Origin of the sequence: Herbaspirillum sp. Sphag64 (assembly GCF_014192645.1) — a bacterium.
Lineage (GTDB): Bacteria > Pseudomonadota > Gammaproteobacteria > Burkholderiales > Burkholderiaceae_D > Herbaspirillum.
In genome coordinates this window covers 1-57,671 of sequence record NZ_JACHYE010000015.1, presented here as the reverse complement: position 1 = coordinate 57,671, position 57,671 = coordinate 1, and the positions used below count along the sequence as shown (strand labels likewise).

Sequence of the window (57,671 nt, the reverse complement as noted above, 5' to 3'; positions counted from 1 at the left end):
CGGCATGCGTCTGACTGTCAATGCGGTCAAGGTCACCTGTGGCACGCTGATCCGCTTTGACTCAACGAAACTGGCGATCAATGCCGAGCATGTCATGGCCAGCGGTGCGCTGCCACCGGGCTTTGCCGCAGTAAGAATTGACGGCGACCTATACTGGGACGGCGGTCTGTATTCCAACACGCCGCTGGAGGTGGTGCTCAATGACGAGCCGCGTCAGAACACCCTGTGCATGATGGTTGACCTGTGGCATGCCGATGGGCCCGAGCCGAGAACACTGGAAGCGGTGCAGACACGGCAGAAGGATGTCACTTTTGCCTCGCGCTCACAGCGCCATATTGATGCTTATATCAAGCAACATCAGCTGCGTAAAATTGCACGCGATGCCTACGCCCGCCTGCCCGCGTCCCAACTCAGTGCAGCTGACCGGCAGCAAATTGCCGAGCTTGGCAGCGATGCGACCATTCACGTCGTGCGACTGGCCTATGCCGGTCGCGACTGGAACATGGCATCAAAAGATGTCAACTTTTCACAAGGATCGATCAGGTGGCGTTGGGAACAAGGCTATCAAGATACCTTGCGCGGGATTGCGCTCGCTCATACCTGTCAGTTCGCGGCATCCGACGAGGGTGTTGTGGTGCATGAGCTGGCACCGCCAGAACGGCGTGACGGACGGTAAGGCAAGACGTCATTTCCCAAGGGAAATGGGACGAGTCATATCCATATCGTGAGACTTGCCGGGCGATCGATATCATTTTGGTGCGTTGCACAAAAACCACTTGACCTCACCAAAGAAGTGCGTAAAATCGGTCTTGTTGCGGCGCACAATAACATCTTGAGACGGAAGCCGCCAGTCGCCTAATAGTCGTCGAACCAAAGGAGAAGTCATGTTTTCGTACCAAGATCAATTTTCCGCAGCAACCAAAACCCATTTCCAGGCACAACTGGACCTGATCAACACACTGACCACCAAGACCTTCGAAGGCGTGGAAAAGCTGGTTGAACTGAACCTGAACGCCGTCAAAGCTTCGCTGGAAGAGTCTGCTGCTGCTGCTCAACAATTTTCCGCCGTCAAGGATCCGCAGGAACTGATCGCACTGGCCACTGCCCACGCTCAGCCAACCGCTGAAAAGGCTGCTGCCTACGGTCGTCACCTGGCATCAATCCTGTCTGCTACACAAGCTGAACTGACCAAGGCTGCTGAAGCACAAGTTGCTGACACCAGCCGCAAGGTTAGCGCACTGGTTGATGAAATCGCCAAGAATGCACCAGCTGGTTCGGAACAGGCTGTGGCACTGCTGAAGTCGGCAATTGGCAATGCCAACGCTGGCTACGAGCAACTGACCAAGAACACCAAGCAAGCCGTAGAAACACTGGAAGGTCACCTCAGTAATGCTGCCAAGCAATTCACTCAGGCTGCTGAAAAGACCACTAGCCGTGCAAAGAAGTAAGCAGTACTGATCTCAAACAAAACGGGCCGCAACTGCGGCCCGTTTTGCATTGGTGCCAACGACATAATGCGGAAATACGACCAAAGTCGAGTAGCGACGCCTCAGCCCCCAGTAATCGACAGCGCCACCGCCTCGGCCACCTTGATCCCGTCGATTGCGGCCGACATGATCCCGCCGGCATAACCAGCACCCTCACCGGCCGGGAACAAACCTTTGGTATTGAGGCTTTGCAAGGTCTTGTCATCGCGTCGGATACGCACTGGCGAAGAGGTGCGCGTCTCCACACCGGTCAATACCGCATCATTCATCGCGTAACCGCGAATCTGTTTATCAAACTCCGGCAAGGCTTCGCGAATGGCGTCGATCGCATAATCAGGCAATGACGTACTCAGGTCACCCAGCAAGACACCCGGCTTGTAAGACGGAATCACACTGCCGAGTTCCCTCGATGGCCGCTTCGCCAGAAAATCGCCAACCAGTTGCCCAGGAGCATCATAAGTGCGGCCACCGAGCTCATAGGCGCGTGACTCCCAGTGCCGCTGGAATTCAATCCCGGCCAGCGGATGACCCGGATAATCCGCCGGCGAAATACCAACCACGATGCCGCTATTGGCATTGCGCTCATTGCGCGAATACTGGCTCATACCATTGGTGACCACACGCTCCGGCTCGGAGGTGGCGGCGACGACGGTGCCGCCCGGACACATGCAGAAGCTGTAGACCGCACGTCCATTGGAACAGTGATGCACCAGCTTGTAGTCGGCCGCGCCAAGGATAGGATTGCCGGCATTCGGACCGAAACGGCATCGATCGATCAGGGATTGTGGATGCTCGGCCCGGAAGCCCACCGAAAACGGCTTGGCTTCCATGTAGACGCCCCGGTCGTAGAGCATCTGGAAGGTATCGCGCGCGCTGTGACCAATTGCCAGCACCACATGATCGGCCTCGATATGCTCGCCACTTTCCAGCACTACACCGCGCATCTGGCCATCCTGGATGACGACATCGCTGACCTTTTGTTCAAAGCGAAACTCGCCACCGAGGCTGACGATTTTTTCCCGCATCAGTTGCACCATCTTGACCAGACGGAAGGTACCGATGTGCGGCTTGCTGACGTACATGATTTCCGGCGGTGCGTCAGCGGCGACGAATTCCGTAAGTACCTTGCGGCCGTAGTGCTTAGGATCCTTGACCTGGCTGTAGAGCTTGCCGTCGGAAAACGTACCAGCGCCACCCTCGCCATATTGCACATTGGATTCCGGCTTGAGCTGGCGTTGACGCCACAGGCCCCAGGTATCCTTGGTCCGCTCGCGTACCGTCTTGCCGCGTTCCAGAATGATCGGGTTGAAACCCATTTCGGCCAGAATCAACCCCGCAAAAATACCGCATGGGCCGGTGCCGATGACCACCGGGCGTTGGCGCAAACCAGCTGGTGCCCGGGCAACGAAATGGTAGTTGGTGTCTGGTGTAGGAACAATGGCAGTCTTGCTGACCGCCTTGCCTTGTGCTGGCTGCCGTTGCAACACGGCAGCTTCGTCGGCGACCTCGACATCCACCGAGTAATTGAGCAGGATGGCTGACTTCTTGCGCGCATCGTAGCTGCGACGGAACAGGCTCACGCTCAGCAGTTGGTCATCCGGAATACCCAGGCGCGCGAGAATGGCCGCGCGCAGATCGGCTTCAGGATGGTCGAGAGGGAGTTGTATTTCAGCAATTCGCAGCATGTGCAGTTCCGGTGTAACGTCAGGCGCATCGATAGGTCGATGGTCGGGAAAACCCATTGCCATGCCCGCCGGACGCCTGTTCAAAAGGCGATATTTTACTCTACCCCGGCCCTCTTCAGGCGCCCGACAGGCTGCAAGGGGCTTGTTGTGTTTGTCCGGCGGATCACTGGTTGCGAGTTTGTTTCTTAGTGTTTCAGCAGCGCAAAAAAACCCGTCGGCGATACATAAAATTACATCTCCCCTTTCTGCTCTGTTCTACAGTCATCCCCATGTAGCGCGGCTACTATTATCAATACTCAGGGAGTGCATCATGTTCTACAAAAAATTGCTTCTTTCGCTCTTGCTCAGTACCAGTGCCGTTTCAGCGCTCATGCTGGCGAACGCGGCGCAAGCGCAGATCATCATTGCGCCCGCACCACCGCCACCACCCCGCTATGAAGCATTACCACCGCCACATCATGGCTATGTCTGGGCACCGGGGTACTGGGCCTGGGACGGTTATCGTCATGTCTGGGTCGCAGGCCATTGGGAACGCATGCATCGCGGCTATCGCTATGCGCCACCCGGCTGGCATCAAGGCCCTCGTGGCTGGGAATTTGATCACGGCGGTTGGCAGCGCTAATCAGGTCGGTCAGAGGTTGTCGGGATGGCAACCTCAACCAGCGCGCCGGTGTGCTTTGAGCGCAAAGCGTGCCGGATCCAGCAACGCTAGCGCATCCCTGCCTAAGGGCAGTGGCTCGCCGGTGAGCTGGCTAGCCACAATTTCTGCGGCCAGCGGTGACCAGATCAGGCCGCGTGAAGCAAAACCCAGCACCGCATGTAACGACGGATGACGCGGCACGTCGCGTAACTGAACTTCACCAGTAACAGCCAGCACTGCCATGTCGGGCAGCGCGCCCACCAGCGGCAGACGATCTGTCGATACACAACGAAATCCCACACGCCCCTGCCAGCTGGCCAGATCGGGCTGCTTCTGCCATTGCGGCAACATCTGACGTAACTTGCCGAGATTGCCCAGATGGCTGTCCAGTCGCAGCGAAGTATCCTCATCGCCAAGGTCATAGCTGGCACCCATGCTGACCAGACCATCAACGGCACCAGTCAGATAACCGTCGCCACACAGTGCCATCGGCAGGACGGGTAATTGCTCTGCCGGTACATGACTGACTTGCCCCCGAATCTGCTGCAACGGCAATCCGGCAGCCTGCTCAAATTGCAAGGCTGCCGCGCTATTGGCGAGCACGACGACTGGCGCCTGCGCCAGCACCGCACCATGGGCGTCGACCACCTGCCATTGCTGTGCAACCCTGCGCAAGTGCACCGCATGTTGGTGAAACCGACGTTGTACCGCATCGCCACAAGCTTCCAGCATGGCTTCACACAACCGCGCTGGTCGCACCCAGCCAGCTTGCGGAAACCACCAGCCACTTCCTGCAGCCATCTGCAAACGATCGCTGACTTCAGACTCCGACCACCATTGCGCAAACGCGGGTGGATAACGCCAGAAGCGGGCAGCATCGGCGAAGGCCTCGGCCTGCTGCGGACCGCGCGCCAGCTGCAAGACGCCACAGGCCTTGCCGATCTGCCGCTCGGGCGCAAAGATGTCGAGCTGCATCCACAGTTGCCGGGCAAACAGAAATGCGGCCCGCGTCAGTCTGGCGGTCGGATTGTCATCGCGCGAAATGGACGGCATGTAGACCCCGGCCAGATTGCCCGATGCCTCTTGCGCGGGTGCGCCATGCCGTTCAATCAATGTTACCCGCCAGCTACGTGCGACCAGTCGCTGGCATAGGGTCGTACCTGCCAGACCGGCACCGATGACGATGGCCTCACGCGATACAGGTAGCACTGTCGGTACAGCAGGAGTAACACGCCAGCGCGGCGCATAGCGCATGGCAAGACCCGCTGTGTTACCGGCAACAGGCGCAAAACCGGCCTGCTGCAAGGGGCCAGCCAGTGCAGTGGCAGGCGTCGGTAAAAACAGCAAGGTATCGGTCCGGACCAGTTGGCATAAGCGCTTGATCTGCGGCGCTTGCCATCCTTGCGCAGCCTGCAGCAACACGCAATCGGCGCGCGCTTCGAGCTGCGTTAATGCCTGTGCTTGTTCACCAACAATGAGCGTCAGCGCGATACGGTCCTGCGCCAGCAACAGACGGTGATAACCTGGTGTAGCCGCTGGCCAGACCGGTAGCCATTGCGCCACCAGCCCCAGTGGATCCTCAATACCTGTAGCGCGTGGTGCTGCCAGCGGCGGATCCTGCTCGGTGGGCCCCGGCAGCAGGATGTAATGCAGTCGCTGCGGCACTGGCTCACCAGCGTCGCGCTGTTGCTGCCAGCGCGTCCACAGCTGCAACAGCATGCTGCCATCATCGGCACCATATTGCAGTACGGTGTAAAGCGCGTGATGACGCCAATGTGACTGTACTGCTGTACAGATTTCCACATCATCACGACCAGAAAACGGATTCAGCATGCAATAAACTCAGCGGGCACTGATAGTCAGGCCCTCTGCGGGAGTAGAAATCGTCTCCTGCAACAGCTGGACAAACTGCTCCGCCGACACCGGTGGACTGAACAGATAGCCCTGGATTTCGTCACACCCGTGATGCCGCAAAAAGCTTAATTGCTCCTGCGTTTCGACGCCTTCGGCTATGACTTGCAGCTTGAGGCTGTGAGCCAGCGAAATGATCGATACCGTGATGGCGGCATCATCGGCATCGACCGAAATATCGCGCACAAATGACTGATCGATCTTGAGCGCATCGATGGGGAAACGTTTCAGATAGGAGAGACTGGAATAGCCCGTCCCAAAATCATCAATCGAGATATGAACACCAAGCTCCTTGAACTGCCGCAGGATACCAATCGCCTGCTCGACATCCGTCATGACCAGCGTTTCTGTCAGTTCCAGCTCCAGGCAATGGGGTGGTAGTCCGGTTTCGACCAATGCGGTGGCAATCGATGACACCAGATCCGCCTGCAAAAACTGGCGTATCGATAGATTCACCGCCACCCGCAGCGACTCCCAGCCGGCGTCATGCCAGGCTTTGGTCTGCGCACAGGCAGTACGAATCACCCAGGCACCGATCGGCAAGATCAGCCCGGTCTCCTCTGCCAGACCGATGAAACGTGCCGGTGCCACCATGCCCATTTGCGGATGCCGCCAGCGAATCAGGGCTTCCATGCCAACCACCTTGCCACTGCGCAGATCAAGCTTGGGCTGGTAGTGCAACATGAACTCCTCGCGCTCCAGCGCTCGTCGCAGATCACCCTCGATACGCAACCGCTCCAGTGCCTGTTCATTCATTGCAGGGGTATAAAACTGGAAGTTGTCGCGCCCGTGCAGTTTGGCGCGGTACATCGCAATATCGGCATATTTGACCAAGGTCTCGGCATCCTTGCTGTCGCCCGGATAAGTCGCCACACCCATACTGCATGTGGGAAAGAAGGTATGTCCGTCAACCGTCAATGGCGCCGCAACTGCGGTCTGTATGTTGTGCAGAATATGGGTGTCGAGATCGGCACCGGGATACTCTGACATGACGATCACAAATTCATCACTACCCTGCCGGGCGACCGTATCGGCACTACGTACCACATGACGCAAACGGTCGGCCACCGCCTTGAGTAGTAAGTCACCGGCGCGATGTCCGAGGGTATCGTTGACGAACTTGAAGCGATCAAGATCGATGAACACCACCCACAAGGCATGCTGATAACGCTCAGCATAGGCCATGGCCTGATTCAGCGCGGTGCGCAACATGTTGCGATTGACCAACCCGGTCAGCACATCGCAATTGGCCTGAAACGCCAATTCCTCTTCATAGCGCTTCATCGCGGTAATGTCATGCAATACGGCCACAAAATGGGTCGTCTCACCGAGCTCGTCCTTGACCGGCGCAATGAAGCAATCGTTCCACATCGGTGCGCCGTTCTTGGTCTGGGTGCGCAGCAGTACATTACCCTCCGTGCGCTGGTCCATGATGCGCCAGATATCGTCAAAGCTGGACGTCTCGCGCTGCGCACTTTCCAGCAGGCGGATACTTTGTCCGCTGGCTTCGGCCGCAGCGTAGCCGGTGATCCGCTCGAATGCCGGATTCACGTATTCGATCGGATAATCGGGTCCTTTGGCCTGCATGATGATGATCGCGTTGACGCTGGCATCAATGGCGCGTTGACGCAACTGCAAGGCGCGTTCGGCCAGCTGACGGGCTTGAATGTCAGCCTTGAGCAGTGCATTGGTCAGACGCAACTCAGCGGTTCGCTCATCCACTGTGCGCTGGACGCGACGCGAGCGCATCAACAACGTATTGAGGTAAGCCGTGGCAAGCAGGGTCAGCAAGCTGCCTGCGATGAGGATCAGCAAGGAGTTGCTGTGATTGGACAGAATCGGCCGCACTGCGCTGATTTCTACATGCCAGGGTTGACCGGCAATGACAAAGGTACGGTTAAATATTGCAGGTGAACGGTAGAGCGGTGCCAGACGACCGGCCATCGATTTGGTGACGGATTCGGGACTTCGGTAGGCCAGCATTTCTGGCTGCGCACTATCGCCAACGTAGACGCTGATACGGTCAGTCTTGGCCCCAGGGACGCTGGCCTGACTAAAAATACGTTCCAGCAAGGTGCGTACATGAAATACCTCGGCAGTATCGCCAATAACGGCCGCCCGCCTTTGCGCTACGGTGTCTCGCGGCATGCCAGACCGATATACCGGCATCAGCACCAGCACACCAAGATCGTTTGCCGAAGCCTGTGCCAGTCGCACGCCGCCGGAGGAGACCGGCTGGTTCAGTTCAATCGCCCGCGCCAGCGTCGCCATGATCTCGCTGTTACCGGAAAGATCCAGACCGAGTGCGGGCTGATTTCCCTGGAGCGGCTCCAGATAATCCACCACCAGATAACGTGCATGCTCCGCCGCAGGCATCAGGCGCCCCTGCTGCAGAACACTGATCTGGAAGCCGGGAACCTGTTTCTGCATCATGGCTTCGTAGCCTGGCCGCTCGGCATGGCTGATGATGCGCTGAAAGCTGAACGCCTTCACGAAGCTGAATTTTTGCAGTAACGGGGTCGTGAAGGTATGAAATTGCCCACGCGTTGGCGCTTCGACCGTCAGGAATAGGCGATTGATCGATGTCAGTACTTGCACCGCCTCTTCCATGCCGCGTTGCAGGATATAGATTTGGGAGGCGCTGCGTTGTTCGAAATCCCTGTCGAAGGCGTTGTCTTCCAGTTTGCTGGTGCCGAGAAACAATAAAAACGTCAAGCCAAAGCCAATGCACAGCGTCACTGATGCCGAGAGAGATGCTCCGATGCGTTTAATCGCTTTTATCATGCTCAGGGAGTGTTCCGCATAGCCAATGGCATCCATCATAAACGCCACATTCATTGGATAGACGAATTACCAACACAATTTTTGCGCAGCTTGATGTGCGGCAACATTGCACAAGGGATAGCGGCCGCCGGAACCGCAAAGGAGTGACTCAACAGAGTTCCCTAGCGACGCTTTTCCCGAATCGCTTTGCATCATTTTTACCACGCCAAAACAGACGTTAGCGGCCTGCTTGCTCGCGTTCGATCGCTTGCGCCTGCATGAAGGCCTTGAAGGAGCGCTCAATGGTGGCACGTTCGACATCCTTGGTGATGAAAACGATACGGGTACGGTGATCTTCAGACGGCCATTGCGGTAGCGTCACGGTGGGGTGGAAGATGTGTTGTACGCCGTGAATGACCACCGGCTGCTCTTGCCCGGCGAGATTAATGATGCCCTTGATGCGCAGGATATTCTGGCCCTTGAAGCCCACCAGCAGGCTCAACCACTCGTCAAACTGGTCTGGTTCGATCGGTGTATCAAAGCTGAAACAGAACGCGCGGATATGATCATCATGGCGGTTTACGTCGTGCTGGTGATCATCGTGGTGGTCGTGATGGTGATCATGCCCATGGTGGTGCGCATGCGCCTGATCGTGCTTGTGAGCATCATCGGCGTAAGACTCTTCGTTCAGCCAGCGTGTGACATCCAGACTTTTTTCGCCGGTTCTGAACAAACCGGCATCAAGCAACTGTGCCGGAGCAACCTGTCCCTGTTGTGACAGAAGCTGCTGCGCGGCCGGATTGATCTGTCGCAGTCTGTCCCGCAACGCATCCAGCACAGCAGCATCAGCCAGATCGCTCTTGGTCAGCAACAGCCGATCGGCAACCGCCGCCTGCTGCACCGCTTCGATATGCTGATCAAGCGTGGCCGCGCCATTGACCGCATCAACGGTGGTGATGACGCCGTCGAGCCGGTATTTGCCAGCAATGAACGGATCGGTCATCAAGGTATGCAAAATCGGGATTGGCGAAGCCAAACCGGTGGTTTCGATAATGACGCGATTGAATTTGCGGTGGCCGCCCTCGGCGAAGCGCCAGGTAATGTCCTTGAGCGTCTTCTTGAGGTCGCCACGGATGGTACAGCACAGACAACCGCTGCTCATTTCCACCACGACCTCTTCCTGACTGTGCGCGACCAGCAGATGATCAAGCCCGATCTCACCAAATTCGTTGATGATGACCAGGGTATCCTTGAGTTCAGGCTGGCCCACCAGATAATTGAGCAAAGTGGTTTTGCCACTGCCCAGAAAACCGGTCAACAGGGAAATCGGGATCAGATCGGGAATCGTCATGGCAGCAAAATGTTGGATTGATCAGACACTGACTCAGTCATTGTCATGTGACGGCAACAAGTGACCCAGCTTGGTCGCCTTGGTACGCAGATAGCGGATATTGAAAGGATTGCGGTTTTCCACCAACGGCATGCGCTCAACCACCTCAACACCACATTCCTGCAAGGCATTGACCTTGCGGGGGTTGTTGGTCATCAAGCGCAGCGCATTGATGCCCAGATGTCTGAGCATTGGCAGCACAATCGTGTAGCGTCGCATATCGGCCGGGAAACCTAATTGCTGGTTGGCCTCCACCGTATCGGCACCACCGTCCTGCAGATGATAGGCACGCACCTTGTTGAGCAGACCGATGCCACGACCTTCCTGACGCAGGTAGAACACGACGCCGCGCTTTTCCTTGGCGATACGCTTCAAGGCGGCTTCCAGCTGGGCGCCGCAATCACAACGCTGGCTGAACAATGCATCACCGGTCAGGCATTCAGAATGTACACGCGCCAAAACTGGCTCGCCGTTGCCGACATCGCCCAGCACCAGTGCCAGATGTTCCTTGCCGGAAACATGATCAACAAAAGCATGCAATTGAAAAGTTGCCCAAGGCATGGGCAAGGCGCAGGAACTGACGAATTCCAGATTTTCTTCTGGAATGACTACGTCAGCTTCGATGTTTTCTTGTGACGACATGAGTAAACCTATATGAGTGCCAAAAATGCGGCGCAGCCTTGTATCTTACAACGGGCAGGCATTTATTTCAGGTGTCCACTGGTTTATTCAAGAGGCAAGCGGGCTGCAACTTGCCAGCCCGCTTGCCTTGCTTGCCATCCTTGATACGGCTTGCCGTTTATTGACGCCCATCCTTGGCCGGCCACATGCGTACTACCAGCGCCGCCACCGACACGGTAGCTGCCAGACTGACAACACCGATCCAGCCCCATTGCGCCAATAGCAGGCTGCCTAGTGCGGCTCCGGCTGCCATGCCGATAAACATGCCAACAAAGAGAACAGCATTCAAGCGGCTGCGGGCACCTGGTTCAATCCCGAAGACAATCGTTTGATGCGCAACCAGCGTCGCCTGCACACCCAGATCAAAGCCGATTGCGGCCAGCGCCAGCAACACCAGTTGGGCATGCGATGACAACGCAGGTGACAGCGCCATGGCAGCGAAAGACAGTGTGGTCAAGCCAATTCCCAGACGGGTAACCAGTTCTGGCCCCTTGCGGTCAGCAATCCGGCCAGCCAGTGGTGCCGCCAGCGCACCAGCAGCACCAGCCAGACCAAAGGCACCGGCCGCAGCGCTACCCAGATGAAACGGTGCTGCATGCAGCATCACTGCCAGCGTGGACCAGAAAGCACTGAAACCAACTGATAGCAAGCCCTGCGCCAATGCGGCACGACGCAAGGCAGGATGACGCTTGACCAGCTTGCCCAGCGAGCCCAGCAAGGAGGCATAGCTCAGATGCGTCGTGGCCTTGAAGCGGGGCAGACCGCGCCAGCTCGCCACGCCGATCGCTGCAATACTGACGGCCGCACCGATGAACATGCCACGCCAGCCAAAATATTCCGCCACCACGCCACTGACTACTCGCGACAACAAGATGCCCATCAGCAAGCCGGTCATGACGGTCCCGACGACCTTGCCGCGGTGTTGCTCGGACGCCAGGGTTGCTGCCGCCGGGACGATATCCTGCGCCATCGTAGCCGACAGTCCGATCACCAGACTGGCCACCAGCAACAAGCCGATACCCGGCGCGGCCCCCGCCAGTAACAATGCCGCGGTCAGTACCGCCGCCTTGATGAGGATAATGCGTCGGCGGTCATAGCGGTCACCCAACGGGGCCAGCAGCAGAATCCCCAATGCGTAACCTAGCTGAGTCGCCATCGGTACCATGCCGATAGTACGGTCGGAGGCGCCAATATCTGCGCCCAACACACCTAGCATCGGTTGAGAGTAATACAGCGAAGCAACGGCAAATCCGGCACCTGAAGCCAGTAACAACATCAGCGAGCGCGGCAGGCCGTCACCAGCAGTCTTGGCTGCCATCGCCGTTGGTGCTGCAGTATGCACATTTTGTATGGAAGACATGATAAGCACCCCGTAATCAGTAAGGAAAAGAAATAGTGGAATGTCGACGGAGTGCAGTTTGGGCTTGATCGCGGCGCAGTGGTAGTAGCAGGATCAGTAGAATTGTTATACGCTTTACGTATGACCAAGCCAACCACCCCCTCCCCTGCCACTAGCGCCTCTGACCGGATCGAACTGATCCAGACATTTGTGCGTATCGTGCAGGCGGGCAGCCTGTCGGCGGCAGCGGCCCAGATGGGCACGACCCAGCCAACCATCAGCCGCCGTCTGCAGTTACTGGAGAAATCGCTGGGTTTGCGCCTGCTGCAACGCTCTACCCATGCCATGAAGCTGACTGAAGACGGCGAGCTGTGCTACGAGCGAGCCCTCGATCTGCTGGCGGGGTGGGAGTCCTTCGAACTTGATCTGCGCGGTGCGGCCTCGAAGGCAGCGGGCTCGTTGCGGGTGTTCGTACCACATGTGTTCGGGCAGGAAAAGTTGATCGCTCCGCTGGCAGAATTCATGCGGCGGCATCCGGGCATTACCGTCGAGTGGCTGCTGCATGACCGCGCCTCCGACTTTATCGAGCACGGTATCGATTGCGCGATCCATGTCGGCGAAGTGCAGAATCCTTCGGTAGTCGCCATCCATCTGGCCGAAGTGCCGCGCGTGCTGATCGCGGCACCCTCGCTGCTGGCCCAATATCCGCCACTACAGCACCCGCGGGAGCTAGCGGCATTGCCGTGGCTGGCGATTCCGCAGTTCTATCGACGTCAGATCCGCTTAACGCACCGCGTCAGTGGTGAGGTATGCGAACTCAATTTCCAGCCACGATTGACTTCCGATAGTCTGTTTGCCCTATCGAACGCGGCCCAAGAAGGACTGGGCATTCTGGTAGGCTCGGCCTGGCTGATGCAGGGCCATCTGACCAACGGTCGGCTCATCGAACTATTCCCAGGCTGGGAAGCCAGCGCATTGCCGGTCTCGATCATTTATCCCTATGCGCGTTTTTATCCAGCGCGGTTGCGACATTTCATCGAAACCATGCGTGAAGCGATGCCGGCCGCAGTCGGTTCAGCCATGCGCTGGCTGGCACGCTGACCCCGTGCGGCCAGCTGCCGATAACTAGCCGGCGAACAGATCGGTGGCGGCAATCAGCTTGTCCAGAATACCCGGCTCGTTATAGGCATGACCGGCGCCCTCAACCAGATGCAGTTGCGCTTGCGGCCAGGCTTGATGCAGCTCCCATGCCGATTTGGCCGGTGTGGCCAGATCATAGCGACCTTGCACGATGACGCCGGGAATATCTTTGAGACGCCCGGCATTAGTCAACAACTGCCCCTCTTCCATGAAGCCCTTGTGCACAAAATAGTGATTTTCGATGCGGGCAAAGGCCAGCGCGAAATGCGCGTCACCGAATTGGGCAATCATCGCCGGGTTGGGTGCCAGGGTGATGGTGCTGGCTTCCCATTGGCTCCAGGCCCGTGCTGCCTGTAATTTGGCGGCCTCGTCATCGCCAGTCAGTCGACGTCGGTAAGCACTGACCAGATCACCGCGCTCAGCAACCGGGATCGGCGCCAGAAATGCTTCCCAGCGGTCCGGACAGAGCCAGGATGCGCCTTCCTGGTAATACCAGTCCAGCTCACGCTGACGCAGCAAAAACACGCCACGCAGGATCAACTCGGTCACGCGTTCAGGATGCGTCTGGGCATAGGCCAGCGCCAGCGTACTGCCCCAGGAACCGCCGAACACCTGCCACTTCTGAATCCCGAGCAAAGTACGCAAACGCTCGATATCGGCCACCAGATCCCAGGTGGTATTGGCCTCCAGCTGGGCATGCGGCAGCGAGCGTCCACAGCCGCGTTGATCGAACAAGACAATCCGGTATTTCTCCGGATTGAACAGTTGCCGGTGCGATGGGCCGCAACCACCACCGGGGCCACCATGCAGGAACACGACAGGTTTTCCGGCAGGATTGCCGCACACTTCCCAATACACCTGATGGCCGTCGCCGGTATCAAGCAATCCACTGTCATAAGGCATGATCGGAGGATAAAGCGTACGCAGGGAGGGCGTTGCGGGGGATGTTGCACTTGTCATGAGTTGAAATCCTTGCCAATGAAATGTCTGGTCGCGATCACCTCGCGCACCGGACGCAAAAATAAGTTTGCCTCAGCTAGGCTGACTGGCCTCGGCATAATCGGCAATCGCATGTTGCGCACGCTGCACTGCCTGCCGCAATTGGCCAGCGCGCTCCTGGCAAGCCGCAATCGGCACCTGTTCGACCAGCAGCACTTCCAGGTCTCCGGCCAGTTCATAGACCTCATTTAACGCCAATGTACCGGCGCTGCCACGCAGCTTGTGTGCCAGCACCTTGGCCGGAGCAGTCTCGGCAACCAGCAAGTGCGCCACAATCTGGTCAGCCGTACCGCCATATTGCTCGGCAAACTGCAGCAGGAATTTGCGGTACAGGTCAACGCTACCCCAGGCTTCCAGACCAACGTCGATATTGAGCACGGGCGCTGGCGCGGCGCTCGCCTTGGTCACCGTTACCGGCCCGGCAGTTTTGTCGGCGTGCGGATTTGCCGCATGCTGGCGCACCACGCTGAGGATCTGTTCGATGTTGTAAGGCTTGGAGAGGAAGCCATCCATACCAGCGGCCAGCGCCGCCTCCTGCTGCGCCTTGAATGCACCTGCAGTGAGCGCAATGATCGGCAAGGCACTCAGTTGAAGCTGGTTGCGGATTTCCTGCGTGGCCTGATAACCGTCCATGAGCGGCATCTGGATATCCATGAAAACCAGATCGGCAGATTGTTCTCGCAACCAGGTCACGGCTTCAGAGCCATCATTGACGCAAGACACAATGACCCCTTCGGATTCAAGAATGCGCCGGGCTACTTCGCAGTTGATCTCACTATCATCGACCACCAGCACACGCAGACCACGCATATCGGCATGCTCCTGCGACGCTTCCTGCGTTGATGGCTGTAGCGCCGGGGTACCCCGACGTTGGTATGCCTGAATAATTGTGTTGTACAAGGTTGACGGCGTCACCGGTTTGCTGATGACGGCATCGATCAGACCTGGATCCGCCGCCGACCAGAGGTCTTCCCGGGTGTGCCCTGTCGCGATGATGATGACCGGCGACAGTGACTGGGCCACAGAAGCTTCACGGATGGCGCGCGCGGTCGTCAGGCCGTCAATGCCGTCCATGCGCCAATCCAGCAGAAACACGTCATACGGGTTGTTATGCTGGATTTTTGCCATGCTGCGGGACAACGCATCTTCGCCCGACTCGGCAACCTCAACCTGCCAGCCGATGGATTTGACGGTATCGGCCAGAATAGCCCGGGCACTGTCGTGATCGTCTGCCACCAGCACCTGCAACACCAGACCCGCCTGGAGTTCAGTGACCGACTCTGGCAAAACCTGAAACGGCAACGTAAACCAGAACTGGCTACCCTCACCCGGTTCGCTGATGACGCCTATTTCGCCTCCCATCAGTTGCACCAGATGGCGACAGATCGTCAGTCCGAGACCGGTACCGCCATAGCGGCGGGTCGTAGAAGTATCTTCCTGGGTGAATGCATGGAAAATATCTTGCTGACGCGATTTAGGAATACCAATCCCGCTATCGGTGACCGCAAAACGCAACACCACCTGATCGCCGTTCTTGCTGATGGTTTCGGCACGGATACTGATCTCGCCACCAGTAGTAAACTTGATCGCATTGCTGGTCAGATTGGTCAAAATCTGCTCCAACCGCAATGCGTCGCCGTATAAATGCTCGATCCCGACATAATTGAAACCCACCACCAGTTCCACCTGCTTGTCACCAATGGCGGGCACATTGACGTTGACGACATTTTCCAGCACGGTACTGAGGCGGAACGGCACACTCTCGATCTCAAGTCGTCCGGCCTCAATTTTGGAGACATCGAGAATGTCATTGATGATGCCTAGCAGCGACTGTCCCGCGGTCAGTATCTTGCGAATCAGATCGCGCTGATCTGCTTGCAGTGATGTCTTTTCCAGCAGATAGGTGAGCCCCAGCACGGCATTCATGGGCGTGCGGATTTCATGACTCATGTTGGACAGGAAGCTGCTCTTGGCGCGCGTAGCCGACTCTGATCTGGACAAGGCCAGCTCCAGATTACGATTGACCTCACGCAGCTTGCCAGTTTGCTGCTCCACCAATGCCTCAAGATGCTGCCGGTGTTGATTGACTTCTTTTTCCAGACGCTTACGATCACTGATATCACGCGCGATGTAGGACGTACCAATGATGTTTTTCTGGTTATCGAGGATCGGCGATACCGTCACCGAGATATCCAGCAGACGACCATCGCGATGCCACCGTACGGTCTCAAAATTAACGATCCTGCTGCCCTCGGCGACCTGCGTGACAAGCCCGCGTGTTTCCTCGGTCCTTTCGGCCGGCACAAGCATGTAGATCGACTGACTGAGGACTTCCGTGGACAGATAGCCAAACACTCGTTCAGCGCCGGGGTTCCAGCTGGTGATAATGTCATCAAGGCCGGTACCGATGATGGCATCATCCGATGACGCCACAATGGATGCCAGCATCGAGCGCGCCTCCTGGTAGCGCTCCAGTTCGGCGACCCGATGCTCACTGACGACCAGCTCGGCTTCAGTACGCAACCGGTCATGATTTTCCAGCTCGCGCTTGCGACGGATGCTGGCCAGCCGCCAACAGAGCAGTCCCAGAACCAGCAAGACCACGGCGACAAAAGCGCCCAACCGTATCATGATCAGATTTCTGTCAATCAGCAGTCGCTGCGAAGGAAGATACATCGCCACCGTCCAGGGTGACGGCTGGCGGACGTGATAGCGCGGGTTGCCAACCTGCAGCTCAACGCGCTGCCACGACCAGATACCGTCATCAATCTCATTGCCCTGCGGGCGCGTCTGCATCATTTGCCAGATGCGCGCGAACTGCTTGCCGATGGTCACCTCATGACCAAACATGAAGCCCCATTCGTCACTGGTATTGGTGTTGTAGAGCCAATATCCCTCACCATTGAGAAGCATGGCGCGATTGCTCTCGTGCTCGACCTGATTGGCAAAGTGTTCCAGCAAGGGTGCCATCAACAGGTTGATGATCAGAATTCCGCGTGGCTTGCCATTGGCATCGCTGATCGGTGCAGAGAGTCTGAGGACGGGCTTGTGGGGCGCGTCAACGTGCCCGTTGGTTTTGTACAGTTCCAGCGGCGAAAGCAGGATTTCATTGCGGGGTAACGCCATGGTGCGAGCAAAGTACGGCATGTTCTTCTTGTTTGCCAGGGCCTGCTCGGCGATGCGTTCCGGACCATTGAGGCCGGCCATCACGTTCACGATTTCGTTGCCGCCTTCATCAATCCAGCGCACCTGATCGTAGACTGGATTGCGCAAGATCAAGGTAGAAAAACTGTCCGCCATCAAACCCTTGTTGATCTCTGATGGATCGTTGATGGCAGCCTGAATCGGATTTTCGTGTACCAATATGCTGAGATGGCGCAACGGCGCATCCATGTCGTTGGCCAGCGATATCGCACCCAGGGCGACATACTCCTGTTGCTGCATCTGCAACCGATGCAACTCGACATCAATATTGTTGTTATAGCGGAACGCGGCAGCGCCCAGCACCAGCAACGCCAATGGCAGGAATTGTGCCCAAAAATAAGGCAGACTTAACTTCGACCTGAACATGCCATGTCCTTTAGAGAGATCGGTCAAGGTTGAGGTGAAGCGCGATTGCGTTATTCATTCGTACCGCTTGTTCCCGCGCCTGCCGGCGGCAGAATACAAGGAGCAGTTGCGCCATCTCTGGTATCAATTATGAGCCTCTATGCAGTTGCAATTCAGGGCAGCGCATCGGATCCTGTGGGCGTACCCGCCGGGACGATACGCAGGCAGTCGACAGGTATCTGGTTCAAGTCAGATCATTATGCCCGAGGAACTTTCGAGGTGGCAATTTGGTCATTGCGCTATTGACCACACACCCGGCGCCAAATTTCCCTGGCGCAATAAATGGGATGTACTGTCACTCCAATGGATCCACTCCGCCAAACCTGGACGAATGTCATCCAGATTACCCTACTATTGGAATGAATGCGGACCTGATACAGTGTATTGCTAAGCTATACCCAAGCATTACCCGATTACCTCGCTGCTGCACTGTGGCCATGCCTGAACGTCTCCATGACCCAGCCTGGCAGTGCAGCACTGCTCACCGACTTCGACCCACCAACGTTCTACCACTGGAGAAATTATGAAAAAGCCATTCTGGATTGCCCTCAGCATGCTGGCCGCCAGCGTTTCCCTGTCTGCTACTGCCGCCCCGGCGACGTATCAGCTGGACCCAAGCCACCTGTATCCGAGCTTTGAAGCCGATCACTTCGGTGGCGTATCGGTCTGGCGCGGCAAGTTCACCAAGAGCAGCGGCACCGTCGTGCTGGACCGCGCAGCGCAAACTGGTACTGTTGAAGCGACGATTGACGTCGGCTCGATTGATACTGGTAATGCTGGTCTCGATAAGCACGCCAAGTCGGACGGCTTCTTTGATGTGGAAAAATATCCGACTGCGGTCTACAAGGGTACTTTCTCCGGCTTCAAGGACGGCGTCCCAACACAGGTACAAGGCAATCTGACCCTGCACGGCGTTACCCGTCCTGTCACACTGACGCTGGAAACCTTCAAATGCTTCGTCAACCCGATGTTGAAGCGCGAAGTCTGCGGTACCGAAGCCAGCGCCACGTTCAATCGTGACGACTTCGGTGTCGACTTCGGCAAGGCCTATGGTTTCTCCATGGCAACCAAGCTGCACATCCAGGCTGAAGGCATCAAGCAGGACTAATTTGTTCTGATTGCACCATGCACCTTGCCTGCCGGGCAAGGTGCGCTATTCCTGCTTTTCCTCACCCCGGTTTTTCCTTACTCCTCCCAGCCACCTCCCAGCACCTTGTAGAGTGTGATGCGATTACTCTGCTCGGTCAGCCGCAAGCTGATCAGGCTCTGCTGCGCGCTGTAGAGCGCCCGTTGTGCGACCAACGCCGTCAGATAACTGTCAATGCCGTTGCGATAACGCGCATCGGACAAGCGGTAACTACGTTCGTCGGCCGCCGTGACCTGTTGCTGTGCATCCAGACGCTGTTGCAAGGTAGCCCGCACCGCGAGGGCATTGGAGACTTCTTCAAAGGCCGTCTGAATCGCCTTTTCATACGTGGCTACATCGATGTCGCGGGTAATCTTGGCTGCATCCAGACTGGCACGATTGCTACCGGCATTGAAGATCGGCAGATTGATGGATGGTGCAAAACTCCAGGCACCACTACCCGGTTTGAACAAGCCACCCAAGGCGTTGCTGGCCGTACCGCCGCTGGCGGTGAGCGTGATGCTGGGGAAAAACGCCGCACGCGCAGCGCCGATATCAGCATGTGCCGCCTTGAGCGTATGCTCGGCCGCCAGTACATCGGGACGGCGCAACAAGGTGGACGATGGCAAGCCCGCTGGTGCCTCCAGCAATGCTCCTGCCGCAGCAGGTAACTGATGCGGCAATAATTTCTCATCCACACTGGCACCGACCAGCAAGGTCAGCGCATTGATATCTTGCGCAACCTGACTGGTGTACTGACCAACGTCAGCACGGGCCGACTGCAGGCTGGCTTCCTGACTGGCAAGATCAATCGCGGAGGTGGTACCAATCTCGTGGCTGCGCAGACTCAGCGCGTAGGTTTTGCTGAGGCTGTCAAAGGTATCCTGTGACAGCTTGAGCAATTCCCGGTCGGAGGCCAGGGTCAGCCAGGCCGTGGCGACTTGCGCGACCAGACTGATCTGCGTGCTGCGACGGGTTTCCACCTGATACTGGTAGGTCTGTAACGCAGCGTCACTGAGATTCTTGAGACGGCCGAAGAAGTCCAGTTCAAACGCAGACACCCCCAGACCGACACTGTCGTCGTGCGAGACCAGCGCACTGCCGGTACTGGACAGACTACCCGGTGTGCGGCTGGCGGTGCTGCTGGCGCTGGCACTGAGTTCCGGATAGCGGTTGGCATCGGTGATCCTGTATTGAGCACGTGCATACTGCACGTTCAATGCCGCTACCCGCAGGTCGCGATTATTGGCCAGAGCCTGCGCAATGACCTGACGCAGACGCTCATCCAGAAAGAAGCTTCGCCAGTCCAGACTGTCTGCCGCAGTGGCGTTGGTCGTTCCGCTCACATTCCCGCTCAGCGCAGCGCCCGACCAGTTACCCGGTACCGGTGCCGCTGGCTGCTCGTAGGTCGGCGCCAGATTGACGCAGCCACTCAGGCTCAGCGCGAGGGTCAGTGCCAGCAAGGTCGGTGCCGGTGCGCGCAGACAAGTCGCTAATCGCATCATGCGCCCTCCTGTGTCATCACTGGAGATTGTGGAGCTCGTTTGCGCAGTTGACGTTTTTCCATCAGAGAAGCGATCAGGTAATAAAACAGCGGTACAAAGAAAATTCCCAGCAAGGTCGCCGAAGCCATGCCGCCCAACACGCCGGTACCGATGGCACGGCGGCTGGCAGAGCCAGCACCGCTCGCCACAGCCAGTGGTAGGACACCAAACATGAAAGCCAGCGAGGTCATCAGGATGGGCCGCAGTCGCAACTGCACCGCCTCCAGCGTGGCGGCATGGAGCGATTTACCCGATTCATGCAGTTGCTTGGCAAACTCCACAATCAGAATCGCGTTCTTGGCGGCCAGACCGACCGTGGTCAACAAGCCCACCTGGAAATACACGTCATTGGACAAACCCATGATGCCGGTCAGCAGCACGGTACCGACAATCCCCAGCGGTACTGCCAGAATCACCGCAAACGGTACCGACCAGCTCTCATACAGGGCCGCCAGACAGAGGAAAACAAACAGGATGGAAATCGCATACAGCATCGGCGCCTGATTGCCGGACTGTCGTTCCTGTGCCGAAGAGCCGGTCCACTCATAGCCGACACCGGCCGGCAGCTTCGTCATGATCTGCTGGACCGCCGCCATTGCGGTACCTGAGCTCACCCCGGCAGCCGGTTCCCCGACGATCTCGAACGAGGAGACACCGTTGTAGCGCTCCAGCAAAGAGGGGCCGAAAGTCCACTTGCTGCTGGTGAAGGCCGACAGTGGCACCATCTGACTCGCGCTGTTGCGGACGTACCATTTGTTCAGGTCTTCGGTCTGCATCCGGAACGGCGCATCGCCCTGCACATAGACCTTCTTGACCCGGCCGTTGTTGAGGAAGTCATTGACATAGGTGCCGCCCATGGCAGTGGCCATGGTGCTGTTGATGTCACTGATGGCGAGGCTGTAGGCATCGGCTTTGCGATCATCGATGCTCACCCGCAGTTGCGGCGTATCGTCCAGCCCGGTGGTGCGCACATTGGCCAGTTGCGGATTGCTGCGCGCCAGTTGCAGGAACTGGTCACGCGCCTGTAGTAACGCATCGTGACCGACGCCGCCGACATCCTTGAGTTCCAGATCAAAACCCGAACTCTGGCCAAGACCTCGTACCGCAGGTGGATTCATCAGGAAAATACGGGCGCCACGGATCTTGCTCAGATCCGCATTGGCACGACGCATCAGATCCGTAGCCGACGTCACACTGCCGCTACGCTCGTCCCAATCCTTGAGGCGGATGAAGGCACGTGCACCGTTCTGGCTGTTGCCGCCCATACCAGCGCCGACGATCGAGAGAATCGAATCCACCACCTCTGGCTTGCTGGTGAAGTAGTCCTGTACTGTCTTCATGACAGCGGAAGTCTGTTCAGCGGTTGCTCCCGTAGGCAGTTGAATCATCGCCATCAGCACGCCCTGATCCTCTTCGGGTAGAAACGACGTCGGCAGGCGCAGAAAACACAGTGCCATGGCGATCACGATCAACCCATATGCCAGCATCCCACGCTTACCGCGCGCCAGCACCGCACCGACACCACCACGATAGCGCGTCGCATTGCGCTCGAAAGTACGGTTGAACCAGGTAAAAAAACGGCCCTGCGCCACGTGCTTGTCATCATGAGGCTTGAGCAGAGAGGCACACAAAGCCGGCGTCAGCGTCAACGCCACCAGCACAGACAAACTCATTGCCGAGACGATGGTGATCGAGAACTGCCGATAGATCACGCCAGTGGAGCCGCCAAAAAACGCCATCGGAATAAACACGGCCGACAACACCAGCGCGATCCCGACCAGAGCGCCGGTAATTTCCTGCATTGACTTGCGGGTCGCCTCTTTGGCATTGAGATGCTCTTCCCGCATGAGCCGTTCGACGTTTTCCACCACCACGATGGCGTCGTCCACCAGCAGTCCGATTGCCAGCACCATGCCGAACATGGTCAGGGTATTGATCGAATAACCAAACAGCGCCAGTACACCAAAGGTACCCAACAGCACCACAGGTACCGTGATCGCCGGAATGAAGGTAGCGCGGAGATTCTGCAGGAAAACATACATGATCAGCACCACCAGCACCACCGCTTCGATCAAAGTCTTGACGACTTCCTCAAGCGATACCCGCACAAACGGTGTGGTGTCATAGGCGATGCTGCTTTTGAGCTTCATGGTGGCCGGGAAATACGGCTCCAGCTCGGCAATCTTGGCCTGTACGGCCTTGGAGGTTGCCAGTGCATTGGCCCCCGATTGCAGTTGTACCGCCAGCGCGGAAGACGGCTTGCCGTTCTGTTGCGAGCTGGTCTGGTAGCTTTCACCACCGAGCTCGACCCGTGCGACATCGGACAGCTTGACCACTGCCCCGCTACTGTCGGATTTCACAATGATGTTACGGAATTGCTCGGCCGTCGTCAGCTTGCTGCGCGCCGTGATGGTGGCATTAATCTGCTGCCCGGGAATCGCCGGCAAGGCCCCCAGCTCACCGGCGGAGACTTCCGTATTCTGTGCTTCCAGTGCGCTGGTAACATCGGAGGGCATTAATGCATATTTTTGTAGCTTGTCAGGATCAAGCCAGACGCGCATAGCGTAGTTGGTACCAAATGCCGTCACGTCACCGACACCTGGCACGCGGGCGATCTGGTCGGTCAGGGTGCTACTGATGAAGTCGCCAATATCAGTCGCTGTGATCGTGGGATCATCCGAGGTCAAGGCCAGCACCATCAAAATATCAGTGGAAGCCTTGGTGACCGTCACGCCGTTGTCCTGTACCGCCTGCGGCAGACGCGATGTCACCTGTTGCAATTTGTTCTGGACCTGCATCTGGGCCACGTCGTCATTGGTGCCGGCCTTGAAGGTCAGGGTCACGCTGGCACTGCCGGCCGAACTGCTGCTGGCAGACATGTACTCCAGGTTGTCGAGCCCCTTCATCTGCTGCTCGATGACCTGAGTCACCGAGTCTTCCAGCGTCTTGGCCGAAGCACCGGTATAGGTGGCGTTGATGTTGACCTTGGGAGGCGCAATATCGGGATATTGTTCCAGCGACAGATTACTGATCGACAGCAAGCCGCCAAGCATGATCACAATCGCCAGTACCCAGGCAAAAATGGGGCGGTCGATGAAAAAACGTGCCATGTCTGCTCCTTACTTCGCCGTAGTGGCAGTAGACGGTGGTGTCATGACAGATGCAGGTGCTGCGACTTCCTCTGCATGCGGCACCATGCCGGGGCGGATATTCTGCAAGCCATCGACAATGACCTTGTCACCGGCTTGCAGGCCGGCGCCGATCCACCACTGATTCCCTACCGCCCGCGATACTGTCAATGTGCGCTGCTCGACCTTGCCGGCGGCGTTGACTATCAAGGCACTGGCACCACCAGCAGCATCCCGGCTGACCGCTTTCTGTGGCACCAGAATGGCATGTTCATCCACGCCTTCCTCCAATACCGCCCGTACATAAGCACCGGGTAGCAGGATGCCATCCGGATTCGGCACCAGTGCCCGCAAGGTAATCATGCCGGTGCCGCTATCGACCGACAGGCTGGTGAATTCCAGCTTGCCGATCTGGGCATAGGTTGAACCATCTTCCAGCAAGATCTTGACGTTGGTGGCATTGTCGCCACTGCGCCGGATCTGACCGCTGGCCAGTTCCTTGCGCAGACGCAGCACATCGGCGCTGGACTGGGTAACGTCGACATAGATCGGATCTATCTTTTGTACCGTGGTCAGTGCAGTGGTCTGCTCGGCCACCACCAGTGCACCGGGAGTCACGGTCGATTTGTCGATACGGCCAGAAATAGGTGAGGTAATGCGGGTGTAATCGAGGTTGATTTTGGCCGTCTTGAGCGCGGCACGTTGTACCTCCACGTCAGCCTGATCCTGACGCAGCGTACTTTGCATATCGTCGTTATCCTGCTTGGCGACGGCATCAATCTTGGCCAGTTCGGTATACCGCTGGGCCTTGAGCTGAGCTGATGCCAGTGTCGCTTCGGCTTTGGCCAGCGAGGCCTTGGCACTGTCATAGGCAGCCTGATAGGTGGCCGGATCAATCTGATACAGCGCTTGCCCCTGCTGCACCGTAGCGCCTTCCTTGAACAGGCGCTGCTGGATGATGCCGCCAATTTGCGGGCGAATATCTGCACTCAGGTAAGCGGTTGTGCGACCGGGCAACTCGGTCAGTACCGACTGATGCTGGGGCTTGATCACCATATAGGCGACCTCGGCTGGCCCGGGCGCGGGGCCGCCACCCTGTCTGGAACAGGCTGACAGGGCGATCGCGAGCGTCAGAACAGTCAGGCCAAACAAATGAGGAGTGCGATGAACAGGATCTGGTTTCATGGAAGAACTGTGGCCCGTCTACGCCATGTTGCATGACATCGTCCGGACACTGTGAGCTATCGGAATCCGCATCCTAAAATCCAATTGTGAAGAAAAATTGAGGATCGTAACGATCGTAAAATATCGCCACCAGCACCCGTGAAATTGCTAATCTAACGCGTAATAAAGCCACTTCCGTTGCCTGCCGGCAGCAAAAATGACCATGTCCCGCCCCCGCCATTCACGCCCTTTCCCGGGTCTCATGCCGCTATCGTCGCTGTATCAGCGTCTGTTCAAGCGTGCCAGCATCCGGCTCAAGCTGTTCACGACCATGCTGGCGCTGGTGGTGGTACTGATCGTTGCGATGAGTACCGCCAGTCATGTCATTTTCAAGCGTGACTTCCTCGGCTATCTCAACGAGCAGGCGCAAGACCGGATGGAAGAAATGGTGCCGCGTCTGGAGCAGGCCTATCGTAGTCATCAAAACTGGGATTTCGTCCGCAACGATCCGCGCACCTGGTTTTCCTTCATGCGCCCGGAACTGGCCGAACAGGGATCGCGATCATTCAACCCGCCGACCGAGACCACCGACCTGACCGGCGCCACGATGCGCTTCACGCTGCTGGACGCGCATCGGCAATTCGTGATTGGCTACCCCAATATAGGTCCGGAGGCACGCTTGCGTCCGATCATGCAAGATGACGCTATCGTCGGCTGGATTGCTCAGACGCCGTTTGAAAGCGTGATCGGCGCTGTCGATGTGCGCTTTCAGCAGAAGCAGTTACAGGCGCAGTTGCTACTGGGCCTGGTCGCCGTGATGCTGGTCGGGCTGATCGTGATCCGGATTGCCAATGTCTTGATCCAACCGCTGGTACGGATCGCCGATGCCACGCATGAACTGGCCAACGGCGACTATGGGATTCGCGTCATCGCCCAGAGTGAGGATGAACTGGGCCGTCTGGCGCTTGACTTCAATCAGCTCGCACATACGCTGGAACGTAACGAAAAGCTGCGACGTGATTTCATGGCCGATGTCTCACATGAGCTGCGTACACCGCTAGGTATTCTCAATGGCCAGATCGAAGCCTTGCAGGATGGCGTACTGCAACCTGATGCAACTACCCTGGCCTCGCTCAAGACCGAAGTCCGGCAACTGAGCAAACTGGTCGATGATCTCTACGACCTGTCACTGGCCGACGCCGGTGCCTTGACTTACCGTAAGAGCCCGCTCGATCTGGTACCACTACTGGAGCACACGGTACAGATTTATCAGGAGCGCTTCAGTAGTCGTGGGATCGCGCTGCATTGGCGCGCCATCGCCGAAGAGATGCTGGTAGATGCCGACGCTGCCCGGTTGCAGCAGTTGTTCAATAATCTGTTCGAAAACAGTCTGCGCTATACCGACCCGCACAACCCGCTTGGTCCGGGCCAGTTACAGGTCAGCGTCAGCGCCGATGAGGCGCAGCGCATGTGGCAGATACAGCTCGACGATACGGCACCGGGGGTTGAAGCCAGCGCCAGAGAACGCCTGTTCGAACGTTTCTTTCGGGTCGAGGCCTCACGTAACCGGGCCAGCGGTGGTGCCGGACTAGGGCTGGCAATCTGCCAGCGCATCGTGACTGCCCACCAAGGCCTTATTAGCGCCAGCGACTCGCCACTAGGTGGCTTGCGGATCACGATTGCACTGCCCATGCTGCTAATCGCACCAGCCAGGGCAACGTCATGAGACCGCCCGATTTTGAGTTCCGCGCACCGGTCAGTGCCGATATCCTGATCGTTGAAGATGAGCCCAAGATGGCGGAGTTGCTGCAGAAATATCTGGCAGCATGCGGCTATACCACCCGTCATGTCGCGCATGGCGACGCCGTCCTGTCGGCCGTGCAGCAGCAGCGTCCTGATCTGGTGCTGCTCGATATCATGTTGCCAGGACTGGATGGCTGGCAGATCTGCCAGGCCTTGCGTCGCTTCACCGATGTACCGATCCTGATGCTGACAGCCCGCGCCGAAGAGGAAGATCGCCTGCGTGGTCTGGAACTCGGCGCCGATGACTACCTCAGTAAAAACCCATTCAGCCCACGCGAAGTAGTCGCCCGGGTCAAGGCGATGCTGCGCCGCAGCCGGCGCGAGCAGCAGGTCGCCGAGCCACTTGCCGCTGCGGCCGCAATAACGACTACGTCAGCATCACGCCTGCAGATCGACGAGCAGCGGCATCAGGCCAGCATCGATGGCGAGTTACTGACGCTGACGCCACTCGAACTGCGCCTGCTCAAGACCTTTGCCGCCGCACCGGGACAGGTTTATTCACGCGAGCAACTGCTCAACCATCTGCACGATACCTACCGTGCGGTCACTGATCGCGCCGTCGACACCCATATCAAGAATCTGCGACGCAAGCTGCAACCATTCTTTGGCGAGATCAACGCGATTCAATCGATCTACGGCGTCGGCTATGTGTTTGCCGATATTGATCAACTTCCGCAGCAGGCTGGCGACGCCACGCACACCACGCCGCCAGCCTGACCAACACCTAAGTCAGCAGTGCTGCGGAAGGCTGCGGCAAGGAATTGAATGGCATGCTGACGACATCCACCAGATCTACCGTAAAGACAGCCACCGCACTCCGCAGACGTTGGGCCTGATCAGACAACGCCTGTGCCGCAGCAGCAGCCTGCTCCACCAGTGCAGCATTCTGTTGCGTCACCTGATCCATCTGTACCACTGCCGTATTGATCTGTTCGATGCCATCGCTTTGCTCGCGAGATGCTGCCGTAATCTCGGTCATCACATCGGCCACACTCTGTACCGAACGCAATACCGCCTGCATGGTTTCACCAGCCTGATGCACCAACTGCGAGCCATGCTGGACATGGGTCAGAGAATTGCCGATCAAGGTACGGATCTCCTTGGCCGCAGCCGCACTGCGCTGCGCCAGACTACGCACCTCGGTTGCCACAACGGCAAAGCCACGCCCCTGTTCGCCGGCACGGGCAGCTTCCACCGCGGCATTGAGTGCCAGAATATTGGTCTGAAATGCCAGCCCCTCCACCACCGAAATGATGTCTTCCATTTGGGCTGAGCTACCAGCAATCTCTTCCATGGTCAGCACCACACGCTCCACCACAGCACCACCGTCCTGCGCCGTCTGCCTAGCGCTCTCGGCCAGCGTATTGCCCTCTTTGGCGTTGAAGGTGTTCTGTTGCACGGTCGAAGTCAGCTGTTCCATGCTGGAAGCGGTTTCCTCCAGCGAGGCGGCCTGCTCTTCAGTGCGCTGTGACAGATCGGTATTGCCACGGGCGATCTCTGCGGCAGCTACCGAGATGGATTCAGCCGACAACTTGATCCCGGACACCACCTGACTGAGCTGGCCGCGCATGATTTCCAGTGAGGCCATCAGGCTATCCTGATCACCCTCAGCCACCCGCATACGCACCGTTAAATCTCCCTGTGCGATCTTGCGTGCGGTGTATTGCGCCTCACGCGGATCGCCGCCGAGCTGCCTTAATACGCCACGTACAATCAGCCACGCCGCGAGCAAACCGAGCAAGGTTGCCAATGCCGTTGCCGTCAGTACGGTGACACTGAGTGCATGGTAAGTGCGCTTGGACTGCTCAGCCAGCTGGACATTAAGCTGCTCCTCAAATGTGGCCAGATCCGTCAGCCGCTTGAGCCATTGCTCCTGACGCGGCAGGACTTCTTCCATCAAGACTTTAGTGGCCGAGGCATTGTCGTTGCCCAGCCCGAGCTTGATGCTCTTTTCCATCAAAGGCACGGCGGCGACTTCATCGGCTTTGAGCGCATCGAACAGCGCGTGCTCCTGGGGTGTAGTGTCAGTCGTGGCAAACAAGCGACCGAGCTGGGCATAGGCCTGTGCGTAGAGTTGTTCCTGCTTGCGGATAACCTCGACCTGGCGCGCCATATCCTTGTCTTCGGTCAACAAGACCACGTTACGAATGGCAATAGAGCGTTGTTCGAGCGTGGATTTCATCCGGTTGGCGAGTTGCGCTTCCACATTGTTGACATCGGTGATGTCACGCAGTGCGGTATTGATGCGCGACATGCCAAACGTACCAAGGCTGGCGACCACGATCAGCAAGCTGATAACAAGACCGAATCCAAGTGTGAGACGGGTGGAGATATTCAGATTTTTCATGTGCATTGTCCTTCAGGGTAAGGTCGGTCATGACGATAGCCGACACAAGGTAGCGCTTGAAAAAGCGACTACGGCAGCTTGTTACAGGGCATGCGTGAGGGAAAAGAAAATAAAGGGGGAGCGTGGAACCGGACAGTTACCGGAGCGTGTAACGGGGTGATGACGTAGAGCAACCGGGACCGACGAAAGCCGTGATAAGTCATGACAGCGCCTTCCATTCTTGTTATTTGATCAAGCACTTCTACTGGGCAACACGAATAAAAGTATGCCAGAAGTAACAAGAATGCGTGGACGCTGCGTGGAGACACGATTTTTCAGCACAAAAACTTGTCGAAAAAACACGTCACGCTGACAAGTGTAAATTGTTGCCGTGACGCGAAAAATGACTCAAGAATTTTCCTCCCGATGCCGTAAAAGCTCATGTAGCACATGCAAACGCATCACGATCCGGCAGGAGTCAATCATGAAAAGCATCTCTCAGGCAGCCATCACCGCAGCAATCATGCTGATGGCTATCGCCGCCGCACTGATCATGGCGGCCGCCCCTTGGACTGCCGCCGAAGCCCAGACCGTCAACGGTGACATTTCGATATCAATCCAGCCCGCCGCATCGGACTCCTGATGTGCAACGGGCAATTCTGCCAGTCACCCAATCGCAATTGACTCCCCGGCAGCGGCAAGCGACAGCTGCGTGGCTGAAGAAAAAGCGCTACATTGCTGATCTCAACCCCACGCCAAGGAACACTCTATGTCCATCGAAGTCAAGCGCGACCTGTCGCAAGCCATGCGTCACATCGTCCATATCCGTAACCATCTGGTGTCGGCCGATGCCTCCGTAGCCGAAGGCGGCGCCGATGCAGGCCCTGATCCACACGATCTCTACGATGCGGCGCTCGGCGCCTGCAAGGCACTGACACTGGTGTGGTACGCCCAACGCAAGAATATTCCGCTGGAAGATGTGCAGGTAAGGATCGACCGTGACAATAGCCAGGAGCGACAAGGCCAGTACCGGCTCGCCGCAAGCATTGAACTCGGTGGTGAACTTACCGAGGCACAACGACATGAGTTACTGAGCGTGGCAGAGAAATGCCCGATCCATAAGCTGATGACCAGTGTCACCACCGAAGTCACGACGACACTGGTCGAGCCCTGAGGAATTTAGCGGGTTAGGCGCCATAGGCGGCGCAGATCATCGATCAGTGGCACCAGCGTCATCAACATCAGCAACGCTGCCGGTAACAGCGTAAAACCAAAGCCGATGCTCCTGAAACCGAACGAGCCCAATGCGCCGCCAAGGAAGAAAAAACTCACCAGTGCCGACAGGTTTTTCAGCTTGCCGATATCAGCGTGAACATCCATGTCGGCCGGGTGCCGATGGCTGTTCCAGTACAGCGCCTTGCCCAGCTCGATACCAATATCGGTGACCATGCCCGTGACATGGGTGGTGCGGATTTCGCCATGCGAGAGCTTGGTGATCATGGCGTTTTGCAAACCCATGATGTAACACAGCAGCATCACCGTCACCGGCACGAAGAGCCACTCAACGCCGGCGACATTGCCGCCCAGCAGACCGAAAATCAGCAGTAGCAGCGCTTCGGCAATCAGCGGCAATGCATACTCGGCCTGCAAGGTCCGTTTGCGCGCCCAGTTGATCATGATCGCCGAGCTGGCCGCGCCGGCAATAAAAAACAAGACACCTGCAAATCCTGATACCAGCAAGCCGAAAGCACCAGCGGCCAGATCTTCGGCCATGGCCGAGACGATGCCGGACATGTGCGATGTGAATTGCCCCACCAACAGAAATCCTCCTGCATTGACGGCACCTGCGATACCAGAAAGTACAAACGCCAACTGACGATTGGCGCGCACGGTACGGTCTTTGCCAGCAAGGCTGCGGAGATAGTCTATGGGCATGTGGAGTGCACCGGAGGAGTGATCACAGGCATCAGCATAACCCGTCTGAAGAATCGCCGAGGCAGTCGCCCACGACTTCCCATCATGTCCGCGCGAGATCAACCACGAAGTTGACGTCGAATTGTGGGTTTTCCGGTGTGCCATTGCGACTTCGATAGCCGCAAGGATTGCAGACCACGCGACACTTGTCGACTTGGTAATCAAAGGATTCGTGCATATGTCCATGTACCCAGACATCGCTCTGCTGCACCAGATGCTCCAGGCGCGACGCAAAACCGGCCGACACCGGATCGTCTGCATAGCGCGGTGATACCGAGTGCATCGAGGGTGCCATATGGGTAATGACGACTGTCTTGCCATCAAACGGTTGTGCCAGTCGGTTGGCAAGCCAGTCACGCTCGTTCACATGCAGCCTGGCCGTATCCTCCGGACACAGTGTTTGCTGCGCCGGCCCGGATCGCCTGATCTTGCGATAGTCATTCATCACCTCCTGCGCGGCGAGCATCGCCTGTGCCTGTGTCGGTTCGCCGAACAGGCAGAAATCGGTCCACAACGTGGCGCCCAGAAAACGCACCCCGCCAAGCTGCAGCTCGCGACAGTGCAGCTGTTGCACATTGGTAGTTCGCGCACAGGCCTCATCGATCAGTTGCCGGGCCCGTTCCAGGGTACTGCCATAGGCTTCATGGTTTCCGGCCACATACAGTACCGGCAACGGTGCGAACGCACGCGCTGCCCATGGGATAGCGTGCGCACCGAGATGGATGTCGCCGGCCAGTATCACCACATCCGGCCGACTACGGGACAAATCCATCTGCGGTGCATGATCACGCCATATTTCATGATGCAGATCTGACAACACCAACAGGCGCATGGCCGCTCCCTTCGCGATCAATGTCCTTCGGCGATGATCCAGTCCGGCTTTTCTGTTGCCAGAAAGTGACGTAATGCCGTCACGACATCCGGGTCAAACTGGCTACCACTGCGCGCATCAATGTAATCCAGCACCTCCTGCAAGGGCCACGCAGGTTTGTAAGGACGACTGTGCAGCAAGGCATCAAACACATCGACCACCGCCACGATCCGTGCCGACAACGGTATCTGTTCACCCTTGAGCGCACGCGGATAACCGTTACCATCAACATGCTCATGATGACCGCCTGCGATCTCGGCGCCGATGCTCAGACTGCTGACACCCTCGACGGTACTGGAGGCGTGCGAGAGCACGGTTTCACCAATCATGGCATGAGCTTCCATGATGATGCGCTCTTCCGGCGTATGACGGCCGGGCTTGAGCAGGATCGCATCCGGAATGGCGACCTTGCCGATATCGTGCAGAATGCTGGCGATCCCCACGAAGGTCAGAAAATTGGGATCCGTATCGGCCGGCAGTTTGTGCATGCGCTGCAGTTCGAGCGCGATGGCATTGGTCAGTTTGCAGACCCGCCGCACATGGCCACCAGTGGTGGCATCACGCGACTCGGCCAGATCGGCCAGTGCAATCACGGTCGCTTCCTGGGTGGTCTTGAGCAAGTCAAACATGTGCAGGTTGTCGAACGCAGCTGCAATACGGTTACAAAAAATATCCAGCAGACTGCGTTCAAGCGCATTCAGCGTCCAGCGTGGCGAAAAGGCGACCGCAAACTGGTAACCGTCCTTGGCCTCAATCGATAGCACGTTCACATCCGGCGCATAGAGACTGGTGTGGTCGCGGAAGGTTTGCAGAATGGCCGGAGTCCAGGGATGTTCAGGCGGCAGAAATTGCTGCTCCACCAACGGCATGGACATCCCGGTCGCGGCAATCACAACCGGCTCCGACTGTTGCTGAGCCTTGCGTGTATGCATCACGCATAGCACACCATCGGTTCCAAAGCCGAGAATCGCACCAATCTGTGTGAGCACGCCCGTGGCCAGCTCCTTGAGCGAATCGAGTTGATACAGATTACTGACCGCCTGCAGAATTTTTTCCAGTCCATGACGACTGGCTTCGACCGTCTTGATCCCTTCATAGGCACGCAGCGATGAAATCACGGTCGTCAACATCTTGGAGGCCGTGAGATCGGTTTTCAGTTTGTAGTCATTGATGTCATAGTCAATGATGACCTTCTGCTCAGGCGCCTGGCCCGGCTGGCCGGTGCGCAGGATGATACGAACCGCAAGATTGTTGAGCTCATCGCGGATCCGTCTGACCAGCCGCAAACCGGCATCATCGGTCTCCATCACCACGTCCAGCAGGATCATGCCGATATCGGACTCGTCACGCATCAACTGATATCCCTCTTCGGCCGAGTAGGCGGAGAGAATATCGATTTCCTTGTCCTTGAAGACAATTTTGTTCAGTGCCAGGCGGGTTACCGCATGCACATCGGGTTCGTCATCGACGATCAGCACCCGCCATCTGGCAGCGGCAGGGTGAGGTTTGACGGCGCTATCCTCTGCTGCAAACCAGTCGTTTTCATCGTCAGCGTGTTGGATCATTATCGTCTCGCGAGATCAAGGTTAATCGCAATCCATGCTATGTCTGCCTCGGAACATCTTGTCGCCAGCGCACGATGCACTGTACCGGGCCCCAGGATCAGTCACGCCCCTGTTACTACCGACTCACTAACGGCTCACTGCGGCGCTTCCCGGAGTTGTTTGGTTACCCGCGGAATCACCATTCTGAAATGCGCTCCCTGGTTTGCCGCACTGCGCACAGTGATCGTGCCACCCAGTTGCTCCGTGACAATATTGAAAACGATATTGAGGCCCAGACCAGTACCTCCCTGGCCCCGTTTGGTGGTGAAGAACGGATCAAATATCTTCTCCAGATTGGCTTCTGGAATACCAATACCATCGTCGTCAAATTGAATTATAACGAGCTCGCCTTCAACCTGAATGTCGATCACGATATGCCCTTCTGCGCGTCCGGCAAAACCATGCGTGACTGCATTCATGGCCAGATTCGTCAATACCTGCGCCAGCAGGCCGGGATAGCTGTCCATCTCAGCGTCATCGGTGCCACGCAATTCGATACTGGCGCGCGCCTTACGCAAGGTCGGGGTAAGACTGGTAATCAATCCCTCAACAAACTGATGGATCTCGAATTCGCGGCGCTGCTCACTGGTCTGATCCACTGCCACCTGCTTGAAGCTCTGAATCAGATTGGCAGCGCGCTCGGCATTGGACAGAATCAGGCGCGAGCTCTCGGTCGCGGTATGCAGATAGTGCAGGATATCGGACTTGCGGATCACTCCCTGCTCAACATTCTTTGCCACCTCATCACTGGCCTCACTGAGCACGGAAGCACCGGTGACAATGACGCCAACCGGTGTATTGATTTCATGCGCGATACCTGCCACCAGGGAGCCGAGCGCCGCCATTTTCTCGGCACGCACCAGTTCCCCCTGCGCCATGCTGAGGGTATCCAGCGCGGCATTGAGTTCCTTGTTGGCTTGCTCCAGCCTGGTGGTACGCGACAGCACGCGCGACTCAAGCTGGGCATTGATTTCCAGGATTTCGCGCTCGGCCTGACGCTGGCGCGTGATGTCGACCGGCGTCAGGATGTATAGATCCTGATCATTGATATTGAGCGGTCGTCCCGACAGCGCGCAGATCAGCACCTTGCCATCCTTGGTACGGAAGTGGGTCTCCATACGATTGATGATGCCGGTCTGATTGGCCTGCGCCACCATGATGGCGCGCTCGCTGGGGTCGACCCACAGACCAATGCCAAGTGCGGTATTGCCAATGATGTCTTCGCGCTGATAGCCGAACTGACGTAGCCAGAATTCATTGACGTCGACAAACTCCCCACTCTTGCGCACCAACGTCAATGGCATCGGAGCATGTTCAAAGACACTGGCAAATTTGTAACGACTGGCCTCCATGTCCTTTTCATACTGAACCCGCATGGTCTGGCTATCGAGAAACGCGTTGAACCAGTTCACCAGTTCACTGATCTCATCTTCACTCGCCGGTACCGGCAGATGTTCTACCGCAGGCGCGGTATTGGGTCGATCAATATGGGGCTGAAGCCGCCGAAAACCTTCGGATATGGCCTGTACCGGGGCAATGATATTGCGCCGGAACTGCCGGGTGGCAACCACAATGACCACCGCCGAGAGCAAGATTAACAATACCGCAATCAACGTCAGCCGCCGCATCGGGGCCAGCAATGTGGACTTGGGTACCATACCGATGACTTGCCAGGGCTCGGCATGCAGAGACGTCGACATGAACAGGTTGCGCTGCAAATCCAGATGCGAAAGCGAGGCTCCTTTATCGGGGATCGGTAGCTTGCGCAGTGCAGGCGGTGCCAGTTGCCCGATCTGGGTACGATCCGGCGTAAATATCATGCGTCCCTCGGTATCCAGCACCACCAGCGTGGCATCCTGCCCAAGATCAACCCGACTGAAATACTCGAACAGATAGTCTGTGGAATAGTTGATCAACAACATCGCTACCGGTACCGCAGATTTTTTCTCAGGTGAAAAATGCCAGATGATCTTCAACGCCGTCAGTACTTTGTGCGAGGCCGATGCCGTATTGAGATTATTTTCCACGCCTAACCACAAGATCCGGTGCGACGATGCCAGTCCCTTCTGAAACAGGGCCATGCGGGTCGCTTCGTTGACCTGTGGCAGGGTCATCGTGTCACCAACGTAGAACCGATGTCCCTGTGCCGTGAACAGATCAATCGAGACGATTCCCTTGGAGCTACCGTAAATATTGAGCGTCTCACGGATCTTGGCCTGGGTGGCCAGCTCATCATAGGCATTACGTTTTTCATCGGTATCGGCACGCGCGGCGACATCACCGATATCTTCGATACTGGCCAGGCGCGTTGCCAAATTCTGAACCTGCTCCATTTGCAGTTCCAGATAATCACGATGGGTTTCGAGCAACTGCAGACTGTAATGCGTGGTCAGATCGGACAAGGTCCGTTCGACCACGTCGTACACGCTCACCGCCAGCAGCAATAGCGGCAGCACGCTGATGATTACCAGATAAGCAATCAGCTTATGCAGAATATTGCGCTTGAAAATCACCGGGTATCCTTACCTGAGGCTGTCAGCGGTCATGACCTGCGCATTCACCAGTACCGTTTCGGGCAGCTTTTCACCTTTGAGTGCACGCACTGCCAGCGCCACGCCCTGATAACCCTGTTCTGTCGCCTGTTGATCCACCGTAGCAGCCAGCGTGCCCGCAAGAACCGCCTTGCGGGCCTCATCAATAGCGTCATAGCCAATCACCGTGACATTCTTGCGACCACTTTCCTGCAGGTACTGGATTGTTCCCAACGCCATCATATCGTTGGCGCAAAATACCAGTTTGATATCCGGATGTGCGCTGAACAAACGCTTTGCCACATCATGCCCCTCGTCGATGCGCCAGTTGGCATTGTCATTGGCAACCACCTGAATGACACGGTTCTCGCCAAACGCGCGCAATGCACCATGTATCCGCTGCTGCGAATTCTCAGCATTGGGAATGCCTCCCATGACGGCGGCCTTGGTCGGTTTGCTGATCGACTGGGAAATCTGCCGCGCAACTTTGTAGCTGGCAAGTTCATTATCCACACTCACCAGCGGCACGGGCTGCATCTTGTTCTGGGCCAGTGTCTCCGAATCCAGTGCATTGTCGATGGTGATGACGACAATGCCAGCGTTCTGGGCCTTCTTCAATATCGGAACCGGTCGTTTGGAGTCGCCCGGCGAAATGACGATCGCATCCACCTTCAGATCGATCAATTCTTCCACAATCTGAATCTGCTGCTCCATCGCGGTTTCCTGGGAGCCCGCCTTGACCTGCAAATCAACCCCAAACTCCTGCTGGGCACGACGCGCACCTTTTTCGATGCCGGCGAAATAGGGATTGATCAAGGTCTTCATGACCAGTGCGATTTTAAACTGGCGGGCTGGCGCCGCCGGTGCTGCCACAGGCGCCGCGAACTGTTGCTCATCCGGGCCATCAGATTTGCCACAGGCACACAACATTGCCACCAGAAAACCGCTTACCATCGTCCGAAAGAGAGTCATAAAACAGCCCCGCCCCGCGTTAGTCTTAAGAGCTCACATACCCAAGAGTATTCAATTCTTACCGAGAATGTTAGCCCAAAGTTGTCAGTGTTTTATTCTTATTGATTTTATGCTGATCCGCTGTTGCGAACAGCCAACGAGACAGCAACCACCGACCAAGGCCGGAAGCTGCTGCCTTGAGGCATTTACCCACATTTACTGCCAGCCGTAGCGTTTGCTGTAGAAACTCTTCATCGCCTGTGTCAGACCAACATAGGCCAGTAATACCACCACCAGCCACGGGAAGTACGCCAGCGGCAACGGTGTCATCTTGAAATAATCAGCAATCGGACTCATCGGCAGAATAATCCCCACCGCCACAATGATCGCCGTGCCCAGCAACAGCGGCCATGCTGCGCGACTCTGGATGAAGGGAATCTTGCGGGTACGGATCATGTGCACAATCAGCGTCTGCGACAGCAAGCCCTCGACAAACCAGCCCGACTGGAACAGCGACTGTGTCTCAACCGTATTGGCCTTGAAGACGTACCACATCAGCGCAAAGGTAGCGATGTCAAAGATGGAGCTGATCGGACCAAAGAACACCATGAAGCGGCCAATATCGCCCGGGTTCCAGCGTTGCGGCGCGACCAGTTGCTCGGCATCCACATGATCAAACGGAATCGCCACCTGCGAGAAATCGTAGAGCAGATTCTGCACCAGCAACTGCAGCGGCAGCATCGGCAGGAAGGGCAGGAAGACGCTCGCCACCAGTACCGAAAACACGTTGCCAAAGTTGGAACTGGCATTCATCTTGACGTACTTGACCATGTTGGCCGAGGTCCGACGGCCTTCCAGCACACCCTGCTCCAGCACCATCAAACTCTTTTCCAGCAGGATCAGGTCAGCCGCTTCCTTGGCGATATCAACCGCCGTATCGACTGAGATACCAATATCGGCAGCGCGCAAGGCTGCCGCATCATTGATGCCGTCACCAAGGAAACCGACCACGTGCCCGTTGGCGCGCAGCGCACTGACAACGCGCTCCTTGTGTTGCGGCGTGAGTTTGGCAAATACATGGGCCGACTCGACCAGCCGCCCGAGCTCTTCGTCGCTAATACTTTCAATATCTGATCCCAGCACCACACCACCATCCATCGGCAAACCGACTTCCCGGCAGACCTTGGTCGTGACCAGACCGTTGTCACCGGTCAGCACCTTGACGGTCACCCCATGTTCACGCAGTGCCTGCAAGGCTGGTGCGGTCGATTGCTTCGGCGGGTCGAGGAAGGCAATGTAACCAATGAGCGTCAAATCACTCTCGTCGGCTACACCATAGACCTGCTGCTCCAGCGGCGTCTCGCGGGCGGCCACGGCGACCACGCGCAAACCATCGTTGTTGAGCGCTGCCGTGACTTCACGGATTCGCATCAGATGCTCATTCTCCAGCGGCCAGTCTTCATGACCAATGCGCACCCGGGTACACACCGCAATCACCTCTTCCAGCGCCCCCTTGCAGATCAGGCGATGGCTATGATTGTTTTCCGCCACCACCACCGACATACGACGGCGCTGGAAATCGAACGGAATTTCATCAACCTTGCTGAAATTAGTCGCCAGCTTCAGTTCGGTCTGCAACTCGGCATGCTCAAGCACGGCTACATCCAGCAGATTCTTCAGGCCGGTTTGATAGAAGCTGTTGAGATAGGCATGTTGCAAAACTTCATCGGAGGCATGGCCCAACACATCGGTATGGCGCTCCAGATAGATCTTGTCCTGCGTCAGGGTACCGGTCTTGTCGGTACAGAGCACATCCATGGCGCCAAAATTCTGAATCGCATCGAGCCGCTTGACGATCACCTTCTTGCGCGACAGATACACCGCCCCCTTGGCCAGAGTAGCGGTGACAATCATGGGCAGCATTTCCGGTGTCAGACCAATCGCAATCGAGATCGCAAACAAGGTTGCATCAAACCAGTCACCCTTGGTAAAGCCATTGAGCAGCAGCACGATCGGTGTCATCACCAGCATGAAGCGCACCAGCAACCAGCTGACTTTGTTGATGCCGATCTGGAACGAGGTCAGGCGCCGTTGAACTGCTGTCGCGCTGCGCGCCAATACCCCAAACAGGGTCCGGTTACCGGTATTGACCACGACCGCCCGTGCCGATCCACTGACCACGTTGGTCCCCATGAAGCAGATGTTATCCAGCTCCAGCGGGTTGGCCGCCAGTGCTGCATCCTGCAAGGCGGCAAATTTCTCGACGGGCAGTGATTCACCGGTCATCGCGGCCTGGCTGACGAACAGATCCTTGGCCACCAACAGTCGTACGTCAGCCGGAATCATGTCACCGGCCGACAAGGTGATCACATCACCGGGCACCAGCAACTTGATTGGCAACTCGATCCGCTCGGGCGTGGCCGGCAACGGCGGAATACCAAAATAGGCACTGGTTTGCTGCAGCAAAGGATCGGCCGGTGATCGACGCAATACCGTGGCCTTATTGCTGACCATTTCCTTGAGCTTATCGGCCGCCCGGTTCGAACGTGCTTCCTCATAGAAGCGGATCAGCGTCGACAACGCCACCATCGAACCGATCACCAACGCGCCCTTGGCATCGTCGGTGATGTAAGAGATCGTGGCCAGCAGCGTCAGCAGCAAATTGAAAGGGTTGCGATAACACTGCCACAGATGCTGCCACCATGGTCTTGGCTTTTCGCTTTCAATTTCATTCAGGCCAACCGACTCGCGGGTACCCGCGGCCTGCGCATCGGTCAGTCCGTCTTCATGCGACTGCAGTTCCTGCAACAGCGTGACCGGGTCGTTCTTGGCCGCATCCATCAAGGAAATGGTCGCTACCAAGGGCACGTCTTTGCTGATACCGTTGCGTGAGAGCACATCGCTGATGCTCAAACGTCGAAACTTGTCGGCCATCCCACGCGAGCGAATGAAATTACTAAACAGATTGTTGAAATTTGGCATCTTGATCGCCGTCTCTGGAATCGAATCGATACTCGATAAAGGTTGAATCGGAGGGGGGAAACCAGCACAGCGACAGTCCCACTGGTTTGGCATCTGCGTGTCCGGCAGACACGCGTGCGGGTAACACTAGCCGGGGGCCTGCCACTGGCTGAAAAGGCGACTGACTTCGGCAGCGTTGGTGGCTGCGCGCAGTTGCTCACGCAAGGGCCGGTCAGAAAACATCTGCGCGATGCTGGCCAGAATCTGGAGGTGCTCCTGCTGTGCCTGTTCTGGCACCAGCAACACCAATATATCCGACACCGGCTTGCGGTCCGGCGCGTCAAATGCAATCGGTGTACGGGGCCGCACGAAGACCGCAACCACCTTCTGCAAACCCGCGATGCGGGCATGCGGAATCGCCAGACCATGGCCAACAGCGGTCGAGCCCAATGCCTCACGTGCATTGAGACTGTCGATCAGTGCTGCCGACGGCAAGCCATGACGCTCCTGAAGATGCCGTGCAACGTCGTCGAACAAGCGGCTCTTGTTGGCGATGTCACGACCCAGCAGGATGTCCTCCACCGGGCACAATGTGGCAATCAAATTCATATTCTCGGCTCCAAGGGCATTTTCGATGGGTTCGTCGGCAATTACGCGTCAATTTCTTGTCATTTATACGATAAATAAACGGAAATTTTTCTAGGTGAAAGATTATGGCGAAGCCAGGTCGGTTTGTCGATCAAGGATTACCTGCATGGAGCGCGGGTTGAACACAAGGCCGGCTTACCGACGCTGCTGATTCACAGATTCATCAGTCGTTTATGTGTTTTTGCCATGATGCCCTGCAAATTTGACAGGATTTTTACGTCGCTCTTTGTATCCTGCCGAGACATGAAACTTGTTGAAGCGTGAAAGGCGGGAACAATGGGACTCTACGGAAACCTGGTCAATACCGGGAGCGACGAGCGTCTGGGTACGCAGTATACCGATGGACGACGCATCGGTAGAAGCGCAGATCACCAGCGCGAAGCATTGTCCAGTCTGAGTGGTTGGCACTGCGACCATCCCGATGTGCGCGCTCGCTTCGTGCAGCTCTACCAATGCCTGTTCCCGAGTCGCGGCGACCATGGGTGAGTCAGCAAGATCATGATCCGTGCTGCCGTGGCTGGCGACATTGCCGCCCTACTGGAGATAGAAAACCGCAGCTTCAGCGGTGACCGCATCAGTGCACGCAGCTTTCGCCACCTACTCGCACGAGGTCATGCGGCAACCCTGCTCGATGACCACGATGGACAACTGCGCGGATATGTCACGCTGCTGTTCCGCAAGAATCTCTCACTGGCGCGAATCTATTCGATTGCCACCCATCCCGATCACCTTGGTCATGGCGTCGCAGCTGGTCTGCTGCTCGCCGCCGAGCAGACTGCGCTGATGCATAACTGTGTCAGCATGCGACTGGAAATCCGCAAGGATAACCAGGCCTCGCTGCGACTGTTCCAAAGCCGCGGCTATCGCATCTTTGGCGATTATCCAGCCTACTACGACGACGGCATGGATGGCTTTCGGCTGGAAAAGTCGCTGACCCATCACCTGCGCACAGCACTGGCACGCGCGCCCTATTATCAGCAAACGCTCGGCTTCACCTGTGGCCCGGCCTGCCTGATGATGGCAATGAAGGCCTTTGATCCGGCACTGCGCCTGGACCGTACGCTGGAACTGCAACTCTGGCGCGAAGCGACCACCATCTTCATGACCTCCGGACATGGCGGCTGCAGTCCTTATGGTCTTGCGCTGGCAGCGCAGCAGCGCGATTTTCCGTGTGAGATTTTTGTCAACGGCAATGGTGTGCTGTTCCAGGAATCGGTCCGCAGTCCGGAAAAGCGCCAGGTGATTCAACTGGTGCACGATGACTTCGTGCGCCAGGTCAACCAGTTGCGCATCCCGGTCCATCGCAAGCTGGCAGGTACCCGCGATCTGGTGCGCTGTTTCCATGACGGCGGGATACCGCTGGTACTGATTTCCACTTATCGCCTCACGCGCGAGCGCGCACCGCACTGGGTCATCATGACAGGCTGTGATGACCGCTTCTTTTATATCCACGATCCTGACAACTCGCCCCAGCGCAGTGGCGATGAACGCATCAACATGGCGATCCTGAAAAAGGACTTTGAACGCATGGCGCGCTATGGCCGTGACGCTACCAAGGCGATGGTGATCCTGTATCCGCCGCAAGCTAAACGCTGATGAAAATTTAATGCCGGCAGTCGATAAATTTACGCCGTTTTTATTTTTGACCACCTAGACTCATTGAGGTCAGTGACACCACCCGGTCGGTACTGACATTGATCAGTCAACGATAAGACATCTATGCCTAACGCAAGTACAATCGTTCCCCCGGTGCCAGGCGCTACGACGCTGTCGCGGCCGCTACCACTGCCAAGCAATGACGAAGACACGCCCGGCGAACCGTCAGACCTATTGGTCATCGTCGAAAACAGCAAGGACTGGAGTGCCCACGCCAACGAAACAGTGGTCAGCGCGGCCGACTACCTCAGTCCCGGCACCCGCCATGTCAAACCTGGCAGCATCGTTATCAACCTCTGCCGCAGTGTCAAATACCTGTCGATTGGCTACTATTGCTCGCTGCTGGCCGAAGCCCGCAAGCAACATGTCTATCCGTCAGTGAAGACCGTCAACGATCTGTCGCGCAAAGCCATCTACAGTCTGGACATCAGCGATCTGGATGCCGCGCTCAACAGCAGTCTGTCTTCCACGGATACAGTTCCGATGCCGGTCGAGTTCTCGATGGATGTGTTTTTTGGCAGCACCGACTACACGCCACTGGCTGCACTTGCGCGACAGATTTTCGAGAAATTCCCGGTGCCGTTGATGCGCATCGAGTTCGAGCACCGCGACGACTGGAAGATTCAGGCAGTGAAGGTACAAAACGTTGCCACGCTATGCGCGCATCAAACCCAGCAGCTGACGCAGGCATTCGACAGCTTCCGGCATCACGCCGCACCACGCCCTGTCGCCGGTCGTCAGCACCGGTATCAGATCGCTATCCTGCAGAATCCGGAAGAAGCGCTGCCACCAAGTAATCCTGGTGCGCTCGACAAGTTCATTGCGGTGGGTCATGAGCTCGGAGTTGACGTCTCGCTGATCGAGAAGAAGGACTTCAACCACATCGCCGAATACGATGCGCTGTTCATCCGCGAAACCACAGCCATCAATCATCATACCTACCGCTTCGCCAAAAAGGCCGAGAGCGAAGGACTGGTCGTCATCGATGATCCAGTCTCGATACTGCGCTGTACCAACAAGATCTATCTGGCCGATCTGCTGCGGCTCAACGACATCCCGACACCGCGCACCTACGTGCTGCAGGAAGATGCGCTGGACAACATCGCCGCGCTGGAAGCCGAGATTGGCTATCCAATGGTGATGAAGGTACCCGATGGTGCGTTCTCACGCGGGGTATCGAAGGCGGCAAACCGGGAAGAGTTTTATGCGACGGCACAGGAGCTGCTCAAGCAATCCTCCTTGATGCTGGTGCAGGAATATCTGTACACCGAGTTCGACTGGCGCATCGGTGTACTGAACCAGCGGCCGATCTTTGCCAGTCAGTATTTCATGTCCAAGGGTCACTGGCAGGTCGCCAAGCGCGATGCCAGCGGCAAGGCCGAGTTCGGCATGAGCCGCGCCATGCCGCTCGATGCCGTCCCACCAGAGTTGCTACGCCATGCAGTACAGGCTGCCAATCTGATTGGTGATGGTTTGTATGGCGTGGACATGAAGATGACCAGCCGTGGTCCGGTGGTCATTGAGGTCAACGATAACCCGAACATTGATCAGGATATCGAAGACAGTGTGCTTGGTGACGCGCTCTATCGGATCGTACTGGAGGATTTCCTGCGGCGGCTGGAGTTACGGCACCAGCATGCACGGCTAGCACCGGCACTGGCAGTGTCCTGAGCGGCGAGTGCATCAGTCTCGCGCAGGATTTATGGCAGTGATTCCGGTGGTTGATGGGCGAGCACCTTTTCCAACAGCGCCTTGAGATGCTCCTGCTCCTCGTCGCTGAGGAGTCCGAATGACGCATTGGTCACATCAAACATGGTTTTTTGCCCCTCTTCCAGCAGTGCCCGTCCCTTCGCAGTCAGTTCATGCAAGGTGCTACGGCCGCTGCCGGGGTAAGACTTGACTAGCTCCGCCTTGAGCAGACGTGTCACCAAGGTGCCGAATGCCTGCGCCGAATTGAATGTCAGTTCGGCCAGTTGAAGTTGCGAGCAACCCGGGTTGCGATCAATTTCCCTGAGCGCATTCCACTGCACCAGACTCAGCCCAAGCTCCCCCAATTTCTTGTCCAGGTGCCGATGATGCCGATGCTGGATACGCTTGACTAACCAGCCGAGATGTTCAGGTTTGCTTGACATGTAAATATATTTATATAAATATGTTTATAAATGAAGATCGTACCAAAGATACTTCATCTCATCAACGTTAAGGAAAATCATGTTCAAACTACAAATCATTGTCGGTAGCACACGCGAAGGTCGTAACGCTGAAGCAGTCTGCCGCTGGCTGTTACCGGTTGCACAATCGCACGATGCATTTGATGTCGAAGTTCTCGACTTGCGCGACTGGCCGCTACCTTTTTTCCAGGAAACCATCGCCAGCGTCGGCGACTTCAGCAATCCGACCTACTCGACGCCCATCGTCAAACAATGGAACGAGAAGATCCGGCAAGCTGACGCTTACCTCATCATCACCCCTGAATACAATCGCAGCATCCCGGCGGTACTGAAAAACGCTATCGATTCGGTCTTTTTTTCCTTCAACTTCCGTCGCAAGCCAGTTGCCTTTGTGGGTTACAGTCTTGGCCCCACAGCAGCAGCCCGAGCAGTGGAGCATCTGATCCAGGTGATGACCGAAGCCGAAGCAGTACCCGTGCGGACATCAACATTGATTCCTTTGGTAACGACGGCATTTGATGCGCAAGGTCGGTCAACGAATCCGATACTCGATGTGCAACTGGAGGTGATGCTTGACGATCTCGAGTGGCTGACAAGGGCGTTACAACTGGCCCGCGCCGAACCACAACTTCCGCCAGCTGCACTACGTATCCGAGCCAAGCGGTAGCGCCGGCCATGGGGGAATGCTGCAACCGGGGGATGTTCCACCCGGTTGCTATCAGTATTGTCTAAGTTCCTGTGCCTGTCACACTGCCAGCTGCCGCTCAAAAGGATGACTGCCTTTGATGACGTTTCTCCGTGCCGTCAGCAGTCTGCCTCATGGCATAGAAAATACCTGCGGGGAACTGTGTATTTTTTACCGCAGGGACCGATTTGCAGGAGCGAAATCGGCGTATTCTCGTTGCGCAAGCGGGACCTTCCGAGGAGAATATTTGTAACAATTGTAAGGAAGGAGACCGTATCATGAATCAACTTTCGAACCTGCGTATATCCAGCCGGCTGACACTTGGATTTGGTGTCGTACTGGTACTTGCCATCCTCTCGACCGGCTTTAGTCTGGTCAATAACAAACGAAATGCCGACGCGACACGCGCCATGATGGAAATACCGCTGGCCAAGGAGCGCCTGGTCGCGGATTGGTTTGTGCTGACCTACTCCGCCATTGTGCGTACCTCGATGATTGCGCGCAGCACCGATGCCCAGTTGTCTGAAACGTTCAAGGATGAGATCGCCGCCAGCGTCGCATCGGGGGGTGAAATTATCAAGAAGATCGAGCCCAAATTAAGTTCGGATCAAGAAAAAGCCTTGTTCCAGGAAATCATCGCCGCGCGTCAGAAATATCAGAGCGCCAAGGAGCAGGTGATGAATACACGCAAGACCGGTGATGCCGAAGCTGCCGAGAAAGTTTATCAATCTACGTTTAGTCCTGCCTCCAAGGCATATGCGAACAAGGTCAATGCATTGCTTGCCATGCAGCGGCAGGCGATTAACGACATGGCACAAAACATCGACCACAACAATGAGCGCGGCTTCCAGTTACTGCTGTTGCTGGGTGTTTTGCTGATCGGTATCAGCCTCGTCACCGTACTGATCATTTCACGCAGCATCACCACACCTTTGCAGCGGGCATTGAATGTAGCGCAGGCAGTCGCAGCAGGCGATCTGACCACCACAATTGCAAAACACGGCAAAGATGAAATCGCGGAATTGATGCAGGCTCTACAGCAAATGAATTCTTCGTTACGTAAAATCGTCAGCGAGGTGCAGCAAGGTACCGATTCGATCACGACCGCAGCCAGCGAAATCTCCTCCGGCATTACCGATTTGTCTTCACGTACCGAGCAGCAGGCCGGCTCGCTGGAAGAAACGGCTGCATCGATCGAGCAGTTGACCTCGACCGTCAAGCAGAATGCCGAAAATGCGCGACAAGCCAATCAAATGGCGATGAATGCTTCCGAAGTGGCAGTTAAAGGTAGTGGCGTCGTGTCAGAGGTGATCGATACCATGGGCGAAATCAATGCCTCCTCGGGCAAGATTGTCGACATCATCAGCGTCATTGATGGCATCGCATTTCAGACCAATATTCTGGCTCTCAATGCCGCAGTAGAAGCAGCGCGCGCCGGCGAACAGGGCCGTGGCTTTGCCGTCGTAGCATCTGAGGTGCGCAGCCTGGCACAGCGTTCAGCAGCTGCCGCCAAGGAAATCAAATTGCTGATTGATGATTCTGTCAACAAAGTTGGCTCGGGCAGCCGCCTCGTGGAACAGGCCGGGGTTACCATGCAGGAGATGGTGGAGAGCGTGCGTCACGTGACCGCTATCATGGGAGAAATAGCGGTCGCCAGCCAGCAGCAGAGTGCAGGCATCGAGCAGATCAATCAGGCCGTCACTGAGATGGATAACACCACACAACAGAATGCCGCGCTGGTGGAGCAGGCCACGGCTACATCCGAGCTACTGCAGGCGCAGGCTGACAAACTGGCCCAAGCCGGTCATCAGTTCAAATTGTCGGTGTAAATGGTTTATCTTCCTATGATGAGAATCTCACCAACACGGTGAGATTCTCAACTAATTCAACTACTCCACACTATTCTCTTCAACCAACGAGCCCATGCGCCTGCTGGTCAGCATGGTAGCTGGAGCGCACCATGGCGCCGACGGCAGCGTGGACGAAGCCCATCTTATAAGCTTCTTCTTCATACATCTTGAAGGTATCCGGGTGCACGTAACGACGTACCGGCAGGTGGTCGCCGCTCGGCATCAGATACTGGCCAATGGTGAGCATGTCGACATTGTGCGCGCGCATGTCGCGCATGACCTGCAACACCTCTTCATCGGTTTCACCCAGGCCGACCATGATGCCGGACTTGGTCGGCGTGTCGGGGTGCAGTTCCTTGAAGCGCTTAAGCAGGTTCAATGAGTATTCATAGTCGGAGCCGGGACGTGCTTCCTTGTACAGACGGGGCGCGGTTTCCAGATTGTGGTTCATCACATCTGGTGGTGCCATCTTCAGAATTTCCAGCGCGCGGTCCATGCGACCACGGAAGTCGGGAGTCAGAATCTCGATACGGGTCTCGGGCGATAGCTCACGCACACGTTGGATGCAGGCCGCAAAGTGGCCGGCTCCACCATCACGCAAGTCGTCACGGTCGACGCTGGTAATGACTACATAGCTGAGCTTGAGCTGGGCAATGGTGCGTGCCAGATTTTCTGGCTCGTTGGGGTCAAGCGGATCAGGACGACCGTGACCGACGTCACAGAACGGGCAACGACGGGTGCACTTGTCACCCATGATCATGAAGGTGGCCGTGCCTTTGCCGAAGCATTCACCGATGTTGGGGCAAGATGCTTCTTCGCACACCGTCACCAGATTATTGGCGCGCAGGATGTCTTTGATTTCGTAGAAACGGGTGGTCGGCGAACCGGCCTTGACGCGGATCCAGTCAGGCTTCTTCAGCTTTTCAGCTGGCATGATCTTGATCGGAATCCAGGCGGTCTTGCCAGCTCCCTTTTGTTTTTCGGTCGGATTGCGCAGCGCAGACTCAGCTGCATTGGTATCGGTTGTCATAGTCAAGATAATTGGTGCCGTCACAGTCGACGGCGATCAAGTAAAGTCATTGCGGGTGCAGTAACAGGTTGATGCACCACAAACCCTAGCCAAAACAGCTGAGCAGCTGTTGCGCCAGTTGGTTCTGCACCACAGCAAGTTCAGCGACCGCGCCCAGGGTCTGCATGTCTACCGTTGCCAGACCTGCATAACCGCAAGGGTTGATCCAGGAAAACGGTGTCAGGTCCATCGCCACATTGAGCGACACACCATGATAGGTGCAACCGTTGCCACGGATTTTCAAACCCAGCGCTGCAATCTTGGCACCCTGCCACGGCCCTGAACTGACGTAAATGCCGGGCGCACCCTGCTTGCGCTCACCAGCGAGATTATACGCCGCCAACGTATCGATCACCGCCTGTTCGATCTTTTGTACGAACTCACGGGCAAACAGGCGCGCACCGGGATGCTTGCGGCGCAAGTCGATGAGCAGATAAATGATGACCTGACCGGGTCCGTGATAGGTCACCTCTCCGCCGCGATCTGTTTGCACAACGGCAATATTGTGGGCATTGAGGACATGGGACTGATCCGCCCCGAGACCGAGCGTGAAGACCGGCGGATGCTCGACAATCCAGAGCTGGTCGGGACTGTCGACGGTGCGGCTGTCGGTATAGGCGCGCATGGCGTCGAAGGTGGTCTGATAGTCTTCAACGCCGCGCTGGATGATCTGTGGGGCAATTCGCATGGGCGACAGTGTAGCGAATTTCGCCCCTGATTGCCGCAATCACGGCTTGCGCGACTACCGCAGCCTGAGCACTGAAATGCACACCAGCAACAACAACGGCACGGTGACCATCGTGTGGACGCTGGCGACCCGCTGGATCGCATTGACCAGCTGCTGACGCCATTGCCGCTGCGGCCGCGGCAAGTCGACTTGTACCTGGCAGGTACCGCAGGCCGCTTCGACCACCAGAATGCCATATCCGGGGATATCAATCTGCTGACCGTCGCAAAGCCAGTAGTCGGCTGAGTCACCTTGTAAAGTTACCCATACCCGACCGCGCATGACCTTGAGCTTGATGCCGCCCTTGATGCGCAAGGCGACGACCTCGCCCTGTGCCAGTTGTACGTGCTTGTTGTTGAAAATATTTTGCATGGCAATGATTCCTCGGTTACACGCTCAATACCGGTGCACTATTTGTGAATACAGCTCACATACTGGAATAACTTGGCATTGATGGCGTTGAGTAGGTATTCTAGTAAGCCGGGAAACAGTAACAAAACGATAAATATTGCCATTCCTTATTAGTTTTATTCACAAGCAAATACTCAACCATGGCTGACCTCAGGAAACTGCCCAACCTTGCTGCACTGCGTGCCTTTGAAGCGGCGGCGCGGCACGAAAGCTTTTCGCGTGCGGCCGAAGAGATCCATGTCACGCCAGGCGCCATCAGTCATCAGATCCGGGCACTTGAGGAGGAGCTCAACGTCCAGTTGTTTAACCGCTACGGCAAACGCATTGCCGTCACTGTGCCGGGTCGGCGCTTTGCCGAAGTGATCCGCAAGTCGCTCGGCGAGATTGCCGACCTTGCCGTTAGTCTGCAGGAGCAGTGCCAGCAGCGGCTGGTGGTCACAGCGCCACCCTCCTTCGCCTCACGCTGGCTGGCTTCGCGGCTATGGAAGTTCATCGACCGCCATGCCAATATTGAAGTCATCCTGCAATCGAGCAACCAGATCAGCGATCTGGCGCGGGAAGGCATTGATGTCGGCTTGCGTTTTGGTAAGGGCAATTACCCGGGCCTGAAGGTGGAACGCCTGCTGGAAGACTATTACTACCCGGTGGTCAGTCCGCAGTATCGCGGTGGTCAGTTGCCCGCCTCGCCGCAGGCGCTGCGTGATTGCACGCTGTTGCGCATGGATAATCAAGAAGAGTCCTGGCAACCCTGGTTTGCGCTGGCCGGGCTGGACATGCCGGATCCGAGCGGCGGGCTGGTGACGGAGGATTCGTCATTGACCTTGAGGGCAGCTGCTGATGGCGCCGGCGTAGCGCTCACCCATCACGCGATTGCCTCGCAGGAAATTGCCGCCGGCGAACTGGTGCGTCTGTTTGATATCGCCTGGAAGTCCGACCACAGCTATTACTTCTGCGCCACGCCCATGAGTTTTGCCAAACCGCAGGTACAACTGTTCCTGCAATGGCTGCGGGAAGAAGCGGTCGCCTTCATGCAGCATCCTCTGTGGCCGGGTGAATCGAACGTCCAGCCAGCGCAGAAATGAAAAACCGGACCGTGTCAGTAGACAACGGTCCGGTTATCAAGGTACGTGATCTGCAGCTGATCGGTGCTTACAGCACAAACTTCACCATCTCATGGGAAGACAGCGCACGGTACAGATTGTCGAGTTGTTCGCGGCTGGTAGCGCGAATGGTCACGGTCAGCGACAGATAGTTACCCTGGGTTGACGGACGCTTCTCGATCTTGCCACTGTGAAATTCAGGATCATGTTGCACGATCAGTTCCACGATGCTGTCATGGAAATCATCGTGCATGATGCCAACGACCTTGATAGGAAAGTCGCTCGGATATTCGATCAGGGATTCTTCAGTAGGTAATGGCATGGTGTGCGGCTTTCAGGTTCAATGACACTATTTTACGCCTGCCAGTCCCGGATAGCGAGCTTGCCCCTCGACAGGCCCGCTACCGCCGACAACAATCAGAGCGCTGCCTTTGCTGCCTGATAACCGGCATACAATGCCGCAAAGACCGGCCCCGGTGCACCCTTGCCAACCGGCTTGTCGTCGATGCTGACCACTGGCAGCACTTCCTTGCTGGCGGAGGATAGCAAGATCTCATCGGCAGCAAAGACTTCTTCAGCCGTGATCTTGCGTGCCTCAAAGGCGATCCCCTGCGCTGCACACAGCTCCTCGATCAGGCCATAGCGGATGCCTTCCAGAATCAGGTTGTCCTTCGGAGGCGCAATCAGCTTGCCCCCCTTGACCACCCACACATTGGAGGACGATGCCTCACTCAGGAAGCCGTCGCGGAACTGGATCGCTTCGGTGACTTCATGTTCTGCTGCAAATTGCGCGGCCAGCACATTGCCCAGCAACGAGGTCGACTTGATCTGGCAGTTGAGCCAGCGGCGGTCTTCCATGCTCACGCAGGCAACGCCCTTGGCGCGCACTTCAGCCGACGGCAGTACCATGGTGTTGGTCATGATGAACACCGTCGGTGTCACTTCCTTGGGGAACGCATGAGCGCGTTTAGCCACACCACGGGTGACCTGAATGTAGATCATCTGATCTTCCAGCCCGTTGGCCTCAACCACCTGTGCAATCAGGGCCAGCCATTGCGCCTGGTCATGCGGATTTGGAATACCGATAGTAGCCAGACTGCGGAACAGGCGCGCAATGTGATGGGTGCCGCGAAACGGCTTGCGCGCATACATCGGAATCACTTCATAGACGCCGTCACCGAAGATGAAGCCGCGATCCAGTACGGGAATTTTTGCTTCCGACAGGGGTGTCAGCTGGCCGTTGAGATAGACGATGGGATCAGACATGAGAGGCTTTCAATTAGGAATATCGACGAATCAGGCATGGCAGGAAGCACCTGCCAACACCTGCCGGAGCAGCGCGCTCCATGAACAATATTCTGGCACAGGCAATCACTGCAACTTATGCAAAGTCGGCATCAAGTTTGCCTGATCGACTCACAGTGCGCTGACCTGCAAGGTGCTGGCCTGACGCCCTGCCACCGGCACAAAATGCCAGCGCTGCTGGTGATAGCGCTCTACCGCCTCGCGATGCGCAATACTGATAATGGCCGCTTGTGGCAGTTCTTCCAGCAACTGCGAATAGAGCTGCTGCTCGGTCTCACCATCCACGGCGCTACTGGCCTCATCCAGGAACAGCATGTCAGGGCGCGTCAGGAACACCCGCGCAAACGCCAGCCGCTGCTGCTCACCCGGTGACAGACGGTTACCCCAGTTGCTGGCAACATCGAGCTCCGTCGTGAGATGCGACAGGCGGCACAGCGAGAGATAGCGGCCAATCTCTGCATCGCTATAGGCATCCTCGGCAGCCGGGTAGGTCAGCGCTGCGCGTAGTGTACCAATCGGCAAATAACTGCTTTGCGGCACGAACATCAGCTTGCCACCTTGCGGAAGATCAATGCTGCCGCTGCCATACGGCCAGATACCGGCAATCGCCCGGAACAAGGTGGACTTGCCACAACCCGACGGCCCACTGACCAAAATGCGCTGACCAGCCGCAATGGTGGCATTGACCTGCTCGATCAGGCTGGTGCCATCGGGCAGGGCCAACGCCAGATGGCGGGATTGCACCACATCGCCGACATGCGCCAGCTTGATCCCCTCGGGCTGACGTTGCGCCTGCTCCACCGCCTGGTTGAACCCAGCCAGCCGGTTGATGCTGGCCTTCCAGTCCGCCAAGGTTGAGAAGGCATTGATGAACCACGACAAGGCATCCTGCACCTGACCGAAGGCACTCGCAATCTGCATCAATACGCCCAGCGAAATGGCGCCGCCAAAATAACGTGGCGCGGCGACCAGCAGCGGGAAGATATTGGCAAACTGCCCATAGAAATTGACCGCAATATTGAGGCTCTTGGTGGTGCGCATAATGGCCCACCAGTTTTGGCGGATGTCTTCAAAACGCGCATTGAGCTGGCCGCGTTCACGCTGCTCACCGCGATACAAGGCAATCGCCTCGGCATGCTCACGCACCCGGATCAGGCCAAAACGATAGTTCGCCTCGAAGCGCTCCTGATTGAAACCCTGCGACACCAGCGGCTTACCAATCCACCAGATCAGCCAGGAGCCGACACCGGCATAGGCAATCGCAAACCACACCATGTAACCAGGAATGGTCCACTCCCGTTGCAACAGCAGGAAACTGACCGGGCCGCTGATGGCCCACAGAATGCCCACAAAGGACACCAGCGTCACCGCGCTGGAGATAAAACCCAGCACCAGACTGATGGTGCTGGAGGTCAACGAGCGCAGATCCTCTGCAATCCGCTGGTCCGGGTTGTCGGCAATGTGGCCCTGCTCCATGCGGTAATAGGCATGATGCTCCAGCCATTTAGCCATGTACTTGTCGGTCATCCAGGTACGCCAGCGGATTTGCAGCCACTGTGTCAGATAGATACGCGCGGTTGCTACCACGATGTAACCAAACGCCAGATAGGTGAACTGCCATAACAAATGCTTGAAGGCCGGATAGTCCTTGTTTTGCAGCGAGTCATACATGACCCGGTTCCAGTCGGTAATCAAGACATTGATGTAAACCAGCACCAATACCAGCGCCAGAATGACGGCGAACAGGCCCCATGCTTTCCAGCGGTCTTCCGAGACCCAGTACGGTTTGATGAGATGCCAGATGGCGTGGCGGTCGAGGGGTTTCTTCTTCTGAGCGGTCATGGTGTTCCAGATAAGGCCGATGAAGGCAGACGAACGAGGGTGATTAGAGTGCAACCAGAATGTATATTGGCTATATCTCGCGAATTAGCGAGACGATAGATGGGGACAATAATAAGCAATCCCTCGGTTTTCAGCAGGACGAATTTGAAACAAGATATGTTTGCCCGGCCAGATCTGACGTCATAGCATCGGATCTCCCGCCTTGACGCAGCTTTTGAAGGGTATCGCTGGCCTTGCGTTTCATCCGGCGCCTGCCCGATTTTGGTGAACAGATTAAAATCACGCTGGTCGTATGTCCTGTTGGCGCAGTATTTCCTGCCTGTCAACGCGTCGACATTCTGGAGATTGCATGCTTGCCTGGTTTGAAAAACTGATTCACCCCTTCCCCGAAAGCCCTGCCAAGCCGCCACCACGCGGCTTTTTTGCCTTTATCTGGAGCTGTAGTCAGGGCATGCGCCGCTATGTGCTGGCGATGACCTGCCTGACCGCCACCATCGGTGCCTTCGAAGCATTGTTGTTTGCCATGATGGGACGCATCATTGACTGGCTTGGCCGTGTCGCGCCCACCCAATTGTGGCAACAGGAACGCACCAGCCTGCTGTTGCTGGGAGCCGTGCTGATTGCCAGCCCGCTGGTAGTAGCCCTGCAAACCATGATCAAACACCAGACACTGGCAGGGGCGTTCCCGATGCGGCTGCGCTGGAAATTCCACCGCCTCATGCTCAACCAGAGCATGAGTTTCTATCAGGACGAGTTCGCCGGACGGGTTGCCACCAAGGTCATGCAGACCGCGCTGGCGGTGCGCGATGTGTGCATGATCCTGGGCGACATCGTGGTCTTCGTGGTGATCTACTTCGTCACCATGACTAGTGTGGTCGCTGGTTTTGATCGTTGGCTATTGCTGCCATTTCTAGGCTGGCTGGTGCTCTATAGCGCAGCGTTGCGGTTCTTTGTGCCGCGTCTGTCACGGGTCGCCCGTAGCCAGGCCGATGCGCGCTCGCTGATGACAGGACGCATCACCGATGCCTACACCAATATCGCCACCGTCAAGCTGTTCTCTCATGCGGGTCGCGAAGCTTCCTATGCGCGCAGTGCGATGCAGGATTTCCTCGGCACGGTGCATCGTCAGATGCGCTTGGTCAGCGCTTTTGATGTCACCAATCACATCCTCAACATGGGATTGATTTTGTCCACCAGCGGCGTCGCGCTCTGGCTGTGGACACAAGGTCAGGTCGGCGTCGGTGCTGTTGCCGCTGCGACCGCCATGGCACTGCGCCTGAACGGTATCGCCCATTGGGTCATGTGGGAAATGGCGGCCCTGTTTGAGCATATCGGCACCGTGCAGGATGGTATCAATACCCTGGCACGTGCGCATGAAGTCAAGGACCAAGCCGATGCGCAGCCGCTCAAGGTCACGCAAGGCGCGCTGCACTTCGACAACGTCAGCTTCGCCTACGGTGCTGACGGGCCCGAAGCGCGACAGGTGATCGACAAGCTCAACCTGCAGATTCGCCCCGGCGAAAAAATCGGTCTGGTCGGTCGCTCCGGTGCAGGCAAATCCACCATCGTCAACCTCTTGCTGCGCTTCTATGATGTCGAAAGTGGCCGCATTCTGGTCGATGGGCAAGATATCGCACAAGTCACCCAGGACACCCTGCGCGCGCAGATCGGCATGGTCACGCAAGACACCTCGCTGCTGCATCGCTCGGTGCGCGACAACATCCTCTATGGACGTCCCGACGCGAGTGATGAGGAAATGATCGCCGCCGCACGTCGCGCCGAAGCCCATGGCTTCATCAGCACACTGGCCGATGCCCGCCAGCGTCAAGCCTATGACGCCCACGTCGGCGAGCGTGGGGTCAAGCTCTCGGGCGGCCAGCGCCAACGGATTGCGATTGCCCGCGTGATGCTCAAGGATGCGCCGATCCTGCTGCTCGACGAAGCCACCAGCGCCCTTGATTCCGAAGTCGAAGCGGCAATTCAGGAAAGTCTGTACCGCCTCATGGAAGGCAAGACCGTGGTTGCCATTGCCCATCGCCTGTCCACTATCGCCGCCATGGATCGTCTGATCGTGGTCGATCAGGGCCGCATCGTCGAACAAGGCAGCCATCAGGAACTGCTGACACAGAATGGTTTATATGCGCGACTCTGGGCGCATCAAAGTGGTGGATTTCTGGGCGAAGAAATCTAAGCGCTGTCTTTTTTATCCCAACCTTACCCCTGCTCTGTCGCCCTCTTTGGGCGGCAGAGTGTGCATTTTCCGCCTCAACAAAATACGAAGAATCCTGTCCTTTTCACCTGACAAATCAGATTTTTCTTCAAAACATATAGGACCATTCTGAAAAGAATGTTTCCGTGATTCAGGCCCTGAATCGCTCTATAGAATCGCCCTCCGGCAAAAAAGATACGCCAAATAATCTTTCCGGAGCGGTATTTTGTATTTACCCAGCAAACACTTCAGCAGCCTTGTGCTAGCAACTTCGGTGGCCACAGGCGCAGTTGGCCAGGCACTCGAAAACAACGACACACAAGAGCAGCGTCGTCGCACGCGCGAGCAGGCGATACAACGCGAGCGCGTGGTCAACGAACCACGCGTGGACTTGCCGCGTCTGGAGAATCCACCTGCGCCAGACGATGCTGCTGCATCCACCGACCTACCCGGATCGACTGCCTTGCCGCAAGAGTCGCCCTGCTTCGTCATTGACCACTTGGTGCTGGAAGTTCCTGCGCAATTGCCGGCAACAACCCGGGCGCTCGGTGCCAGTACGCTGCCAATGGACCCGTTTCGCTTCGCCCAGGATGCATTGAGCCACTATCAGGGTGCCTGCATCGGTCCTGCCGGTGTCAATCTGATCGTGCAACGTCTCACGCGCACGATCCTGGAACGCGGCTACAGCACCACCCGACTCGGCATTCCCAGGCAAGACCTGTCAACCGGTACCCTCACGCTGACACTGGTACCGGGTGTAATCCACACCATTCGCTTTTCCGACCCCGACACAGATGCCAGCTGGCGCTCGGCCTTCCCCACCGGCCCCGGTCAATTGCTCAGCGTGCCAGATATCGAGCAAGGTCTGGAGCAGATGAAGCGCGTCCCCAGCCAGCAGGTGGAGATGGAAATCGTCCCCGCCGACGCCCCTGGTGAAAGCGATATCGTCATCACCGTCCACTGCGATACACGCTGGAAAGTCAGCGCCTCGCTCGACGATAGCGGCGCAAAATCTACCGGCAAATTGCAGAGTAGCGTCAACCTTGCCATCGACAATCCACTGGGACTCAACGACCTGTTCAACCTCGGTCTCAACACCGATGCCGATCGCCACGGCCAGCAACGCGGCACCAATGGCAACAGCCTCTACTACGCCATTCCCTGGGGTTACTGGAACTGGTCGGTGGCGGCCAGCACTTACCGCTACCACCAGCAGATTGCCGGAATCTATCAGACCTTTGTCTCCAGTGGACAATCACGCAATCTCGACCTGACCACGCAACGCCTGCTCTACCGCGACCAGCAACAAAAGCACACGTTGCAAGTCAAGCTCGGCAAGCGCTGGAGTCGCTCCTTCATCGACGATACCGAGCTTGAGGTACAACGCCGCAATACCACCTCGGTCGAGCTGGCCTGGCTACAGACCCACTACTTCGGCAATGCCCAGTTCAATCTGACACTCGCCAACCGCTGGGGTGTCGCGTGGTTCAACGGTCAGTCTGATGTCGGGCCGCGTACCAGCGACAGCCCCACCTACCGTTATAGCCTGCAAACCCTGGATGCCAGCCTGTATACGCCATTCCAGCTGGGTCAGCAAAGCTTCAGCTACAGCGCCACGCTGCGTGCGCAACATACGCGCTCGGCACTGTTCCAGTCAGAGCAAATTGCCATCGGCAACCGCTATTCAGTGCGCGGCTTCGACGGCGAACAAACCCTGACGGCCGAGCGCGGGTTCTATCTGCGCAACGAGCTCGAGATGCCACTGGCGCAAAGCCACCAACGACTCTATCTCGGCATCGATGCAGGACGCGTGTTTGGCCCCAATACCCAAAATCTACTCGGTACCAAGCTGGCCGGTGCTGCCATCGGCATGCGCGGCAACATCAACCGCCTGTACTACGACGTCTTCGTCGCTAGTCCATTGGTCAAGCCGGACGGATTTCGTACCGCCATGCCGGTTACCGGCTTCATGTTGAACTACGAATACTGATCCCGAAAAAACCTCCATGAACCAGCAACGCTATCGCCTCATCTTCAACGCCCATCGTGGTGCCACTATGGCTGTCGCAGAAAACGTCAGCAGTCACGCCGGTGGCTCTGGTATCAGTGCGATTCGTGCTGGCACACGCCCTGACAGCAGCACACCGGCAGCCGCCAGCGGCTCTGCCCCGTTACGTCTGGCGCGACTGGGCGTGATGATCGCCTTCCTCTGTGGCAGCGTCATCAGCGGCATGAGCGCGGTGCAAGCCCAAATCGTGGCCGACCCCAACGCCGCCGGTGCACAACGCCCCGTCATCGACAACACCGCCAACGGCCTGCCACTGGTCCAGATCGCCGCGCCCAATGCCAGCGGTCTGTCGCACAACCAGTA

The 57,671-nt window shown here is 57.0% G+C and carries 44 protein-coding genes (1 of these 44 running past the window's edge); 18 read left to right on the top strand and 26 right to left on the bottom strand.

Annotated features, from left to right (window positions below):
- Window positions 1-676, top strand: the 3' portion of a protein-coding gene (locus tag FHW66_RS18260; RefSeq protein WP_183381262.1) for a patatin-like phospholipase family protein. It extends 524 nt beyond the left edge of the window; 676 of the gene's 1,200 nt are visible here — the last part of the coding sequence; the start codon falls outside the window, past its left edge; its stop codon occupies window positions 674-676.
- Window positions 677-884: 208 nt separating this feature from the next.
- Window positions 885-1,448, top strand: a complete 564-nt coding sequence (gene phaP, locus FHW66_RS18255) for a TIGR01841 family phasin (protein ID WP_183381261.1) — start codon at window positions 885-887, stop codon at window positions 1,446-1,448.
- A gap of 101 nt (window positions 1,449-1,549) precedes the next feature.
- Here phaP and FHW66_RS18250 read toward each other — a convergent pair whose 3' ends face one another.
- Window positions 1,550-3,172, bottom strand: a complete 1,623-nt coding sequence (locus FHW66_RS18250) for an NAD(P)/FAD-dependent oxidoreductase (RefSeq protein WP_183381260.1) — start codon at window positions 3,170-3,172, stop codon at window positions 1,550-1,552.
- 310 nt (window positions 3,173-3,482) lie between these two features.
- On the opposite strand from FHW66_RS18250, the gene FHW66_RS18245 reads away from it, so the two are divergent.
- Window positions 3,483-3,794 (top strand): YXWGXW repeat-containing protein, encoded by a 312-nt coding sequence (locus FHW66_RS18245; protein WP_183381259.1) that lies wholly within the window; start codon window positions 3,483-3,485, stop codon window positions 3,792-3,794.
- 33 nt (window positions 3,795-3,827) lie between these two features.
- On the opposite strand, the gene mnmC is transcribed toward FHW66_RS18245, so the two are convergent.
- The 5 genes from mnmC to FHW66_RS18220 all read right to left on the bottom strand — a co-directional run bounded on the left by mnmC (window position 3,828) and on the right by FHW66_RS18220 (window position 11,917).
- A complete protein-coding gene (gene mnmC, locus FHW66_RS18240; RefSeq protein ID WP_183381258.1) occupies window positions 3,828-5,645 on the bottom strand; it encodes an FAD-dependent 5-carboxymethylaminomethyl-2-thiouridine(34) oxidoreductase MnmC in 1,818 nt (605 codons plus the stop codon).
- A gap of 9 nt (window positions 5,646-5,654) precedes the next feature.
- Window positions 5,655-8,546, bottom strand: coding sequence for an EAL domain-containing protein (locus tag FHW66_RS18235; RefSeq protein ID WP_370543500.1), 2,892 nt, complete (start codon window positions 8,544-8,546; stop codon window positions 5,655-5,657).
- 178 nt (window positions 8,547-8,724) lie between these two features.
- A complete protein-coding gene (locus FHW66_RS18230) occupies window positions 8,725-9,837 on the bottom strand; it encodes a GTP-binding protein (protein WP_183381257.1) in 1,113 nt (370 codons plus the stop codon).
- 33 nt (window positions 9,838-9,870) lie between these two features.
- The gene (gene ribA / locus FHW66_RS18225) at window positions 9,871-10,518 is read right to left on the bottom strand and encodes a GTP cyclohydrolase II (protein ID WP_183381256.1); all 648 of its coding nucleotides are present in this window, start codon (window positions 10,516-10,518) and stop codon (window positions 9,871-9,873) included.
- A gap of 157 nt (window positions 10,519-10,675) precedes the next feature.
- Window positions 10,676-11,917: an MFS transporter gene (locus FHW66_RS18220; RefSeq protein WP_183381255.1), complete on the bottom strand. Its 1,242-nt coding sequence runs from the start codon at window positions 11,915-11,917 to the stop codon at window positions 10,676-10,678.
- A 120-nt stretch (window positions 11,918-12,037) separates the two neighbouring features.
- Between FHW66_RS18220 and FHW66_RS18215 the strand changes: the two genes are divergently transcribed.
- A complete protein-coding gene (locus FHW66_RS18215) occupies window positions 12,038-12,997 on the top strand; it encodes a LysR family transcriptional regulator (protein ID WP_183381254.1) in 960 nt (319 codons plus the stop codon).
- A 24-nt stretch (window positions 12,998-13,021) separates the two neighbouring features.
- On the opposite strand, the gene pip is transcribed toward FHW66_RS18215, so the two are convergent.
- Window positions 13,022-13,996 carry a prolyl aminopeptidase gene (gene pip, locus FHW66_RS18210; protein ID WP_183381253.1) on the bottom strand — a complete coding sequence of 325 codons (975 nt, stop codon included), beginning with the start codon at window positions 13,994-13,996 and terminating at the stop codon, window positions 13,022-13,024.
- Window positions 13,997-14,068: 72 nt separating this feature from the next.
- A complete protein-coding gene (locus FHW66_RS18205) occupies window positions 14,069-17,605 on the bottom strand; it encodes a response regulator (protein WP_183381252.1) in 3,537 nt (1,178 codons plus the stop codon).
- A 562-nt stretch (window positions 17,606-18,167) separates the two neighbouring features.
- Between FHW66_RS18205 and FHW66_RS18200 the strand changes: the two genes are divergently transcribed.
- Entirely contained in the window at window positions 18,168-18,752 is a 585-nt protein-coding gene (locus tag FHW66_RS18200; protein WP_183381251.1) for a YceI family protein, read from the top strand.
- A 77-nt stretch (window positions 18,753-18,829) separates the two neighbouring features.
- On the opposite strand, the gene FHW66_RS18195 is transcribed toward FHW66_RS18200, so the two are convergent.
- The 3 genes from FHW66_RS18195 to FHW66_RS18185 are packed head-to-tail and all read right to left on the bottom strand — an operon-like array spanning window position 18,830 to window position 24,627.
- Complete coding sequence (locus FHW66_RS18195; protein WP_183381294.1) at window positions 18,830-20,272, bottom strand: efflux transporter outer membrane subunit; 1,443 nt, start codon at window positions 20,270-20,272, stop codon at window positions 18,830-18,832.
- Window positions 20,272-23,424, bottom strand: coding sequence for an efflux RND transporter permease subunit (locus FHW66_RS18190; protein ID WP_183381250.1), 3,153 nt, complete (start codon window positions 23,422-23,424; stop codon window positions 20,272-20,274). Before FHW66_RS18190 ends, FHW66_RS18195 begins: the two co-directional genes overlap by 1 nt.
- A gap of 9 nt (window positions 23,425-23,433) precedes the next feature.
- On the bottom strand, window positions 23,434-24,627 hold the full coding sequence (locus FHW66_RS18185) for an efflux RND transporter periplasmic adaptor subunit (RefSeq protein WP_183381249.1): 1,194 nt from the start codon (window positions 24,625-24,627) through the stop codon (window positions 23,434-23,436).
- 202 nt (window positions 24,628-24,829) lie between these two features.
- On the opposite strand from FHW66_RS18185, the gene FHW66_RS18180 reads away from it, so the two are divergent.
- Complete coding sequence (locus tag FHW66_RS18180) at window positions 24,830-26,332, top strand: ATP-binding protein (protein ID WP_255459053.1); 1,503 nt, start codon at window positions 24,830-24,832, stop codon at window positions 26,330-26,332.
- Window positions 26,329-27,126 (top strand): response regulator, encoded by a 798-nt coding sequence (locus FHW66_RS18175; protein WP_183381248.1) that lies wholly within the window; start codon window positions 26,329-26,331, stop codon window positions 27,124-27,126. Before FHW66_RS18180 ends, FHW66_RS18175 begins: the two co-directional genes overlap by 4 nt.
- 7 nt (window positions 27,127-27,133) lie before the next feature.
- On the opposite strand, the gene FHW66_RS21150 is transcribed toward FHW66_RS18175, so the two are convergent.
- A complete protein-coding gene (locus FHW66_RS21150; protein ID WP_183381247.1) occupies window positions 27,134-28,756 on the bottom strand; it encodes a methyl-accepting chemotaxis protein in 1,623 nt (540 codons plus the stop codon).
- A gap of 463 nt (window positions 28,757-29,219) precedes the next feature.
- Between FHW66_RS21150 and FHW66_RS18165 the strand changes: the two genes are divergently transcribed.
- Together FHW66_RS18165 and FHW66_RS18160 are read left to right on the top strand one after the other, a co-directional pair.
- On the top strand, window positions 29,220-29,378 hold the full coding sequence (locus FHW66_RS18165) for a hypothetical protein (RefSeq protein ID WP_183381246.1): 159 nt from the start codon (window positions 29,220-29,222) through the stop codon (window positions 29,376-29,378).
- A 126-nt stretch (window positions 29,379-29,504) separates the two neighbouring features.
- Window positions 29,505-29,909, top strand: coding sequence for an OsmC family protein (locus FHW66_RS18160; RefSeq protein ID WP_183381245.1), 405 nt, complete (start codon window positions 29,505-29,507; stop codon window positions 29,907-29,909).
- Window positions 29,910-29,914: 5 nt separating this feature from the next.
- On the opposite strand, the gene FHW66_RS18155 is transcribed toward FHW66_RS18160, so the two are convergent.
- The 7 genes from FHW66_RS18155 to FHW66_RS18125 form a co-directional block, all read right to left on the bottom strand.
- Window positions 29,915-30,670, bottom strand: a complete 756-nt coding sequence (locus tag FHW66_RS18155) for a YoaK family protein (RefSeq protein WP_183381244.1) — start codon at window positions 30,668-30,670, stop codon at window positions 29,915-29,917.
- A gap of 82 nt (window positions 30,671-30,752) precedes the next feature.
- Complete coding sequence (locus FHW66_RS18150) at window positions 30,753-31,541, bottom strand: metallophosphoesterase (RefSeq protein ID WP_183381243.1); 789 nt, start codon at window positions 31,539-31,541, stop codon at window positions 30,753-30,755.
- A gap of 17 nt (window positions 31,542-31,558) precedes the next feature.
- Complete coding sequence (locus FHW66_RS18145; protein ID WP_183381242.1) at window positions 31,559-33,145, bottom strand: response regulator; 1,587 nt, start codon at window positions 33,143-33,145, stop codon at window positions 31,559-31,561.
- A 134-nt stretch (window positions 33,146-33,279) separates the two neighbouring features.
- Window positions 33,280-35,697 carry an ATP-binding protein gene (locus FHW66_RS21285; RefSeq protein ID WP_183381241.1) on the bottom strand — a complete coding sequence of 806 codons (2,418 nt, stop codon included), beginning with the start codon at window positions 35,695-35,697 and terminating at the stop codon, window positions 33,280-33,282.
- A gap of 9 nt (window positions 35,698-35,706) precedes the next feature.
- Complete coding sequence (locus tag FHW66_RS18135; protein WP_183381240.1) at window positions 35,707-36,687, bottom strand: substrate-binding domain-containing protein; 981 nt, start codon at window positions 36,685-36,687, stop codon at window positions 35,707-35,709.
- A gap of 195 nt (window positions 36,688-36,882) precedes the next feature.
- Complete coding sequence (gene mgtA, locus FHW66_RS18130; protein ID WP_183381239.1) at window positions 36,883-39,648, bottom strand: magnesium-translocating P-type ATPase; 2,766 nt, start codon at window positions 39,646-39,648, stop codon at window positions 36,883-36,885.
- A gap of 126 nt (window positions 39,649-39,774) precedes the next feature.
- Entirely contained in the window at window positions 39,775-40,236 is a 462-nt protein-coding gene (locus FHW66_RS18125) for a PTS sugar transporter subunit IIA (RefSeq protein ID WP_183381238.1), read from the bottom strand.
- A gap of 315 nt (window positions 40,237-40,551) precedes the next feature.
- Between FHW66_RS18125 and FHW66_RS18120 the strand changes: the two genes are divergently transcribed.
- From FHW66_RS18120 to FHW66_RS18110, 3 genes are all read left to right on the top strand, one after another.
- Window positions 40,552-40,761, top strand: coding sequence for a hypothetical protein (locus tag FHW66_RS18120; protein WP_183381237.1), 210 nt, complete (start codon window positions 40,552-40,554; stop codon window positions 40,759-40,761).
- A gap of 12 nt (window positions 40,762-40,773) precedes the next feature.
- Window positions 40,774-41,871, top strand: a complete 1,098-nt coding sequence (locus FHW66_RS18115) for a GNAT family N-acetyltransferase/peptidase C39 family protein (protein ID WP_183381236.1) — start codon at window positions 40,774-40,776, stop codon at window positions 41,869-41,871.
- Between the two features lie 123 nt (window positions 41,872-41,994).
- Window positions 41,995-43,602, top strand: a complete 1,608-nt coding sequence (locus FHW66_RS18110) for a RimK family protein (protein ID WP_183381235.1) — start codon at window positions 41,995-41,997, stop codon at window positions 43,600-43,602.
- A gap of 29 nt (window positions 43,603-43,631) precedes the next feature.
- On the opposite strand, the gene FHW66_RS18105 is transcribed toward FHW66_RS18110, so the two are convergent.
- A complete protein-coding gene (locus tag FHW66_RS18105; protein ID WP_183381234.1) occupies window positions 43,632-44,063 on the bottom strand; it encodes a MarR family winged helix-turn-helix transcriptional regulator in 432 nt (143 codons plus the stop codon).
- Window positions 44,064-44,142: 79 nt separating this feature from the next.
- Here FHW66_RS18105 and FHW66_RS18100 point away from each other — a divergent pair, with 79 nt between their 5' ends.
- Together FHW66_RS18100 and FHW66_RS18095 are read left to right on the top strand one after the other, a co-directional pair.
- Window positions 44,143-44,769, top strand: a complete 627-nt coding sequence (locus FHW66_RS18100; protein ID WP_183381233.1) for an NADPH-dependent FMN reductase — start codon at window positions 44,143-44,145, stop codon at window positions 44,767-44,769.
- A gap of 296 nt (window positions 44,770-45,065) precedes the next feature.
- Window positions 45,066-46,616, top strand: coding sequence for a methyl-accepting chemotaxis protein (locus FHW66_RS18095; RefSeq protein WP_183381232.1), 1,551 nt, complete (start codon window positions 45,066-45,068; stop codon window positions 46,614-46,616).
- A 79-nt stretch (window positions 46,617-46,695) separates the two neighbouring features.
- On the opposite strand, the gene lipA is transcribed toward FHW66_RS18095, so the two are convergent.
- The 3 genes from lipA to FHW66_RS18080 all read right to left on the bottom strand — a co-directional run bounded on the left by lipA (window position 46,696) and on the right by FHW66_RS18080 (window position 48,805).
- The gene (gene lipA / locus FHW66_RS18090) at window positions 46,696-47,667 is read right to left on the bottom strand and encodes a lipoyl synthase (RefSeq protein ID WP_183381292.1); all 972 of its coding nucleotides are present in this window, start codon (window positions 47,665-47,667) and stop codon (window positions 46,696-46,698) included.
- A gap of 85 nt (window positions 47,668-47,752) precedes the next feature.
- The gene (gene lipB / locus FHW66_RS18085) at window positions 47,753-48,394 is read right to left on the bottom strand and encodes a lipoyl(octanoyl) transferase LipB (RefSeq protein WP_183381231.1); all 642 of its coding nucleotides are present in this window, start codon (window positions 48,392-48,394) and stop codon (window positions 47,753-47,755) included.
- 54 nt (window positions 48,395-48,448) lie between these two features.
- A complete protein-coding gene (locus tag FHW66_RS18080) occupies window positions 48,449-48,805 on the bottom strand; it encodes a DUF2917 domain-containing protein (RefSeq protein ID WP_183381230.1) in 357 nt (118 codons plus the stop codon).
- 179 nt (window positions 48,806-48,984) lie between these two features.
- On the opposite strand from FHW66_RS18080, the gene gcvA reads away from it, so the two are divergent.
- Complete coding sequence (gcvA, locus tag FHW66_RS18075) at window positions 48,985-49,926, top strand: transcriptional regulator GcvA (RefSeq protein WP_183381229.1); 942 nt, start codon at window positions 48,985-48,987, stop codon at window positions 49,924-49,926.
- Window positions 49,927-49,993: 67 nt separating this feature from the next.
- Here the strand turns inward: gcvA and FHW66_RS18070 are convergent, their stop codons facing one another.
- The 3 genes from FHW66_RS18070 to FHW66_RS18060 form a co-directional block, all read right to left on the bottom strand.
- On the bottom strand, window positions 49,994-50,266 hold the full coding sequence (locus tag FHW66_RS18070) for a DUF493 family protein (protein WP_183381228.1): 273 nt from the start codon (window positions 50,264-50,266) through the stop codon (window positions 49,994-49,996).
- Window positions 50,267-50,361: 95 nt separating this feature from the next.
- Complete coding sequence (locus tag FHW66_RS18065) at window positions 50,362-51,210, bottom strand: D-amino acid aminotransferase (RefSeq protein WP_183381227.1); 849 nt, start codon at window positions 51,208-51,210, stop codon at window positions 50,362-50,364.
- A 150-nt stretch (window positions 51,211-51,360) separates the two neighbouring features.
- Window positions 51,361-53,091, bottom strand: coding sequence for an ABC transporter ATP-binding protein/permease (locus FHW66_RS18060; protein WP_183381226.1), 1,731 nt, complete (start codon window positions 53,089-53,091; stop codon window positions 51,361-51,363).
- Between the two features lie 349 nt (window positions 53,092-53,440).
- Between FHW66_RS18060 and FHW66_RS18055 the strand changes: the two genes are divergently transcribed.
- The 3 genes from FHW66_RS18055 to FHW66_RS18045 form a co-directional block, all read left to right on the top strand.
- Window positions 53,441-55,282: an ABC transporter ATP-binding protein gene (locus FHW66_RS18055; RefSeq protein ID WP_183381225.1), complete on the top strand. Its 1,842-nt coding sequence runs from the start codon at window positions 53,441-53,443 to the stop codon at window positions 55,280-55,282.
- Window positions 55,283-55,559: 277 nt separating this feature from the next.
- Entirely contained in the window at window positions 55,560-57,290 is a 1,731-nt protein-coding gene (locus FHW66_RS18050; protein ID WP_183381224.1) for a ShlB/FhaC/HecB family hemolysin secretion/activation protein, read from the top strand.
- Between the two features lie 16 nt (window positions 57,291-57,306).
- Window positions 57,307-57,671, top strand: a 365-nt coding sequence (locus tag FHW66_RS18045) for an ESPR-type extended signal peptide-containing protein (RefSeq protein ID WP_183381223.1), incomplete at its 3' end; no start/stop codon positions are given.

What these genes read in the sequence shown, in the direction of transcription:
- phaP (WP_183381261.1), top strand. Translation starts at nt 885, where the DNA reads ATGTTTTCGTACCAAGATCAATTTTCCGCAGCAACCAAAACCCATTTC.
- FHW66_RS18250 (WP_183381260.1), bottom strand. Translation starts at nt 3,172, where the DNA reads ATGCTGCGAATTGCTGAAATACAACTCCCTCTCGACCATCCTGAAGCC.
- FHW66_RS18245 (WP_183381259.1), top strand. Translation starts at nt 3,483, where the DNA reads ATGTTCTACAAAAAATTGCTTCTTTCGCTCTTGCTCAGTACCAGTGCC.
- mnmC (WP_183381258.1), bottom strand. Translation starts at nt 5,645, where the DNA reads ATGCTGAATCCGTTTTCTGGTCGTGATGATGTGGAAATCTGTACAGCA.
- FHW66_RS18235 (WP_370543500.1), bottom strand. Translation starts at nt 8,546, where the DNA reads ATGATGGATGCCATTGGCTATGCGGAACACTCCCTGAGCATGATAAAA.
- FHW66_RS18230 (WP_183381257.1), bottom strand. Translation starts at nt 9,837, where the DNA reads ATGACGATTCCCGATCTGATCCCGATTTCCCTGTTGACCGGTTTTCTG.
- ribA (WP_183381256.1), bottom strand. Translation starts at nt 10,518, where the DNA reads ATGTCGTCACAAGAAAACATCGAAGCTGACGTAGTCATTCCAGAAGAA.
- FHW66_RS18220 (WP_183381255.1), bottom strand. Translation starts at nt 11,917, where the DNA reads ATGTCTTCCATACAAAATGTGCATACTGCAGCACCAACGGCGATGGCA.
- FHW66_RS18215 (WP_183381254.1), top strand. Translation starts at nt 12,038, where the DNA reads ATGACCAAGCCAACCACCCCCTCCCCTGCCACTAGCGCCTCTGACCGG.
- pip (WP_183381253.1), bottom strand. Translation starts at nt 13,996, where the DNA reads ATGACAAGTGCAACATCCCCCGCAACGCCCTCCCTGCGTACGCTTTAT.
- FHW66_RS18205 (WP_183381252.1), bottom strand. Translation starts at nt 17,605, where the DNA reads ATGTTCAGGTCGAAGTTAAGTCTGCCTTATTTTTGGGCACAATTCCTG.
- FHW66_RS18200 (WP_183381251.1), top strand. Translation starts at nt 18,168, where the DNA reads ATGAAAAAGCCATTCTGGATTGCCCTCAGCATGCTGGCCGCCAGCGTT.
- FHW66_RS18195 (WP_183381294.1), bottom strand. Translation starts at nt 20,272, where the DNA reads ATGCGATTAGCGACTTGTCTGCGCGCACCGGCACCGACCTTGCTGGCA.
- FHW66_RS18190 (WP_183381250.1), bottom strand. Translation starts at nt 23,424, where the DNA reads ATGGCACGTTTTTTCATCGACCGCCCCATTTTTGCCTGGGTACTGGCG.
- FHW66_RS18185 (WP_183381249.1), bottom strand. Translation starts at nt 24,627, where the DNA reads ATGAAACCAGATCCTGTTCATCGCACTCCTCATTTGTTTGGCCTGACT.
- FHW66_RS18180 (WP_255459053.1), top strand. Translation starts at nt 24,830, where the DNA reads ATGTCCCGCCCCCGCCATTCACGCCCTTTCCCGGGTCTCATGCCGCTA.
- FHW66_RS18175 (WP_183381248.1), top strand. Translation starts at nt 26,329, where the DNA reads ATGAGACCGCCCGATTTTGAGTTCCGCGCACCGGTCAGTGCCGATATC.
- FHW66_RS21150 (WP_183381247.1), bottom strand. Translation starts at nt 28,756, where the DNA reads ATGAAAAATCTGAATATCTCCACCCGTCTCACACTTGGATTCGGTCTT.
- FHW66_RS18165 (WP_183381246.1), top strand. Translation starts at nt 29,220, where the DNA reads ATGAAAAGCATCTCTCAGGCAGCCATCACCGCAGCAATCATGCTGATG.
- FHW66_RS18160 (WP_183381245.1), top strand. Translation starts at nt 29,505, where the DNA reads ATGTCCATCGAAGTCAAGCGCGACCTGTCGCAAGCCATGCGTCACATC.
- FHW66_RS18155 (WP_183381244.1), bottom strand. Translation starts at nt 30,670, where the DNA reads ATGCCCATAGACTATCTCCGCAGCCTTGCTGGCAAAGACCGTACCGTG.
- FHW66_RS18150 (WP_183381243.1), bottom strand. Translation starts at nt 31,541, where the DNA reads ATGCGCCTGTTGGTGTTGTCAGATCTGCATCATGAAATATGGCGTGAT.
- FHW66_RS18145 (WP_183381242.1), bottom strand. Translation starts at nt 33,145, where the DNA reads ATGATCCAACACGCTGACGATGAAAACGACTGGTTTGCAGCAGAGGAT.
- FHW66_RS18135 (WP_183381240.1), bottom strand. Translation starts at nt 36,687, where the DNA reads ATGACTCTCTTTCGGACGATGGTAAGCGGTTTTCTGGTGGCAATGTTG.
- mgtA (WP_183381239.1), bottom strand. Translation starts at nt 39,648, where the DNA reads ATGCCAAATTTCAACAATCTGTTTAGTAATTTCATTCGCTCGCGTGGG.
- FHW66_RS18125 (WP_183381238.1), bottom strand. Translation starts at nt 40,236, where the DNA reads ATGAATTTGATTGCCACATTGTGCCCGGTGGAGGACATCCTGCTGGGT.
- FHW66_RS18120 (WP_183381237.1), top strand. Translation starts at nt 40,552, where the DNA reads ATGGGACTCTACGGAAACCTGGTCAATACCGGGAGCGACGAGCGTCTG.
- FHW66_RS18115 (WP_183381236.1), top strand. Translation starts at nt 40,774, where the DNA reads ATGATCCGTGCTGCCGTGGCTGGCGACATTGCCGCCCTACTGGAGATA.
- FHW66_RS18110 (WP_183381235.1), top strand. Translation starts at nt 41,995, where the DNA reads ATGCCTAACGCAAGTACAATCGTTCCCCCGGTGCCAGGCGCTACGACG.
- FHW66_RS18105 (WP_183381234.1), bottom strand. Translation starts at nt 44,063, where the DNA reads ATGTCAAGCAAACCTGAACATCTCGGCTGGTTAGTCAAGCGTATCCAG.
- FHW66_RS18100 (WP_183381233.1), top strand. Translation starts at nt 44,143, where the DNA reads ATGTTCAAACTACAAATCATTGTCGGTAGCACACGCGAAGGTCGTAAC.
- FHW66_RS18095 (WP_183381232.1), top strand. Translation starts at nt 45,066, where the DNA reads ATGAATCAACTTTCGAACCTGCGTATATCCAGCCGGCTGACACTTGGA.
- lipA (WP_183381292.1), bottom strand. Translation starts at nt 47,667, where the DNA reads ATGACAACCGATACCAATGCAGCTGAGTCTGCGCTGCGCAATCCGACC.
- lipB (WP_183381231.1), bottom strand. Translation starts at nt 48,394, where the DNA reads ATGCGAATTGCCCCACAGATCATCCAGCGCGGCGTTGAAGACTATCAG.
- FHW66_RS18080 (WP_183381230.1), bottom strand. Translation starts at nt 48,805, where the DNA reads ATGCAAAATATTTTCAACAACAAGCACGTACAACTGGCACAGGGCGAG.
- gcvA (WP_183381229.1), top strand. Translation starts at nt 48,985, where the DNA reads ATGGCTGACCTCAGGAAACTGCCCAACCTTGCTGCACTGCGTGCCTTT.
- FHW66_RS18070 (WP_183381228.1), bottom strand. Translation starts at nt 50,266, where the DNA reads ATGCCATTACCTACTGAAGAATCCCTGATCGAATATCCGAGCGACTTT.
- FHW66_RS18065 (WP_183381227.1), bottom strand. Translation starts at nt 51,210, where the DNA reads ATGTCTGATCCCATCGTCTATCTCAACGGCCAGCTGACACCCCTGTCG.
- FHW66_RS18060 (WP_183381226.1), bottom strand. Translation starts at nt 53,091, where the DNA reads ATGACCGCTCAGAAGAAGAAACCCCTCGACCGCCACGCCATCTGGCAT.
- FHW66_RS18055 (WP_183381225.1), top strand. Translation starts at nt 53,441, where the DNA reads ATGCTTGCCTGGTTTGAAAAACTGATTCACCCCTTCCCCGAAAGCCCT.